Annotated in this window: 36 protein-coding genes and 1 riboswitch; of the genes, 11 read left to right on the top strand and 25 right to left on the bottom strand. The window is 60.4% G+C overall.

What is annotated here, in order from left to right:
* Nucleotides 1-129: oxidoreductase C-terminal domain-containing protein (locus B5X69_RS17300; protein WP_139375849.1), on the top strand; the 129-nt coding region annotated here is incomplete at its 5' end.
* A gap of 39 nt (nucleotides 130-168) precedes the next feature.
* On the opposite strand, the gene traA is transcribed toward B5X69_RS17300, so the two are convergent.
* Nucleotides 169-3,012 (bottom strand): Ti-type conjugative transfer relaxase TraA, encoded by a 2,844-nt coding sequence (gene traA, locus B5X69_RS17295; protein ID WP_079639845.1) that lies wholly within the window; start codon nucleotides 3,010-3,012, stop codon nucleotides 169-171.
* 171 nt (nucleotides 3,013-3,183) lie between these two features.
* Here traA and B5X69_RS17290 point away from each other — a divergent pair, with 171 nt between their 5' ends.
* Both B5X69_RS17290 and B5X69_RS17285 read left to right on the top strand, forming a co-directional pair.
* Entirely contained in the window at nucleotides 3,184-3,507 is a 324-nt protein-coding gene (locus B5X69_RS17290) for a conjugal transfer protein TraD (RefSeq protein ID WP_079639844.1), read from the top strand.
* A 16-nt stretch (nucleotides 3,508-3,523) separates the two neighbouring features.
* Entirely contained in the window at nucleotides 3,524-3,742 is a 219-nt protein-coding gene (locus B5X69_RS17285; RefSeq protein WP_079639843.1) for a conjugal transfer protein TraD, read from the top strand.
* A gap of 20 nt (nucleotides 3,743-3,762) precedes the next feature.
* Here the strand turns inward: B5X69_RS17285 and B5X69_RS17280 are convergent, their stop codons facing one another.
* Both B5X69_RS17280 and B5X69_RS17275 read right to left on the bottom strand, forming a co-directional pair.
* Nucleotides 3,763-4,320: a lipocalin family protein gene (locus B5X69_RS17280; RefSeq protein WP_079639842.1), complete on the bottom strand. Its 558-nt coding sequence runs from the start codon at nucleotides 4,318-4,320 to the stop codon at nucleotides 3,763-3,765.
* A 157-nt stretch (nucleotides 4,321-4,477) separates the two neighbouring features.
* On the bottom strand, nucleotides 4,478-4,705 hold the full coding sequence (locus B5X69_RS17275) for a helix-turn-helix transcriptional regulator (protein ID WP_079639850.1): 228 nt from the start codon (nucleotides 4,703-4,705) through the stop codon (nucleotides 4,478-4,480).
* A gap of 541 nt (nucleotides 4,706-5,246) precedes the next feature.
* Between B5X69_RS17275 and B5X69_RS21585 the strand changes: the two genes are divergently transcribed.
* Genes B5X69_RS21585 through B5X69_RS17260 form a run of 3 tightly spaced genes read left to right on the top strand, consistent with a single transcriptional unit; the run spans nucleotide 5,247 to nucleotide 6,696 of the window.
* The gene (locus tag B5X69_RS21585) at nucleotides 5,247-5,465 is read left to right on the top strand and encodes a hypothetical protein (RefSeq protein WP_079639841.1); all 219 of its coding nucleotides are present in this window, start codon (nucleotides 5,247-5,249) and stop codon (nucleotides 5,463-5,465) included.
* Nucleotides 5,462-5,716 (top strand): hypothetical protein, encoded by a 255-nt coding sequence (locus tag B5X69_RS17265; RefSeq protein ID WP_079639840.1) that lies wholly within the window; start codon nucleotides 5,462-5,464, stop codon nucleotides 5,714-5,716. The genes B5X69_RS21585 and B5X69_RS17265 overlap by 4 nt, the downstream gene beginning before the upstream one ends.
* Before the next feature lie 56 nt (nucleotides 5,717-5,772).
* Complete coding sequence (locus B5X69_RS17260; protein ID WP_079639849.1) at nucleotides 5,773-6,696, top strand: HEPN domain-containing protein; 924 nt, start codon at nucleotides 5,773-5,775, stop codon at nucleotides 6,694-6,696.
* A 42-nt stretch (nucleotides 6,697-6,738) separates the two neighbouring features.
* Here the strand turns inward: B5X69_RS17260 and B5X69_RS17255 are convergent, their stop codons facing one another.
* The 5 genes from B5X69_RS17255 to B5X69_RS17235 form a co-directional block, all read right to left on the bottom strand.
* On the bottom strand, nucleotides 6,739-7,308 hold the full coding sequence (locus B5X69_RS17255) for a TMEM165/GDT1 family protein (protein WP_079639839.1): 570 nt from the start codon (nucleotides 7,306-7,308) through the stop codon (nucleotides 6,739-6,741).
* 243 nt (nucleotides 7,309-7,551) lie between these two features.
* The gene (locus B5X69_RS17250; protein WP_079639838.1) at nucleotides 7,552-7,773 is read right to left on the bottom strand and encodes a hypothetical protein; all 222 of its coding nucleotides are present in this window, start codon (nucleotides 7,771-7,773) and stop codon (nucleotides 7,552-7,554) included.
* The gene (locus tag B5X69_RS17245; protein WP_079639837.1) at nucleotides 7,773-12,005 is read right to left on the bottom strand and encodes a translocation/assembly module TamB domain-containing protein; all 4,233 of its coding nucleotides are present in this window, start codon (nucleotides 12,003-12,005) and stop codon (nucleotides 7,773-7,775) included. Before B5X69_RS17245 ends, B5X69_RS17250 begins: the two co-directional genes overlap by 1 nt.
* The gene (locus tag B5X69_RS17240; protein ID WP_425441527.1) at nucleotides 12,005-14,287 is read right to left on the bottom strand and encodes an autotransporter assembly complex protein TamA; all 2,283 of its coding nucleotides are present in this window, start codon (nucleotides 14,285-14,287) and stop codon (nucleotides 12,005-12,007) included. Before B5X69_RS17240 ends, B5X69_RS17245 begins: the two co-directional genes overlap by 1 nt.
* Before the next feature lie 216 nt (nucleotides 14,288-14,503).
* The gene (locus B5X69_RS17235; RefSeq protein WP_079639836.1) at nucleotides 14,504-15,967 is read right to left on the bottom strand and encodes a protein adenylyltransferase SelO; all 1,464 of its coding nucleotides are present in this window, start codon (nucleotides 15,965-15,967) and stop codon (nucleotides 14,504-14,506) included.
* 85 nt (nucleotides 15,968-16,052) lie between these two features.
* Nucleotides 16,053-16,243, top strand: a riboswitch (cobalamin riboswitch).
* A gap of 76 nt (nucleotides 16,244-16,319) precedes the next feature.
* Here B5X69_RS17235 and B5X69_RS17230 point away from each other — a divergent pair.
* The 5 genes from B5X69_RS17230 to B5X69_RS17210 all read left to right on the top strand — a co-directional run bounded on the left by B5X69_RS17230 (nucleotide 16,320) and on the right by B5X69_RS17210 (nucleotide 23,074).
* Complete coding sequence (locus tag B5X69_RS17230) at nucleotides 16,320-18,290, top strand: TonB-dependent receptor plug domain-containing protein (protein ID WP_079639835.1); 1,971 nt, start codon at nucleotides 16,320-16,322, stop codon at nucleotides 18,288-18,290.
* On the top strand, nucleotides 18,291-19,097 hold the full coding sequence (locus tag B5X69_RS17225; protein ID WP_079639834.1) for an ABC transporter substrate-binding protein: 807 nt from the start codon (nucleotides 18,291-18,293) through the stop codon (nucleotides 19,095-19,097).
* Nucleotides 19,094-20,077, top strand: coding sequence for a FecCD family ABC transporter permease (locus B5X69_RS17220; RefSeq protein ID WP_079639833.1), 984 nt, complete (start codon nucleotides 19,094-19,096; stop codon nucleotides 20,075-20,077). Before B5X69_RS17225 ends, B5X69_RS17220 begins: the two co-directional genes overlap by 4 nt.
* Entirely contained in the window at nucleotides 20,070-20,822 is a 753-nt protein-coding gene (locus tag B5X69_RS17215; RefSeq protein WP_079639832.1) for an ABC transporter ATP-binding protein, read from the top strand. The genes B5X69_RS17220 and B5X69_RS17215 overlap by 8 nt, the downstream gene beginning before the upstream one ends.
* 305 nt (nucleotides 20,823-21,127) lie before the next feature.
* Entirely contained in the window at nucleotides 21,128-23,074 is a 1,947-nt protein-coding gene (locus B5X69_RS17210; protein WP_079639831.1) for a polysaccharide biosynthesis protein, read from the top strand.
* Between the two features lie 46 nt (nucleotides 23,075-23,120).
* Here the strand turns inward: B5X69_RS17210 and B5X69_RS17205 are convergent, their stop codons facing one another.
* The 17 genes from B5X69_RS17205 to B5X69_RS17130 all read right to left on the bottom strand — a co-directional run bounded on the left by B5X69_RS17205 (nucleotide 23,121) and on the right by B5X69_RS17130 (nucleotide 42,960).
* Nucleotides 23,121-24,329 carry a DegT/DnrJ/EryC1/StrS family aminotransferase gene (locus B5X69_RS17205; RefSeq protein ID WP_079639830.1) on the bottom strand — a complete coding sequence of 403 codons (1,209 nt, stop codon included), beginning with the start codon at nucleotides 24,327-24,329 and terminating at the stop codon, nucleotides 23,121-23,123.
* Between the two features lie 4 nt (nucleotides 24,330-24,333).
* A complete protein-coding gene (locus B5X69_RS17200; protein ID WP_079639829.1) occupies nucleotides 24,334-24,963 on the bottom strand; it encodes an acetyltransferase in 630 nt (209 codons plus the stop codon).
* Nucleotides 24,960-25,523 (bottom strand): sugar transferase, encoded by a 564-nt coding sequence (locus B5X69_RS17195; protein WP_245798788.1) that lies wholly within the window; start codon nucleotides 25,521-25,523, stop codon nucleotides 24,960-24,962. The genes B5X69_RS17200 and B5X69_RS17195 overlap by 4 nt, the downstream gene beginning before the upstream one ends.
* 19 nt (nucleotides 25,524-25,542) lie before the next feature.
* Entirely contained in the window at nucleotides 25,543-26,775 is a 1,233-nt protein-coding gene (locus B5X69_RS17190; protein WP_079639827.1) for a glycosyltransferase family 4 protein, read from the bottom strand.
* A complete protein-coding gene (locus tag B5X69_RS17185) occupies nucleotides 26,775-28,595 on the bottom strand; it encodes a heparinase II/III family protein (protein WP_079639826.1) in 1,821 nt (606 codons plus the stop codon). The genes B5X69_RS17190 and B5X69_RS17185 overlap by 1 nt, the downstream gene beginning before the upstream one ends.
* Nucleotides 28,592-30,046, bottom strand: a complete 1,455-nt coding sequence (locus tag B5X69_RS17180; protein ID WP_079639825.1) for an oligosaccharide repeat unit polymerase — start codon at nucleotides 30,044-30,046, stop codon at nucleotides 28,592-28,594. Before B5X69_RS17180 ends, B5X69_RS17185 begins: the two co-directional genes overlap by 4 nt.
* Nucleotides 30,039-30,482, bottom strand: coding sequence for a serine O-acetyltransferase (locus B5X69_RS22490; RefSeq protein ID WP_079639824.1), 444 nt, complete (start codon nucleotides 30,480-30,482; stop codon nucleotides 30,039-30,041). The genes B5X69_RS17180 and B5X69_RS22490 overlap by 8 nt, the downstream gene beginning before the upstream one ends.
* Nucleotides 30,479-31,519, bottom strand: a complete 1,041-nt coding sequence (locus tag B5X69_RS17170) for a glycosyltransferase family protein (RefSeq protein ID WP_139375848.1) — start codon at nucleotides 31,517-31,519, stop codon at nucleotides 30,479-30,481. The genes B5X69_RS22490 and B5X69_RS17170 overlap by 4 nt, the downstream gene beginning before the upstream one ends.
* Complete coding sequence (locus tag B5X69_RS21080; RefSeq protein WP_139375847.1) at nucleotides 31,516-32,733, bottom strand: hypothetical protein; 1,218 nt, start codon at nucleotides 32,731-32,733, stop codon at nucleotides 31,516-31,518. The genes B5X69_RS17170 and B5X69_RS21080 overlap by 4 nt, the downstream gene beginning before the upstream one ends.
* Nucleotides 32,730-33,989, bottom strand: coding sequence for a UDP-N-acetyl-D-mannosamine dehydrogenase (wecC, locus tag B5X69_RS17165; RefSeq protein ID WP_217699146.1), 1,260 nt, complete (start codon nucleotides 33,987-33,989; stop codon nucleotides 32,730-32,732). The genes B5X69_RS21080 and wecC overlap by 4 nt, the downstream gene beginning before the upstream one ends.
* A complete protein-coding gene (wecB, locus tag B5X69_RS17160; RefSeq protein WP_079639847.1) occupies nucleotides 33,989-35,143 on the bottom strand; it encodes a non-hydrolyzing UDP-N-acetylglucosamine 2-epimerase in 1,155 nt (384 codons plus the stop codon). Before wecB ends, wecC begins: the two co-directional genes overlap by 1 nt.
* Before the next feature lie 128 nt (nucleotides 35,144-35,271).
* Nucleotides 35,272-36,288 carry an NAD-dependent epimerase/dehydratase family protein gene (locus B5X69_RS17155; protein ID WP_079639821.1) on the bottom strand — a complete coding sequence of 339 codons (1,017 nt, stop codon included), beginning with the start codon at nucleotides 36,286-36,288 and terminating at the stop codon, nucleotides 35,272-35,274.
* A 57-nt stretch (nucleotides 36,289-36,345) separates the two neighbouring features.
* Nucleotides 36,346-37,401, bottom strand: a complete 1,056-nt coding sequence (locus tag B5X69_RS17150) for a hypothetical protein (RefSeq protein WP_139375846.1) — start codon at nucleotides 37,399-37,401, stop codon at nucleotides 36,346-36,348.
* 189 nt (nucleotides 37,402-37,590) lie between these two features.
* On the bottom strand, nucleotides 37,591-39,765 hold the full coding sequence (locus B5X69_RS17145) for a GumC family protein (protein ID WP_079639819.1): 2,175 nt from the start codon (nucleotides 39,763-39,765) through the stop codon (nucleotides 37,591-37,593).
* A 19-nt stretch (nucleotides 39,766-39,784) separates the two neighbouring features.
* The gene (locus tag B5X69_RS17140) at nucleotides 39,785-40,522 is read right to left on the bottom strand and encodes a polysaccharide biosynthesis/export family protein (RefSeq protein WP_139375845.1); all 738 of its coding nucleotides are present in this window, start codon (nucleotides 40,520-40,522) and stop codon (nucleotides 39,785-39,787) included.
* Nucleotides 40,523-40,591: 69 nt separating this feature from the next.
* On the bottom strand, nucleotides 40,592-42,019 hold the full coding sequence (locus B5X69_RS17135; RefSeq protein ID WP_079639818.1) for an O-antigen ligase family protein: 1,428 nt from the start codon (nucleotides 42,017-42,019) through the stop codon (nucleotides 40,592-40,594).
* 155 nt (nucleotides 42,020-42,174) lie between these two features.
* Nucleotides 42,175-42,960 carry a metallophosphoesterase family protein gene (locus B5X69_RS17130; protein WP_079639817.1) on the bottom strand — a complete coding sequence of 262 codons (786 nt, stop codon included), beginning with the start codon at nucleotides 42,958-42,960 and terminating at the stop codon, nucleotides 42,175-42,177.
* Nucleotides 42,961-43,502: the final 542 nt, after the last annotated feature.

Here is a 43,502-nt window from a genome sequence, read left to right as displayed (position 1 = left end):
TGCGTCAATGCGACCAGGGACTATGTGCAGGGCCGCATGATCGTCACCGCAGGACTTCGCGCCTCCCCTGAGCAGCTCGCCGATGCCGGCACGCCGCTCAAGGCGATGATGGAGCGAGTCGTCGGTTGACCGGTGAATAGGAGAGGCTTTCGCGAAGGATGGGCGAGCCTACATCGAAATACCGATCCCCCGTCCACTCCCAAGATATTGCTGGATATCCTGGGACAGCTTTTTCGTGCTGGCGGCGTCGAGGCCAAGCTGCTTTCGCCGGCTCAGGAGCAGCGCCCCGAGTTCCGGGTCGCGCTCGAGGCTCTTCGCCATGCTCGCCAGTTTGGCGCGCGCTTCACGGCGCGCGGCATGGCTTGCTCCATCTTTCGCCCGCGCGCTTTCCTTCGTCCAGGCGCTGACAAACTGCTCCGCGCGCTTCTCGGTTTCGGCCGTCAGGCGGGCCTGCTCACGCGCTGCGGCATTGCGCTCGGCCGCCCTTGCCGCCTGGCGCTGCTCCATCTCGGCAATCGCGCGCCCGGTCCGCCCTTCGGCCGCCTCGCGGGTGAGCTTCTCGCTCTGCCCGAACGCTTCCCGCAGTTCGGTCGCACCGCCAGGGCGCAGCACATCGAGCGCCTTCCCGGCGCTGCGGTAAGTCTCAAGCTCCTGCGGCGACTCCTTGCCCCCCTCGCGCCGGATCTCGACAATCGCCTTGGTGACGCGCGCAAAGCGTTCGATCGCCTTTTCAAGCTCGCTGCGCGCTGAAGAAGCACCGAGCGATCGAATGCGCGATCGCAGGTCCGCGATCCCGGAACCGCGCTGACCTCGATAATCGCTGGCCATATCCTTGCCGCGCTCACGCGATGCGGCGCTTATGAGCCTCGATTGGTTCGCAAAATCGTCGCGCCCATAGTAAAGATCGACAGCCAAGCGATGTCTGGATAGTGCGACATAGATCGAGTGGCTGTCCACCCCCTGCGTCGCGAGCACCTGGGCGCGATCGACCGTCATCCCCTGCGCCTTGTGAATCGTCGCTGCATAACCATGGTCGACGTGGGCGTAATCCTTGAGGTCGAACGCGACGCTGCGCCCGTCATCGAGCATCACGCCCATCCGCACTGGGTGCACGGACTGCACCGTCCCGAGCGAGCCGTTCTTGACGCCGAGCGCGCGCTCATTCTTGAGGAACATGATCCGGTCGCCCGGCGCAAAGACGCGCGTTCCGCGCTCAACCTCGAGCGCCACTCCATCGCCGAGCGCGCCGCGGGCCTTCAGCCGTTCACGCACCGCCTTGTTGAGCTGCTTGCGCTCGGCATTGGTATGGGTGAGGATGATGCGACTTGCTTCGGGATGGGTTTGGCGATCGCGTTCCCAGGCATCGACCAGCGCGGTGCGCGCCGCCTCGCGTGTGTCGGCTGCATGAACGAAGCCCGCCTCGGCATAGCGCGCGATCGCCTCGCCTGTCCTCCCTGTGGCAAGCTCGCGCGTTGCTTCGCGTTGCCAGTCCGCCCGCTGCCGGCGGATGTCCATGATCTCGATCGCGCCGTGCCGCTCGGCGGCGGCGCGAAAGGCAGCGCCCGCCTCGATCGCCTGAAGCTGCTGCGGGTCGCCGACGAGAACGATCTTGGCGCCGCGGCGCTCGGCCTCCGACACGATGCGTTCGAGCTGACGCGTCCCGACGAGGCCCGCCTCGTCGATGACAAGGACATGCTTGCCGGTCAGGCGCGCGCGATCATTTGCCCATTGATGCTCCAGGCTTGCAAGCGTGCGCGAGGCGATGCCCGAGCCCTGTTCGAGACCCTCGGCGGCGACGCCCGCGAGCGCCGCTCCCTGCACCTGGTAGCCCGCGGCCTCCCATGCCTCGCGCGCGGCGCCAAGCAGCGCGCTCTTGCCCGTCCCCGCATAGCCAATGACATTGCTGATCCCGCGCGCGCTGGTGATGTGCTCGAGCGCGCCGCGTTGCTCGGCGGAAAGTTCAAAGCCCCGAGCCGAGGCCCGCGCGAGTGCGTGCTCGCGGTGACGATCGCCGACGCCGTGACGGCGTCTTGCGTCGAGGGCGTCGGTCGCGCGCTCGAGCCGTTTCTCGATCTCGATCATCGCGCGCGACGTAAAGCGCTCGTCGCCGCGCGCGTCCTTGCCGAGCGATATCAGCTCGGGCGAGGATTTGACCGCTGCCATCACCGCGTCGAACTGCTCCTTGCCGTCGCTATGGCGGTGCGCGAACATCGCAAGATCGCGTGTGGTGAAGGTAGCTTGCCCATGGGTGATCGCGTCGATCGCGGTCGCGGGGTTGGCGATGAGCCCTTCGCCGTTTGAGCGCGCGATCTCGGCATGCTCGGCAAGGCGATCGGAATGGAGGCCCCGCGCCGCCATACGCAAGGCTGCAGCACCGATCTTATTTTGAGGTTCAAGGTCGCTCCCTTGCGCCTTCAGGCTGCGGTGATCGATCCGGGCATCGATATCGAGGGTCGCCAGGCGCTCATTGACGTGGTCCGCCCATGCTGCCCGCCAATGCATCAGCAGCTCTCTGCGGCCCCATTCGGTTACCTTGGGCCCGAACGCTGCGGGACCTTCCTGGCCGGCCCTTGTCTCGCGCATTGTCAGCATGACATGCGCGTGCCGATTGGGGCCCCCTCGTGCACCGATGTCCCAATGCACATTGAGGTCGGCGACCATGCCGCGGTCGACAAATTCGCGTCCGACGAAATCGCGGGCCAATTCGATCCCCTGCCCTTGGGTCATCTCGCTGGGGATGGCAAACACGATCTCGCGGGCGAGCTGCGCGTCCTTACGGATCTCGCGGGCCTCGACATCATTCCAGAGCCATTCACGATTTAACCAGCGCTCATTCGCGCCTTCAGGAAGCAGGACCTCGCTGTGCACGACGCCAGCCTTGTTCGAAAAATTGCGGGTGCGCCCGTATCGCTCATCATAGAGCCTGCCGGCCGAACGATAGGCTGCCGCTGCGACCGCACTGCTGCCCGAAGAGCGGGAAATGACGCTCACCTGGAAATGATAGATCGCCATGAGGGCGGTCCATTTACAGCAAGATGCGCGCCTCCGCACGCGGCAAAACCCTCTTTATGGGCGATTCTGTCGCGGATTGTGTCATATGATCTCGTTATATTTCAGCGCCTTGTTTGACGCAGCGACTCGGCATAGTTGGTTCGTCCGACCCATTGGATGGAAGGACGGACAATGCCAAAACCGCGTGATTTTGATGCCGAGCTGCGAACGCTCAGCGACCGATCGAAGGCGCTCAAGACGAAAAGGCAATGCCAGCTTGGCGAGCTGGTAGGAGCCACCGGGGCAGCTGCCCTCTCGATCGAACAGCTTGCCGGCGTGCTTCTCGATGTTGGCGGCGCGGATGCTTCGCGAAAGGAGGCGTGGCGCGAGAGCGGCGCCGACTTTTTTCGCCCGGGCCGCTCCCGCGCTCGCAAAGGGGCTTGCAGCGACCGACGCCGCGCAGCGCCGCGCCACACAGGCCCGCAATCGCCTTCAGGCGACGCGCGCCTGGCATGACAGGCGCGTCCGGCTCATGAAACGCCAACAGCGCGCGCGCCGATTGATCGAGCTCGGCAGGCTTGTCGTGAAAGCCGAACTCGCCGAGCTTGCCGCCGATGATCCCGCGATCCTTTTGGGCCTCTTCCTCGAAGCGGCTGCGACGCTCAAGGGCGACGAGCGCGATGTGAAACTAGCGCTCTGGCGCGAGCATGGACGCCGCGTCCTGGCCGATGAGAATGGTCATCGCCCGTGATCGGGAAGGCGCTTTCGCGATCAGTGCTGCGTGACGTGGATAAGCGACCAGTCGTAGCCGAGCGCCTTCACGCGCGCCTCGAGCTCGTCAAGAGTTCGGGGCGCGGGCCTGGCCTCCCTGGTCAATACCCAAAGGTAGCGCCCCGATGGCTCGCCCACGATCGACCATTCATAGTCGTCGCCATGGTCGAGGACCCAATAATCGCCATAGAAGGGGCCAAAGAAGGAGACCTTGAGCTTGGCATTGGTCGCGCGGTCGGCAAGCTTCGCTTTGCCGGTCGATTTGCGCCGCCTGCCCTGAGGCCCGCCCGTGCGACCCTGGTTCACGACGCGCACGCTCCCGTCAGGGCGGAGCGAATAATCCGCCGTCACCGCTTCGAGCCCTTCCTCGAACGAGGCATCATAGCGGAATTGTTCGTACCAGCGCCCCATGTAGCGTTGAAGTTCGACGACCTTGGCAGGCTCGGGAACGGCGTGGTTTCCGACCGGCCCGGGACGCGGATAATATCTCCACAGAAGATAGGCGAGCGGCGCAGCGATCGCGGTCGCCGCGCCAGCGGCAAAGACGGGTCTTTTCATGGATACTCCCTCAGCAATGCTCGTCCCGGCTTCTACGCATGAAATCCGCGCGTCGTTGCCGCGCGGCGGGCGCCGCGCGCTGGGTATCGGCTTTCGCGGGGCACGAAGAAGAGGCGCCCTCTGGCGGCGCGCAGGCGGCCTGGCGGCGCGCCCGTGCTCAGGCGGCATCGCGGTCCGGATCAAGGTCCGCGACGGTGAAGCTCATGGGATTGCGCAGCCATAGGTCGACCTCGCTCGCCCGCCAGCCGCAGCAACGCGCCGCGATCTTGTGCTGCGCCGGGAAGGTCCCCGCGGCGATCTTTCGGTAGAGCGTTGCGCGGCTGAGGCCGGTGAGGTTCAGGACTTCATTGAGACGCATCATGCGCAAGCGAGACTGAAGTGCCATGCGGTCATCCTCCATGTGCTGGCAGGCCATAAGCCGACATGACCGCATTGAAGATGATGGGCCCTGCGCTCGTCAACACCGCCCCAGGGCAAGGTTTCGCTCGCAGAGCGGCTACGTCGTATTTTAGCGTAGAATAGGAAACTCTAGCGTAGAATCGGCGGGTTTTGGCCAGGCAAAATAATTATTCTCACGCCGTCTCAGGAGCGCGCGGCGGGACTTGATGAGGCCGCCTTTGAGGGCCAGATTCTCCTGAATGGCGCGCCGCGCTCGCCGATTCGTCCCGAGGAAGTGTACCGCCAGCGCGCATGCGGTCGCCGCTCGCGCGGCGGATTGTCTCGTCGCGGCGCGGCGGGGACGAAGGCGGGCGTCACGCGCCTTAGCCCCGCCCGGCCGGACCGCAACCCGCGTGCGGGTCCTGCACTTCGTTGCGGTCCTTCGGATGCGGCGCGCCCGATGCAAGCGGGGCTGCCGGCTCCTTCCTGCCGCCCACCTTCCGCCCCCGTCCGGGCCGCAAGTGCGGTGGCTGGAAAGAGATGAGGATATGCGCAGAGAGCTAAACGAGAGAGCAAACCTCTATTTTAAGGTCACGAGCAAGGTCATCGCCGAGCTCGAGGAAGAGCGGCTGCCCTGGCTGCAGCCCTGGGATCGCGCAGCATGGCTCGCGGTGCTGCGCTGCGATGAGAGGGCGATCTTCCGCGCTGCGGGCCTGGCGATCCGGACGCGCGTCTCTCTCCTCGCCTTTGCAGGAGCGGAGCCGTGAGACGTCGCGACCTCTCCAAGGTGAGCGATGAGGACGCCGAACGCCGCATGCGCATCGCGCTTTCCAAGATGAGCGCGCGGCAGGGCGATATCCTGTTCGCGATCCGCTTCGACAAGACCCCCTTTGACGAGCTCGCCGCGCGGCATGGCATTACCGTCGAGGAGGTCACCGAAGATTTTGCGCGCGCGCTCGGCATCTGGTCGCGCTGCCTCCATGCGCGGCTGCCCTGGCTCGTCTGGCCATGGCTATGATCCAAAGCGGGCCGGATGGGCTTGCCATCCGGCCCGGCGCCTTTCAGGGTGGCCTCATGCGAACCGGCCTTGATCATCTCCCGCCAGCCAAGCAGCGCGAGCTTGCCGAGGTCGTGCGCATCCTGTTCGAGGAGTTTGCCGCCGCGCATGCGCGCGGCAATGCCGACTGGAACCGGAAGGGCCGCATTCTCAAAATTCTGCTCTACGGCAGCTATGGCCGCGGCGACTGGGTCGATGATCCGATCGGGGGATACCAATCAGATTATGACATCCTCGTCGTGGTCAATTATGACCGGCTTACCGAGTTCGAGCATTGGTCGGCGGCCGAGGACCGCCTCATGCGCGCGTTCACGATCGCGAAGACGCTGACTGCCCCGGTGAGCTTCATCGTCCATTCGCTGAAGGACGTGAACGCGCAGCTTGAGCGCGGGCGACCTTTCTTCGTCGATATCGTCGAGCAGGGCATCGCGCTCTACGAGGCCGAAGGGTTCGAGTTTGCGCAGCCGCGCAACCTGCCGCCCGAGGAAGCGCGGGTCGAGGCGGAGAAGTATTTTGACTGCTGGTTTCCGAAAATCGGCTCGGCCCGTCGCGGTGCCCTGCACTACATCAACGATGGCCAGCCCCTTGATGCGGCTTTCACCTTTCATCAGGCAGCGGAGCGCGCCTACCATTGCGCTCTTCTCGTGAACACGTTGTATGCGCCCAAGTCGCACCGGCTCAATTTCCTCCGCTCGCAGTGCGAGCAGATCGCACCCGCGCTCATCGAAGCCTGGCCGCGCGACAACAAGTTCAGCCGCCGCTGCTTCGAGCTGCTGCGCCTCGCCTATGTCCAGGCGAGATACTCGCCTCAATTCAAGATCAGCGCCGAGGAACTGAGCTGGATCAGCGAGCGCGTCGCCGTGCTCGAGCGTCTCGTCGAGACGATTTGCCGCGAGCATATAGCAGCGCTCGGCCAGGCGTTCTCCTCGCAAACAAAGTGAAGTCGATCTCCCCGCGGCGGGGAGGCACCCGTACATACTGGATCAGAGCCAGCCCGCTGTCTGCGCAATCACCCAGAGACCGATCACCAGGAAAAGTGCCGCCGTGATCGCTCGCACGGTGCCGAGGTTCACGCGCTTCAGCAGCTCATTGCCAAGGAAAATCGCCGGGACGTTGGCGATCATCATTCCGAGCGTGGTCCCGGCAGTGACCCAGAGGACGCTTTGATATTGCGCGCCAAGCGCAATCGTCGCCACCTGCGTCTTGTCACCCATTTCGACGACAAAAAAGGCGACGAGCGTCGTCAGGAAAGCGCCGAAGCGCGGCTTCGGTGCCTCCTCATCGTCCAGCTTGTCGGGAATGAGCGTCCACACCGCCATCGCGAGGAATGAGGCCGCAATCGCGTAGCGGAACACAGGGCTGTCGAGGAACGCCGCGGCCTGCACGCCCAGCAGCGCGGCGAGTGCGTGGTTCGCGAGGGTCGCGACCAGAATGCCCAAGATGATCGGAAGAGGACGATGGAAACGCGTCGCGAGAAGAATGGCGAGCAGCTGCGTCTTGTCGCCTATCTCGGCGAGGGCGACGACGGCGGTCGACGTCAAAATGGCTTCCATGAACAAACCCCCGGGCCGGGCGGCAGCGCGATTCCAACGGCTGTCGAACCCGCCGCCCGGCCTGGACGAAAGGTCGACGCCATTGGTCTCGCCCAAGCGGTGACCCGCTTCCACCGCACCACGGCCTCTCGGCCGAGTATGTTGACGCGGCGGCCCGCCCCGAACGGGCGGCTGGCTACTCCCCAGATGACGAAGACCCGTTAGACGGCGGATCGGCCCAAGGCAAGCCCCGCGAGCACGGGGCTATTGTGGGGGTGGTTCGCCTGGTTCGCCGTGCTCGGCCGGGACCGAGGGATCAGCGCCGGCGGCCTTTGCCGCTCGCTCGGCCTCGGCGATGTCGGCGTCCATCGCCTTCGCCCTCGCATCGACCTCCTTCACGGCTCTCTCGTAGCGCGTCTCGAAATCGGGCTCTTTCTTGCAGGCCCCGATGGAGAGAAGCACAAGCAGGAGGAATGCCAAGCGCATCAATAATCCTTGCGATAGCGGATCGAGAGGTTCGACTGGCCCGAGCCCCCCGCCTGGCTGAGGAGCGACAGCGCGCGCGACAGGCTGATCTCGAGCTGGGTCGCGGTATAGCCGCGCGCGTCGGTGATCACCTCAAGATAGATATCGTTCGAAATATATTGGCCGGCGGCGAGCGCCGTCCCGCGGCCCTGCGTATCGTCGGGCCCCAGGAGGCGCAGCCGGTCGATGCCCGTTGCCGACTGGAGCGCGCCCAAGGGACTGAGCCCTCCGCCTCCGCTGCGCAGCGCATTGAGCGACGAGGCGAGCTGTACAGCCTGGAGCGGCGACAGCGTCGTGATCGAATCGCCGAAGAGAATGCGCGAGACGATTTCGTCCTGCGGCAGCCCCGGCACGCTCGAGAAATTGATCTGCGGGTTCATCGCGCGCCCCGAAACCGCGACATTGACCGTCACCTCCTCGATTGTGTCGCTCGCAAGAAGGCGGATCGAGGGATCATAGGCATCGCCCGTCGGGAAGGTCACCTTGCCCTCCTCAAGATCGAACGAGCGGCCAGCAAAGCCGAGCGTGCCGCGCACGAGGTCGATTTCACCGGTCACGCGCGGCGCCTCGGTCGTGCCTTGCAGCGTCACGTCGGCCTGCCATTCGGATTCGAGGCCCATGCCGCTCACATAGATCTGGTCTGGCGCGCGCAGGCGGATGTCGAGACGGATGAGATCAAAGAGGCTGCCGCCGACGGCCGCGAGCCCCTCGCCGCTGATGCGCTGGCGCCCTGCTGGAGGCTTGCGGCGGACGCCGGTGAGCACCGGCACTTGCGCCGCGCCTTCGCGCACGATCCGGTAGCGCGTTTCGGGAAGCATGAGGCTCCCCGAGAGGAGCGCCGCCTGCCCCTTAACCTTTTCGAGGGTCAGATTGCCGGTCGCGCGCGCGCCGATATTGTCGCTGCGCGCGAGCCGCGCATTGTCGAGCGTCGCCTCGATCTTCATCGGATAACCGTCGGCGGCGGCGAGGCTCACAAAGCCATTCGCGCTGATCGACCCGTCGCCCGCGCTTGCGGTAAATTGCTCGATCTCGAGCCGGTTGCCGGTGAAGCGGCCGTTCGTGGCAATATTGGTGAGCCGCGTCCCATAGGCGAGATTCTCATAGACCATGCTGTTCCCGCGTACGACGCCGTTCAAACAGGGGTCGGCGACACGGCAGCTGAAATCGGCGGCCAGCGCGATCGGGCCGGACAGGCGCTGCTCGCCCGTTCCGACGAAGGAGAAGAGGGTTTCGGCGGGACCATTGTAGCGGACGCCGCCCGACAGCGGCGCCGCGCTGAGGCGTGTTGTCCAGGGACCCGCGCCTGGCCCCAGCGGACGGAGCGAGGCCTGCAGCCGCCCGATCACGCTGCCGCGCTTGCGGATCACGGCGCGCGCCTCGCCGCCGTCGGCGAGCAGCTTGCCTGCAAAATTAATGTCCACCGGCTCGCTCACCGTCGCTGCGGTCGTACGGGTAAAATTGTTGATCGTCAGCCTGGCGTCGGCGCGGGGAAAGGCATCGGCGCTCGCCTGCTCGAAATCGAGGCTGCCGCTCGCGCGGCCTCCAAGCCCCATGTCGGGATAGACGGCGTTGAGGAGCGTCATGTTGACGCGGTCGAGCCGGCTCTGGAGCATGATCCCCTCGCCGAACCGCCCGGCAAGACGAGCGCTGCTGCCGCGCCCGAGATCGATGGTGGTCGGCAGTAGTTCATAACCATCGGCGCCGGGGATGATCCGCGCGGGCGACGCCGTTTTGAGGGCGATGCCCGCCGCACGCCCCTGCACCGAGGCACGCCAGAGTTCGGGCTGAAGGTCGGCGTTCACCGCAACGCGGAACGGAACGCCGCTCACCCCCTCGACGAGGGCCTGCGCCTTGCCGCGTCCATCCTGATAATCGATCTTCACGCGCCCCACGGCAATGTCGACCTCGCGGAAGCGCGTCGAAGCAAGCTGAATGTCCGCTATCACCCGCGGCTGGTCGTAGAGCGTGACGTCGGCATCGACGACTGCCGATCCCACCCGGAGCTGCGCCGAGCCCGGCAAGGTGACGTTATTGGCCCGCACATTGATCGCGGCGGCCTGATACTGACCCGCCGCGCTGAGGCGGACGAGCCCGCCAAGCCCCTGTCCCGCAGCATCGAGCCGCCCGACGAAGGGGCCCGCCGCGCTCTGGACGAGCCGCCCCTGCATCACGATGCCCGAAAGGTCCGCGCGCTCGACGTCGATTGTCAGCGGTCCGGTTGCCGTGAGCAGAACGACATCAGCTGACAAGGGACCATAGTCAGTGTCGCCGGTCGCAGCGAGCCGGTAGCCGTTCGGCGCACCGTTGAGTCGCGCTTCGAGATTAGCAAGCCCAATCCCGAGCCCGGGGCGCTCGGCGCGCAGCACCGCGCGCGGGTCGCTGACCGTGCCCGCAACCTCGACGCCGAGCGGGCCATAGTCCGCCGACTGCGCACGGGCCGCGAGCCGGATGCGGCCGTCAGGCGCATAGCTCCCCTGCCCGCCGGTGACGCGAAGGCGCGGCGCGCTCAGCCGCAGATTCGAGAAGCGGACAATGCCGTCGGTGCCGTAGCGGACGTCGGCGCTCGTCACGGCATTGCCGCCGAGGAGGTCGCGCACCCCCGAATTGAAGAGCTGCGTCGAGCGCGCCCGGACGCGCCCCGCAATCGCCCAGCCGCCGCGCGGCTCGGTCTTGAGATCCATCCGCGTGTCGATATTGAACAGGCCGACGCTTTCGATCCGGTAATTGTTGACGCGCCCGTCGATCGCCCCCGTGTAGAAGCCCTTGTTCAGGTCGGCGACGATGATCGCCTTGGCGTCGATGCGCGGCGAGCGCAGGCGCAGATTGTCGCTGAGAATGCGACCCTCGGCGTAGGCAAGGTCGCCGTCGAGGCGCACGGCGGCGAGCGTCCCGCCCGCGACCGTATCGAGCCCCCGAATGCGCGCAGCGCGGCCCGCGACGGGAACCAATATCTGGTCGGCATCGACGCGCGCCTTGCCCGAAAGGCTGAGCGCCTCGACCACGATGTCATTGACCGCGAGCACGGCAGCATTCGCCTGATATTCGACCGTGGGCAGCGCGAAGGAGCCGTTGAGTTTGGCGCTCGCGCGCACCCCGCTCCCGCGCACCGCCGGCGCGACCGCGCCGGGGCGGAGCAGGACGAAGGCCAGATGAAGATCGTCGTAGCGGTTGGTGCCGAGATCGACGCCGCCGCTGATCCCGAGGCGGAACGCCTCGGATGAGAGGCGCCCGTCGAGATCGGCCTTGCGTTCGGCAAGCCGCGCCTTGAGGTCGATGTCGGTCTGCGGTCCGAACAGCCCAGCGCTCGCGCCAGTGAGCAGCCGAGACGGCTGCGCCTCGCCCTTGACCGCGAAATCGCCGTCGCGCGCGGTGAGCGCGATCCGAGCGAGCGGGCTGGCACCAAGGTTCGCGGTGAGATTTCCGTTCCACGCCTTCCAGTCCCCGCGCCCATCGAGCTTGGCGGTGAGCGGTTCCGTAAAGCCGCCCATAGCCGCGAGGACGCCGCCTGCGGGCGCGCGCAGGTCGAGCGTCATCGCGAGCCGGTTTTGTTCGGGCACGGCATCGAGCAACAGCTTCAGCGTGTCCCCTTTCGCGTTCGCGCCGATCGTCTCGGCATCAGCGGTCACCTGCGCGCGGCGGTCGGCGATCGCGATTTTGCCGCTGAGACGCGCTTCCTGGCGTTCGCCGGCAACCGCCGGAGCGAAGACGATCCGGTCGACCTCAAGCTTCGCGACGTCGATATCGATGTCCGGCAGCAGCGGCTCGCCGGTGTCGGGCACCGGCCTGAATTCGGGCAGGCGCTGGACGTTGATCAGTTTCGCGGTTGCCGAACGCACATCGACATGGTTCGACAAAAAGGCAAAGGGCCGCCAGTCGATGCGCAATTCGGGCGAGGTCAGAAAGCGCCCCTTGGTGTCCGACAGCGAAAAATCGCGGACGATCATCGCGCCGTAGAGCGATCCGTCGAGGCGGCCGATCCCGATCCTCATCCCGTTTTCGAATTCATATTTCTCGATCTGGGTGACGACGAAACGCCGCCCGGCGTCGCTGTTGAGCCCGACCAAGAACAGCGCGAGCAGCGCAAGCAGTCCGAGGACCGCGATGCCGACCCAGCGTGCGATACGGCGGGGCCAGGGATTGGCGGTGGCGGCGGGCGCGCCGTCTTCGGCGTCGAAGGGCGCATCCTCGGCCATCAGAACGCCTGCCCGATCGAGACATAGACGCTGATCCGCGCCTCGCCTGGTCTGCGGTCGATCGGCGTCGCGACGTCGAGGCGCATCGGACCGAAATTGGTGTAGTAGCGCGCGCCAATTCCCGCACCGAAGCGCAGATCGGAGAAGGTGGGGGTCGAGCCGCGATAGACCTGGCCTGCGTCGACGAAGCCGACAACGCCAAAATTTCCGAAGCGGTAGCGCGCCTCAAGGGCCGCCTCGTTGATGCTGCGCCCGCCGATCGGGTCGAGATTGGGGTCTTTGGGCCCGAGCTCCTGATAGCCAAAGCCGCGCACCGAACCGCCGCCGCCCGCATAGAAGCGCCGCGACGGGGCGAGGCGCTCGCGCGCGGCGCCGAGGATCGAGCCGATGCGCACACGTCCCGCCACGACGATGCTGTCGGTGACCGGATAATAGCCGCTGACGTCGAGGCGGGTGCGCGCATAAGGCGTGAATTTGCCGCTCAATGATCCTTCGGGCTGTACGAGCGCAGTGACGCGGAAGCCCTTCGTCGGGTCGAGCAGGCTGTCGGTGCGGTCCATCCCGACCTGCCCCGCGAGCCCGATAATATAATAGAGGTCGCGGTCACGCACGCCGCGCGCGAAATCATAATCATCCTCGCTCGTCGCAATCAGTTCCGCGCCATAGGAATAGGTGAACTTCTTTTGCCAGATCGGCGTTGACTCAACGCTGACCCGTGCGGCGAGGCGTCCGGTCAGCGCTTCGAAGGCGTTGTAATTGTTGCGCGATGCTTCGGCGACGAGCTCGAAGGTGCGGTCGCGCCGGCCCGCGTTCGAGCGGCGGAAGGTCGCCCCGATCCCTTGCTGCTGCGTGCCCGCAACACCCCGCACGATGAGTGCGCCTTCTGGCGGGAAGAGGTTGCGGTGAGTCCAGCTCCCTTCAAGCCGAATCCCCTCGCCTGTGCCGTAGCCCGCGCTCGCCGCCATCGTGCGCGGCGGGCCCGCGTCCTGCGTGACGAGCATTGTCACATATTCGGTGTCGTCGCCCGCATCTTCGCCTGTCTTCTGCGGCTCGACCGCGACGGTCGAGAAGAGCCCCGTCGCGACGAGCGCCTGACGCAGGTCATCGACCATGCGGCTATCATAGAGGTCGCCGCGCTTGAAGCGCGAGAGAGTCTCGACATGGTCGGCATCGAAGGCGAGATCGCCAGTCGTCTCGAACCCGCCGAAGCGCGCGCGCGGACCGATGTCGACGGGCAGCGTGTAGTCGCCGGTCCCACTCGCCCCGTCGAGGAGGATGTCGCGCTGCCCGATCGTCGCAAAAGGATAGCCCTCTTCGGGGAGCTTGAGCGCGAGCGCAGCTTCGGCGCCCTGGACCCGTTCGGCCACGATCGGTTCACCGACGCTCAGCGGAAAATAGTCGCTGATCAACGTCGGGGGAACGGTGGGCTTTGCATCGATAGCGATGCTGGAGAAGATGTATCGCTGTCCCGGTGTCACGTCGATGACCGCGGTGAGCGGCCCTCGCCGGCGCCGCGCCCGGCTCTCTCCGTCCGCGCCGGCATCCTCGGTTCGCGGCGTCCGGTCGATCCGCGTTTCGACCTTGGCATCATAAAAGCCTTCGGAGGCAAGGATACGTTGAAGGAGTTCGGCATCGCCCGACAGGCGCGCGCGGATCATCGCGCCATTTTCAGCCTTGCCATCGCCATCATAGAGCGCGGAAAGGTCGCCGAAGAGGTCGGCAAGATCGACCCCCGTCGTCGCATCCGCGCCCGCAAGACCGTTGACCTGCACCGTATATTCGAGCGTGCGATGCGCGTCCGCCTCCTCGGGCTCGGCGAATTCGACCGGCTCGACGTTGAAATTTTCGAGCGCAGGAAGCGGCGCGGCAAGTTCGCTGTCGGTGATCGGTGCGTCACCGATCGCCTCGACCGCATCGCCGTCGGCAAGCGCCGGGACCGGTGTGCCATCGGCGCTCGGCGGCGCGTCGCCATCGCTGCTGGCGTCGGCCGCACGCGCAGCCGCCTGTCGCCGCTCGAATTCGGCAATCGATTCAAGCGGACGGTCGAGTTCGGGATCATCCTCGGCGCTGATCGGCGGGATCGCATCGTCGAATTCGTCGTCGCCGATGATCGGCTCGACCTCGGGCAGGGTCACGTCGGCGGGCGGCGGGGTCGGCACCGCGATATCGCCAGGTGCGTCCGGCGCGGGGCTTTCCTCCTGGCTTTCGGCGGCCGCAGGCGGCACCTGCTGCGCAAGCGCTGAGCCGGCGTAGCCCAACGCGAAAAGCGACGCGGACAATATCAGTCCGCGATGGGAGCGCGGCGGCCCTGCGCGTTTCAATAAGCGAGGATTTTCAGAATTTTGCATCTGTGCACAGCCGATGCGCACTTGTGGCTTGCGGCGCGGCGGGGCGCAAGGCGATTTTGCTCGAGGAAGATCGCAAGAAAGCGCCATTTGCGATGAAATCCCCCTGACAGGACCGTGCGATCACCCAAGGGGTCAACGAGCCGGCGCCCGTCAGGTTCCGCAAAAGGTCGTATAGGGCCCGAAATCCTCGGGCGCAGGCTGGGCGAACTCGGCCCAGTCGGCGCGCGCGGCAAAGGGATGCTGCACCGCGTCCAGGAGGCTGCGCCAAGGCGTCATATCGCCCGCCTCGGCGGCGGCGAGCGCGGCCTCCACGAGGTGGTTGCGCGGGATGTAGAGCGGGTTCACGCCGTCCATCGCGTCGGCACGCTCTGCAAAATCTCCCCCTTCCCCCTCGATGCGCGCACGCCATGCAGCGATCCATGACGCCATCGCGCCTACATCGGGGAGAATCGCATCGAGCGGCGCGCGATCGCCGCGCAGCAGCATCGCAAGCGCGCGGAAAAAGCCGGTGAAATCGACGCTATGGCGCTCGAGCTCGGCGAACAGCTCATCGAAGAGCTCAGTGTCGCCGGGATCCTCCTTGCCAAGCCCCAGTTTTGCACGCAACGTCTCGTCCCAGGCGCTCCGAAAGCGGTCCGGAACCGCCGCGACCAGCTCCTTTGCGCGCTCAACGTCAGCGGGATCGACCGCGTGGATCGCAGGCAGCAGCGCTTCGGCAAAGCGCGCCATGTTCCAGTGCGTGATCTGCGGCTGGCGCCCATAGGCATAGCGGCCATGGGCGTCGATCGAACTGAAGACGGTATTCACCGCGAAGCGGTCCATGAAAGCACAGGGCCCATAATCGATCGTCTCGCCCGAGATCGCGACATTGTCGGTGTTCATCACGCCATGGATGAAGCCGGCGCCCATCCACTGGGCGATGAGCGAACATTGAAGGCCAATGACCCTCTCGAGCAGCGCAAGGTGGGGGTTCGCCGTTTCGGCAAGTTCGGGGAAGTGGCGGCCGATCGCATAGTCGGAGAGGCGGATGACATGCTCTGCTCCGAAGTGCGCGGCAAAGAACTGGAAGGTGCCAACGCGGATATGGCTGCGCGCGACGCGCGTCAGCACCGCGCCCGGGTGCGCGCGCTCGCGCTGGACGCGGTCGCCTGTTGCGACCGCTGCGAGCGAGCGCGTCGTTGGCACGCCCATCGCCGCCATGGCCTCGGAGACGAGATATTCGCGCAGCACGGGACCGATTGCCGCCTTGCCGTCGCCGTTGCGCGAGAACATCGTGGGTCCCGATCCCTTGAGCTGTATGTCGAAGCGCACACCGTCGGGCGCCACGACCTCGCCAAGGAGCAGCGCGCGCCCGTCGCCGAGTTGCGGTGAGAAATGGCCGAACTGGTGTCCTGCATAGGCAAGCGCGAGCGGATCGGCGCCGGGAGGCAGCTGCGCACCCGAAAAAAGACGCGCCAATTCGTCATCGCCCACGCCGGCAACTTCGATGCCGAGGCGCGCGGCGAGCGCATCGTTGAACGCCAAAAGGCGCGGGGCTGAGGGACGCGTAGCCTCGGCAGGCGCATAAAAGCCTTCCATCGTCGCGTGAAAACTATTGTCGAAGGCGATGTGCATGGCGGCTCCCGGTTGGAGCCTATGTCGAGCCTCCCTTCCGTGATTGCAAGTTGGCGTTGCAGCGCGAGCATGCTTTTGCTAGCGGCTCGCCTCGTGACCTCGGGTTGCCCTTTACCGGGCATGAAAAGGGAAGTCCGGTGTAAAATCCGGCGCTGCCCCCGCAACTGTAACCGGCGAGGCGGATGCGACTATGCCACTGGGGACGAGGTCCCCGGGAAGGCCGCAATCCACCGGCGACCCGGAAGCCAGGAGACCTGCCAGAGCGTCGCCGTTATCTGCGCGCGGGCGGGGTGCACCGGGGGCAGGCGAGGATCCTCGCGTGACGGCAAGACCGTAACGCTGGAGGACCTGAATGAAGAAACTTGCCTATAAAACCAGTCTGTCGCTGCTCGCTCTCGCCGCAGCATCACCCGCGCTTGCGCACGAAGCGCCTTTCGATGACCAGTCGATTACCGTGATTGGCGCGCCGCTTGCGCTCTCTGAGACCAATGCATCGGTGTCGATCATCGACAAGGAAGAGATCGACCGCGCCCAGAACGGCGCCGCAGCCGACCTCATCGCACGGCTGCCTGGCGTTCATGTCACGCAGAATGGCGCACTCGGCGGGGTGGCAAGCCTGCGCATCCGCGGCGCTGAAGACGCGCAGACCCTCGTCGTCATCGACGGAGTGCGCGTCGGCGATCCCTCATCGCCGAACGGCGCGTTCGATTTTGCCAATCTGATGCTCGGGAGCATCGACCGTATCGAGGTGCTGCGCGGCGCGAACAGCCTGCCCTGGGGTAGCCAGGCGATCGGCGGGGTGGTGTCGGTCACCTCGACCGACCCGGACCTTGCAAGCGGCACTTCGGGCCGGGTCGGCGCTGAATATGGCGCGCGCGATACGGTGCGTGTGAACGGCCAGCTGCGCACGGCCGCGCTCGGCGCCTCGCAGTTCGGTATCGGCGGCGGCTATGTCCGCACCCGCGGCTTCAGCAGCGCCGCAGCCGGAACCGAGCGCGACGGCTACCGCCAATATTCGGCAAACCTCAGCAATCGCACCGAAATCGGAAGCACCCTCCTCTTCCGGGCGTTCGGCCTTTATGCCGCGAGCCGCGTTGAGCTCGACGGCTTTGCACCGCCCACCTTCACCTTCGGCGACACGGACGAGTTTCAAAAGACAAAGGAGCATTATGCCGCGGCGAGCCTCGAGCATCGCCCCGCCGGCACCAGCGGCGCGGACGGCTTTGCGCACCGGCTGCAATTCGCCTTCGCCGACGTCAATCGCGACAACTTCAACCCTGATTTCGGCGATGCGCCGACCTTTCGCGCACGCGGCCGCAGCGAGCGGCTGAGCTACAGCCTCGACTGGGGCCTCGGCGATGTCTTTGGGAGCGCGGCAGGCGACAGCCTCCGCCTGATTGCCGGCGCGGAGCGCGAATGGACGCGCGCGCTTACCGACGATGGTTTTGCGCCCGACCGGGGGCAGACCGCAACCACCGGCGGCTGGGCGATGCTGGCCGCGCGGCCGACCGAGACATTCTCGCTGACCGCAGGCGTTCGCCGCGACGACCACCGCGACTTTGGCGGTGCGACGAGCTTTGCCGCCGACATCGGGCAAAAAATCGGGAATGATGTCCTGCTGCGCGCGAGCTACCGCGAGGGTTTCAAGGCGCCGACTTTGTTCCAGCTTTCGGACTCGTCAGGCGCTTACGGGAACCCCGAGCTCCTGCCCGAGCGCGCAAAATCCTACGAGGTCGGCGTGCGGCTGGGTGACGCGCGGCGCTTTGTCGATGTCGCCTGGTATCGCCGCGACAGCCGCAACCTGATCGACTTCGTCTCCTGCCCGCCCGTCCCTGATCCCCTGCCCGCGATCTGCGCGAGCGGGAACCGGCCGTTCGGCACTTATGACAACATCAATCGTGCCCGGGCAGAAGGCGTCGAGGTCGAGGCGGGTGCAAAGCTTGGCAGCAGCTTCGCGGTGCGCGCGAACTACAGCCTGACGGTCGCAACCGACCGCACCCCAGGATCGCCGCTCGAGGGCAATCGCCTCGCGCGGCGCCCCCGGCATCTTGCCAACGCCGAGCTGGCATGGGCGCCGGACGGCGCATCGGGCGCCGATCTCTCGGTCGCGGTGCGCTACGCGGGCAAGAGCTTCGACGATAGGGCGAATAGCGTAAGGCTCGGCGATTATGTCGTGGTCGACCTCAGGGCCTCCTATCCGCTGGCCGCGGGAATCGAACTCTTCGGCCGCGTCGAGAATCTGTTCGACGAGGAGTATCAGACGGTCGCCACCTACAACACCGCGGGTCGCTCGGCCTATGTCGGGGCGCGCTGGGGCTTCTAGATGCGGCGGGTCGCGGCCTTGGCGGTGCTGACACTTCTTGCGGGCTGCCAGAGCCGCGCGCCGCTGCCCGCCCCCAAAGGCGTCGCCAGCATCGATTTCTGCGCCGATCAGATGGTGCTCGGACTGCTGCCCGAGCAGCGGATCCGCGCCGTCTCCTTCGAGGCCGACAGCGACACGAGCTTTGCAGCGCCGCGCGCGGCGGGCATCGTGCGCCTGAGACCGCAGCTGGAGGATATCGCGCGCCTTCGGCCCGCGGTCGTCGTGCGCAGCTACGGCGGCGACGCACGGCTCGACCGGCAACTCGCGGCGATGGGAATCAAGGTGGTGCAGCTCGGCTTTCCGGCCTCGCTCGCTGAAGCCCGCGCCGACATGCTCCGCGTCGGGCGGGAACTGGGTGCCGAGAGAGAAGCGCGCGCCCGCGCTGCTAGCTTCGCGCGCGAGCTTGCGGCCGCGCGGCATTCGCCTCCCAAGGGCACGGCACTCTATGTTACCCCCGGCGACGTGACCACGGGGCCCGGATCGCTCGTCGCCGAGGTCATCGAGGCTGCCGGATACACACCCTATCGCACCGCGCCCGGCTGGGGGAGCCTGCCGGTGGAAGATATGGTGAGGCGACGGCCCGATGCGGTCTTTCGCGCCTTTTTCGACAGTCCGCGCTATCAGCAGGATCATTGGACATCCTCGCGCCATCCGGTTGTCGCGCGGGCGACGCGCGGTGCGCGCGAGGCCGAGGTGCCGGGCGCATGGCTCGCGTGCGGCAATTGGCTGATGGGGCACGCCGTGACCGAATTGGCAAAGGCCAAATGACCCGCGTCAACCTCCTGCTCGCAGCGCTGCTGCTGCTCGCCGCTACGCTTGCCGTGATGGCCGGCGCGCGCGGCTTTTCGCCGGCGCTGCTTGCCGACTGGGTGAGCGGGCGCGATCCTGCCGCGGCGATCATTTTGTTCGACATCCGCCTGCCCCGGATATTCGCTGCCGCCTCGGTCGGCGCGGCGCTCGGTCTATGCGGCGCCGGCCTGCAGGCGCTGACGCGCAATCCGCTCGCCGAGCCCGGCATTCTGGGCGTCTCGGCCGCGGCGACGCTCGGCGCCACGCTGACGCTTTATTTCGGGCTAGCCGCGGCCTGGTCCTGGGCCTTGCCGCTCGGCGCGATCGGCGGCGCGGGCCTGGTGACCGCCCTCCTCGCCTCGGCCGCCGTGCGCACGCGCGGCATGGCGACGCTGATCCTGATCGGGGTTGGCCTTTCAAGCCTTGCAGGGGCCGCGATGGCCCTCATTCTCAATTTCGCCCCCAATCCTTTCTCGCTCTCCGATCTCGTCAACTGGACCCTGGGGTCGGTCGCCAACCGTTCGCTCGCCGATCTCGGTCTCACTCTTCCCTTCATGGTCGCGGGCGCTGCCATGCTTCTGACCCAGCGTCGAAGCCTGTCCTTGCTCGCGATCGGCGAGGAGGCGGCGAGCGCGCACGGGCTCGATTTCCGTCGCACCCAGATTGCGGTCGTGGTCGGCACCGGCCTTGCGACCGGCGCCTCGGTGGCGCTTGCAGGCGCGGTGGGCTTCGTTGGTATCGTCGCGCCGCATGTCGTTCGCCCCTGGGTCGGCCACGATCCAGGGCGCGCCCTCGTCCCCGCCGCGCTTGCGGGCGCGGCGATGCTGATCGTCGCCGATATGCTCGTCCGCCTGCTGCCGACCGATACGGAACTGCGCCTCGGGGTGGTCGCGGCGCTTGCCGGCGCCCCCATTTTCCTGTTGATCGCGCTGCGCCGCGGGACGGTGCGCCATGACTGAGCTGATAGCCAAGGGGCTCACTCTCGCCGATCGGCTCGTGGACGCGGAGTTCCGGCTTTCGCCGGGTGAGCTCGTCGTCATCGTCGGCCCCAACGGTTCGGGAAAGAGCAGCTTGATGCGCCTCCTCGCGGGGCAAGGACGACCGGATAGCGGGGCGGTCCATTGGGGCGGGCACGACATCACGCGCCTCAGCCCGATCGAGCGGGCGCGCCGCCTCGCTTATCTCCCGCAGCGCACCGAGATCGCGTGGCCGATCGCGGTCGCCGACATGGTGGCGCTCGGCCGCTTCGCCTTCGGAGGTGGTGAAGTCGCGCGGGGCGCCGACGAAACGGCGCGCTGGCTTGATGAAGTGGGCTGCGCCGCTCTCGCCCGCCGTTCGACCGCCACCCTTTCGGGCGGCGAGCTGGCACTCGTCGCGCTCGCGCGGGTCTTTGCCGCTGAGGCCCCGCTCCTGCTCCTGGACGAGCCTGCTGCGGCGCTTGATCCGCGCCGCCAGATCGACGTCATGACCAGGCTTGTGGCGCGAAGCCGCGCGGGCCAGGGCATCGCCGCGGTGCTCCACGACCTCAATCTCGCGGCGCAGTTTGCCGATCGGATCGTCTGGATGAAGGATGGCCGCATTGTTTCGGAAAGCCGCACCGACCCGTCCGTCATCGCGAGCCGCGCCGCTGACGTTTTCGACGTTGCGATCCACGTCGAGCCTGGCATGGGCGGCCACGCCTCGGGTCTTTACATCAAGCGCTAGCGAACAGCGCCTCGCATCGCGCCGACCCTCGCGCACGGTCTGGCGCAAATGAGCAAGCCTCGCCTCCCCGCCGGGAACGATCGTCGGCGCCGCGAATTATTGCGTCGTTCTGAATACCATCATTCAGAGGAGGGGTTCTCAACATGCGGCACTTGTTGAATTATCCGCGCCGAGAGTTTAAGGCGGCGCTCGCATCTACCGCGAGCACCTTGCGTGTGGATGTGAGGTCGCCGCAGGGAAACTTCCCGATATTATAACATCGTGGCACCGGTCTCGACGGTCCGGCAAACAACGGCGAACGGGTAATGATAGTTCAGAACAACGTCCGGTGGCGCGCAGCGCGCGAAAAGATTCTCTCCTTCATCGTCGATCGCCCGCGCGTGCAACGTCAATTGATGGCGGTCGCGATCGATGGTTTCCTTTGCGTTGCGGCGGTCTGGATCGCCTTTTCGCTTCGGCTCGGCGTGTGGAACCTCATCTCACTCCCGATCGGCACCTTTACCGCGTTCGCTCTCGCACTCTGGTATCCGATCGCCTGGAAAGCCGGCGTCTATCGTTCGCTGATCCGCTTTTCGGGCGCCCGAACCATCGCCGACCTCGCAATTGCGTGCGGGCTCCTCACCATACCACTGTTCATTGTCTGCGTGATATTTCGCCTGCCAGCGGTCCCGCGGACGCTGTGCGTCCTCCATCCCATGATCTTCCTGATGCTGCTTGCCGCGAGCCGCGTCGGCATCCGGTTTGCGCTGCTTGATCTTCTTAAAGTCGTGTCGGCAGATGTGCGCCGGGTAGTGGTTTACGGTGCGGGGCGTGCAGGACAGCAACTCGCGCTGTCGCTGCGCCACGAGTCGCAGGTTCATCTCGTCGGCTTCGTCGACGATGATGTCCGCCTCGATGGACAGCGTCTCGATGGTGTTCCCGTCTTTGGCGCCAACCGCCTGCATGATCTGCTCGAAGATACGGATGTAGACGAGGTTCTTCTCGCTATTCCCAGCGCGTCGCGCGCGCGCCGGCGGGAGATTATCGAGGCATTGCAGGACGAGGAGGTCTACGTCCGGTCGCTCCCCAATCTGACAAGCGTGATTGAGGGCCGAGTGACCGTCAGCGATCTCCACGAGATCCAGATCGACGAGCTCCTGGGGCGCGAACCGGTCACGCCGAATGAATTGCTGATGGGCAAGACAATTGTCGGCAAGACGGTGCTGGTCTCGGGCGCCGGAGGGTCGATCGGCAGTGAGCTTTGCCGCCAGATTATCCAATGCCGCCCGGCACGCCTCATTCTTCTCGAACAATCCGAATATGGTCTCTACGCGATCGAGCAGGAGCTCACCGAACTGATGCGAGAGATGGGCATTACCGTGCCTATAATTCCCGAGTTAGCGAATGTGTCCGAGCGCTCGTCGATGCGCCGCGTTTACTCGCACTACCGTCCGGAAACCGTCTTCCACGCCGCCGCCTACAAGCATGTGCCGCTGGTCGAGGCGAACCCGATCTCGGGTCTGCGCAACAATATCATGGGGACGCTCCACAGCGTGGAAGCCGCCGAGGAGGCTGGCGTTGCCAATTTCACCCTCATCAGCACCGACAAGGCCGTGCGTCCGACGAACATCATGGGTGCCTCAAAACGCGTATGCGAGCTCATTCTTCAGGCACGCGCGGCGGAGCCCGGCGTGAAAACAATCTTCAGCATGGTGCGCTTCGGCAACGTCCTGGGGTCGAGCGGCTCGGTCGTGCCGCGCTTCAAGGCGCAGATCGCCGCCGGTGGGCCTGTAACGCTGACTCACCGCGAGATCACGCGCTATTTCATGACAATCCCTGAAGCCTCGCAGCTCGTCATCCAAGCAAGCGCGATGGCGAAGGGTGGCGAGGTATTTGTCCTCGATATGGGTGAGCCAGTGCGCATCGCCGACCTCGCGCGGTCGATGATCCGTCTGTCCGGTCTCAGCGTCCGGGACGCTGACAATCCAGAAGGCGACATTGAGATTGTGGAATCCGGGCTCCGCCCTGGAGAGAAGCTCTACGAAGAACTCCTCATCGGGGACAATCCTCAGACAACAAATCATCCCCGGATCATGCGGGCGCGCGAGAAGCTGTGGCCTTGGGAAAAGCTCGACCAAGAATTGAAGAGCCTCGACGCGGCTATCCGTCGCAGCGGCGACAGTATTTCGGCCATGCAGGTGGTGTGCAGCTTAGTCCCAGAATATGCACCTGCCACCGAACGGACTGGACGGCTGGAGATTGATCGGGCCTGAGCCTACGCCAATGGCAATGGCTTCTTGCTCCCCGAGTTGCGTTCGGTTATCTGCTCGCCATCGCCAACACTTCGCCACTCACGTCGGCCGCAAGCTGCATTTGCTCGGGCGTCAAAGTGGGATGCACCAGCCACATTAGGCTCGTTTCGCCTAGCGATCGTGCGACGGGTAATCGCTCCTGGGGTCGCCATCCCACATGGTCGAATGCTTTCTCCAGATACACCTCGGAACAGCTTCCTTGATAGCAGGGCACGCCCCGGGCGACAATTTCTGCTACGATACGGTCGCGATCCCAACCGTCCGTCAAATTTTCAGCGCGGACATAGGCGTATGCTTTATATTCCGCATGAACGTACCCCTCTCCGGCCGGCCGAGGCATGTAAACTATTCCTTCATCACCCGTAAACTCAGTCAGCGCATCCCGGAGCACAGCAGTATTGCGCGCTCGTGCGGCTGTCCATTCATGCATGCGGCGAAGTTGGATGCGGCCGATCGTCGCCTGCATTTCCAGCATGCGCCAGTTAGTACCAAAACTTTCATGCACCCATCGAAATCCCGGAGGATGAGCGCGCTCATAAACGGCCTCCCAGCTTTTGCCATGATCCTTATACGACCACATACGTGACCATAGGTCCGGGTCGTTGGTGGTAACCATTCCTCCCTCGCCCCCCGTGGTCATAATCTTGTCCTGGCAAAATGACCACGCGCCGACATGGCCAATGGCTCCAACGCTTAGCCCCTTGTAGCGCGCTCCGTGCGCCTGCGCGCAATCCTCGATTACTTTGAAGCCGTGTTTCGCCGCAAGTGCCATGATTGGGTCCATGTCGGCAGGCCAGCCCGCGAGGTGTACGATGATCGCTCCGCGCGTTCGTGGTGACAACACGTGTTCGATCGTTTCGGCCGAGATATTGCCGCTATCGCGATCGACGTCTGCAAACACCGGAACAGCACCTGCGTTGACCACGCAACTGACTGATGCAAGGAAGGTCCGCGGCGTGACGATTACCTCGTCGTGGGCGCTGCCCCCGTTAGCAGAACCGATGCGCAGACCGTGCAGAGCCAGGTCGAGTGCGACCGTGCCATTGGCCAGCGCGATGGCGTACTTGGTCCCGACCCACTCGGCAAACTCGCACTCGAAGGCCCGACATTCTTCACCCGTCCAGTAATTAACCTTGTTCGATCGCAAGACGTCCGCAACGGCGTCGACCTCCTCTTCGGTAAAGCTAGGCCAAGGAGCAAAATTTGTGTTCAGCATGACATTACCTTCTTAGAACCCGAGCCGGATTCCCAACCACAGTAACACCGGGGGGAACATCCTTTGTAACAACGGCACCCATGCCCACCACGGCATCGGCACCTATCGTCAGATTCTGCCGAATGACGGCGCCCGACCCGATATATGCGCGGTCGCCGATACGCACATTACCATTGCAGCGCACGCCCGGCGCAAAGGTCACGAAATCGCCGATCACACAATCATGCTCGACGTACGAGTAAAGATTGGCGTGAAAACAGCGTCCGATCCGAATGTTCGAGGTGAAGGTCACGAATGGAGAAACTAGAGCGCCCTCTGCAATTTCGACATCATCCATTACTACTACTTCTTTTGCCCAGATGGAAAGTAATGCCAATCCGGCCTCGTCGCACTTTCTGGCCATCTCGACCCGAACCGGGGGAGCCGCCACGGCGAGAGCCACATGCTTTTCTGATGCGTCCTCCATCAAAAAGCGGCTAAATGACCAAGCCGCATGACCGTTGATCGGACCCGCAGGCGCGCGGTCATCAATAAAAACGAGGTACGCGCTCGTTCCGCCCGAAAGCGTCCGTGCAAGCGGCATGATGCCGCGACCGCAACCGCCCGCTCCGTATATTCCGATCAGACGGGTCACGGCTTCGTCCCGTTTCCAGCGAACGGCGTCATCGTCGCCTCTCCCTTCGCGCTGATGCCGTCCCTTGTCACGACCTTGCGCACAGTCATCAGCAGAATCTTCAGATCAAGCGACAATGATCGATTGTCGACATACCAGACATCCAGCCTGAATTTGTCCTCCCAAGCCAAGGCATTGCGACCGTTAACTTGGGCCCAGCCCGTAAGCCCTGGCCGCACCTCATGGCGTCGCGCCTGTTCAGGACTGTAGAGCGGCAGATAGTCCATCAGTAACGGCCGAGGTCCCACGAGGCTCATATCGCCCCGCAGCACATTCCAAAGCCCTGGAAGCTCGTCCAAACTCGTGGAACGCAAAAAGCGCCCAAAAGGCGTTAAGCGTCTCTTATCAGGCAACGGCAGCCCATCAGCTCCGTACGCGTTAAGCATCGTACGAAACTTGAGCATCCGAAATGGCTTTCCGTGCAATCCAGGTCGTAGCTGGACAAACAGTAACGGCGAACCGATTGACAGGCGTACTGCAATTGCGATTATTAAGATTATGGGCGCGAGCAAACCTAGCATTGCCCCGGAAGCCAACAGGTCAAAGAGTCGCTTCAACTCTCAATCCTTCTGTCACCCAAGCCACCCATTTTGCGGCGAGGCGGTTCCGATCAAATTGGCGCTCCGCGAGGTCAAGCGCGCGATGACGCATTAGCTCAAGTGCCGCACGATCGTCCGCGGCGGCCTCTAATGAATCCGCAAAGGCTTCGGGATCGTCAGGCGGCACCGAAAAGCCACATTGATTCTCGTCAATCAAATCGGCTAGCCAACCAGGATAGTTGTTCAGAACGGGGAGACCTGCCGCGATATAGTCGAAGAACTTGTTTGGCGAAGTTCCGTAATAGAACGCTGGCACATTGGCCAGTACCTGTAATCCCACATCCGCTCCCGCCATTAGCCCCGCCAGGCTCCTCTTACTAATCGCATTGTGAAAGATCAAATTGCGCAGCCCCTCGCGTTCCGCGCGCGCCTGCAGTTTGGGTTTCAATTTACCCTCACCAAATAGCGCTATCTTGATATCGTCGCGCCCCCGGTCTTGCAAAACCCGCGCCACGTCCAGCACAGCATCCAATCCATTGGCCACTCCGTGTGTGCCGGTAAAGATGGCGAGCAAATCAGTGGGCAAAACACCTGCGGGACGCCAAGCAGCTAGGTCACCCCGGAAAATCTCGATATCACAGCCGTTTGGGATGATAGCGATGCGAGTTTCGCTGACGCCTCGAAGTGCAATTCCTCGCGCAATGCCCGGAGCCAACGCGACACAGCGCGCGGCGCTGTGATATGATGCCCACTCAAGAACAGACATCCCCGCTAAGATTCCCCGGTTTGTAATCACACCCATTTCGCGCGGAAGTTCTGGCCACAAGTCTCGCACTTCGAACACAAAGGGCTTACCACGCAACCAGCGCGCGCAAATCCCTGGAATCCCAGCGGTCAAAGGCGTGGTCGTAGCGAACACCATGTCGTACCTCTCCGTCATCACGACCTTGAGGCTCGAAAAAGCATACTTTGCAAACGTTAAAGTACGCGTGACGAAATTGTGTTCGTTTGCATAAGACAAATCGAATTCAATCACTCTAATTCCGTCGACTATCCCGCGCCGCGCACCCTTAAGAAACGGCCCTTCCAAACCGGTCTGACCGAGGCCATAGCTGCCGCACACCATTGTGACGTTGTGCCCGGCACGAATAGCGGCTCTCGCCATTTCATAGGATCGAATCCCAGCCGCACCGTTGGGTGTGGAGAAATGCTGATGGAAATACAGTATATGCATTAGAATGTTACGTGGGTCCGAATTGTGGCAGGGGGCGTAGTTTCTAGTTCGAGGACGGGAACGTCTTCGCGATGAAGGTAATAGCGGGATTCAGGTGCGCACGTGAGTTTGAGCGCTACGGGCCGGTCAGAGGAAAGGTTTAGCCGGATTTGGCCAAGCGATAGCGTGTTTCCCGATAGATTCCAATCCCCTGGGGCGAGCCGCCACCGAAGAACGGCCTTTCTGGCGCTCCCACTCAACTTGTCAACGCAGTCTAATCCATCCCGCCTAAGCACAACCTGCCGGTGGTGCTGCGCTCCCCACATATCCCTATAGCCTGCAGCAGCCGAGACGGCGTTCTCGCCGCATTTCTTCACCAAATCCACTCCCTCGGCTTTCAGCCAGGCCCCAAATAGAAATCGTCCGATCCGTGGCATCTGGTCGCGGTCATCGAATTCAATCGTATTATGGGCACTGGTTCCGCTGAACCAAACTCCATCGTCCCCTCCGTAACTGAATGACCCTGCGTCCCGAAGCAAGTTGCGACCGTTCAACCAAAGATCAAGATGCAACGCGTCTGCCTGGCTCGGACGGAAACGAAAGCGGGGATAACGAAGCAGGGCCATCGCCGCGCCCGCACGCAGGATATGAAATCCCCCTTCATCCAACGAGATGCTTTGTGGGGGAGGAAGTATGCAATCCGGAGGTCGCACCCCCAGCCATGCCAACTGCTGATCCCAAACACCAGAGGTCGGGATAGCCCGCGCATCAAGAAACAAAGCGGAAGCAAGCTGTAGAGAGGGCCGGAAGTCGCGGTAATCCGCATCAGTCAGCGAAAGCAATTTTGCACCATCATTCGCGCCAAGATTGGGGGCGTCACCGCTTTCCGTGACAACCATGTTCCGAAACCAGAGCGTCGCCAAGCGCATGCGCTCGTAAAGAGCTGGTGAAAATGCCGGTAAATTAAAAGCTCGTCGCCAAATTTCCGCGAGTGCGTATGTGTCAAGCATCAACCGATGATAAACAATCGAATATTGGCTAAAAGTTCCGTCAGACGCGATGAGTCGAACGGCTCGATCTTCGAGCCAGCGGCGACCAACTGCCGCTCTCCGCTCACCCTCGCGGCCACCAAGCCAGCTCCCGCCGATGAAGAGCGCCGCGGCTTCCGAAGTACCGTGATTGTTCGCTTGGCCAATTGCATAGCCGATCGTTGGGGCAATCCGCTTCAGATGCGCAGCAATAAAAGCACGCAAAGCTGGCGCAAGAGGTTTCATCTTCTTAAAGATCAATGCCGCGGTAGCTAATTGCATCACCCGAATTGACGCTTCTTGACCGCACTTCCAATTTACGCCCATATACGGTTGGTTGGCTTTAAACCAATCTTCAAGCCAAGCATTAAGACGCTCAAACTCGACTTCATCACCTAGAGCCGCTCGCTGCGCCATTGCGATAAGCCAATCGAACCGAGACGCTTCCCATATCGCCTTTATGTCGCCGATGGCGGTCGTGAAGTCAGGAATGCTTGACCAATGAGCGTGCTCATCCGCACGCGCGCCTGGGCGGAACGGATTGACGTGCCAGTCGGGAACACCGCTTAATGGAAAGCGGTGATAGCTGAAATAACTTAGGCTATCGCGCCACGTCTGCCGAGGTACAGCTTGCGATTTGCTGACCCCACAACACAGAAAAAAGGGCCCTGGAACCGTCCGGAATCGCGCGCGTAAAACCGGGTGAATCCGCAAGCGCAAGCCTATGCGATATGCGGCTACGCGTACAAGGTTAAGCGGGCCTAGCGCAAAGTAAGTGCTGAACCTACGAGCGAGCGAAATTTGTTCGGTCATGAAAGCAAATTGCGATCGCCAGAGCCCGGCCGAACCCTCAACCGCTCACCGTCGATGAGACTGCTTCTTGGCCCCGTTTTTGCGCTGAATACCTGCGCTAGCATGTACAGAATTGGAAAGCAAATGAACTGAGAGTAGAAATAGCTCTTCGCAAAAGAACCAAAATCAAGACGGATGAAGAACGCGACCCAAGGTATTAATATAGAATAAAAAGAAATTGCCAACGGAGTACCGCGCCAATTCTGAAAAAACCAGAAATTCAGTTTACCAAGAAGGAAGGACATAATTGCAAACATAGCAACGCATCCTATATATCCAAAATTATAATAAGCCTCTGTCGCCGAGAAGTACCCCATATTTCCACCAATAGATATAAATCTAGGATCAAAATACCTTTCCGTGTACTTCATACTAAGTGACTCTACACCACCATTAATCGCCGATGGCAACATGTAGGCAGGAACGTTCACATAACTTCCGCCGTAAAGAAATCCCTCTCGATCTATATTTGGTAGCTCGTCGTATAGAGTGCGAAATGGTGCCCCAAGTTCGTTGTCAGAAAAATCCAGCCAAGAAATTGAGGCATTATCTCTTATGAAATTAACTGTTGCCTCGACCCCCTCTGACGAAATAATTTGCCTATATTGAGCGAAGCTGGAAAGAATTAAAAATGCTGGTATGACAATTAAGGAAGACTTAATTACGCTAGGTCGAAAATATATTACCGAATATCCAGCAAAGATACCGCCAATAAGGAGAAATATCGGCCTGCGAATCCCGAGAAATGCGACGTAGGCGACGAAAAGGGCCAGTGCGGAATAGAGAAATATTTTTTCGAACCGGCCGCGTCGTTGGTAAATTTGGCGTACGCAAAAAATCGTGACCAACGAGGTCGCACAAACATAAAGTCCAATCTCGATCGGTCCCGCGTCGCGCTTCAGGAGTGCCCGGCCCGCATACCCTGCGCTTAGGTACGCTTCGAAGCCGACCGTTAATACGACCGCAACAAAACTTATTGCCAAGCCAATGAAGAACAAGGTGTAGCTTGCTCCGTACATCTGCCTTGGCGTCAGCGAATACCGGTCCGGGGGTCGCCCACCCGCGTCGGCCGGGGGAACAAAACGCACAAACATGAAACCCATTGCCAGCCCGAAATGACAAAGGGTGCAGATCAACAAGCCGCGGTTAACTAGATCAAGCGAAAGATCTTTGGGGGTCAAATGCACAAAAATAGGAACGTTAAGCGAGTAAACTGCGAAGGCCAATACAAAAAATATGTCGAGATGAACGACACCTGCACGGCGTGCGGTAATCTCAGCATAGCAAAATCCAAAGGCCGCAATCACGCAAACGATAGCACCGGCGAGAGGCATGCCCACTGCGGTAAGGATAGACGCCGCAATAGCTCCGAGTAGATATGCGAGAGCGCGAATTTGTGACGTATTATACATTGCGAAGTCTTTCTCTCGCCGTGCCAATCAGACGTGCTGGACTACCCCCAACGATTGCCCCTGCATCGACATCCGCGTTGACTACCGAGTTTGGCGCTATAATCGCTCCATCTCCGATAATGATCGGCCCGACTAGCACTGAGCCTGGACCAATTCTTACTCCATTTCCAATCGTCGGGACACCTCCTTTGCCGAGATTCCCGCCAATCAACACATTCGGCCCGATCGTCACATCGTCACCGATTCTGGCGCCACCATGAATAACGATCCCCAGCCCGCCGTAACCAAGGACTAGGTTTCGGCCAAACCTGACACCAGGCGAGATCTGACAGGAGAAACAAAGACGCACGAACACCGAAATGAGCTTAGCGAGCCCAATATTTCCGAGAAACGGATTCGAGATAGCTCGAGCAAGCAGGCGGATAACAGCGCTCATTTGAGGTGCTCCAATACGGGGAGAAAGCGGTTCACCGCATTACGAATGCTAAATTGATCAACCACAATTTCGCGACCAATACGGCATCTTGGTCTTCCTTCACCGACCCGGTCTATAGCGCTCGCTATTGCATTAGATATTTCAGTATCATCCTCTGCAATTATCCAATCTCCAGTATATTTTGCGCAATCTATCAATTCATTGTACGAATCGAGACGGTTAGTTACGATAATTTTGTCAAAGTATAGAGCTTCGAGAAGTGTCGCGCTTACCTGATCGGACTTCGGAAAATTCACGCAAATATCAGATTTAGAAATCAGGCCAAGGTATTCTATTCGATCAAGAGGCCTATCTATGAAGATAAATCTTTGATCCTGAAACTGGGATCTAACATAATCAAAGTATTTCCTATCTCCGTTCCCTATAGGGATAAAAACGTCAATGTCTCGGTCACCAATCGCGCCGGAAATAGCTGTGAGAACCTGATGAGTGCGATAATGCGGTGCCGCGTTGCGAATCAACAAGATCCTTAGTTTCTCGTCGGCAAATGACGCCGCCCGAGCCTCCACCTCAGCCAGTTGCTGCGCATCTACTCCGGTGTGAAACAGGGACGTCTTCTTCTCGAGTTTTGGGTCTAACTCGCTAATCTTATCGCGAGCAGCGATCGAAGTGACGGTGATCGCCGACGCGCCGAAGAGGACCGCGTACATCATCCGACGATAGAGAAAGCTCTGGGGTTGCAGAATTTCGCTACCGTAGATTGTCGCGATGTAACGGCGACCACTGAGCAACGCGGAAAATCCGTAACCAGAGGCCCCGTGCGCATGAATTGTGCTGTTACTCGGAAGCTTTCTCAGGAGCATACCGAGTGCAAAATAGCCAGAGAACTTTGAACGGGCCGCGACAGTGACCTCCTCTGGAAAGTCACCTCTAACCGGGTGGATTGAATAGAGCCGATTTACCGGCTCGCCACACAGCTCATAAATATTTCGCCAAGTTTGAAGGTGAAATGATGCCGCATTGCCTAGGAAAATCATTTTTCGCACTTCTTCTCAAGGAGGAAAGCCGCCCCAATTGCCGCAAAGCCCGAGAAAGCAGTTAACGCTAAGAAGAGAGTCCACTCGGTTTGCAGATAGCCTACCAATCGCACCGTGGCAGACACAGCCCACGTGGCAAACAACACGGTGTAGAATTCTCTTGATAAAAGATATACATGTATATAAGCCAATAATGCTTGGCCAAGAAAAAATATTGATAAGTAAAATGTGAACGAGGTAACAGGTGATTCATCTGATATACCTATTGACTTTGATAATATATTAATCCCCAGAAAAATTCCTAATCCAGCAAAAGACGTGGTTAAAAATGATATAGCACAAAATCTATTGAAACCGCCATCTTTTAGGAAGTTGCGTAGCGAAGTTGCCTGAGACTTAAATAAAGTCGGCCTACGGACTTCGAGTAGAGAAATCACGATTGCATAGACAGACGTGCAGTAAGAAAATACTAAGAGATACTCCTGCAAATAACTCTTAATTCCACCAATACCTGATGAGAACACCAAGCGATCAGACATTACGTTCAACGCAATAAGCCCCGAGTGCGCCGACATTAGAAGCATACCCCGCTTGTCGGAGAACAAGGTCCGTGTCATATCGGGTCTGCCTTTGTACAGCAGGATTATCGTACAGGGGAAGGTAATTGCAAGTACACAAATCGACGGTAGAATAAAGCGATCTGCGTCCAATCCGAAATTGATATACAAGATTCCTGCTACGGTAATTTCAATCACAAGAGATAGAATTATAATTCCATAGGCTTTAGCGACCTGCCCCTTTGTTATTTGAAGATTAAAGAGAATCCTTTCGTTTCCTCTGTATGCAAGGTAGAACAATACAGATATAAAGAATATCCAATTTCCACCATTTAATATTGCAAAGGAGCCTGAAATAATTATTGTTACGATTTGAATTATAAAAAATATTGTTGTATTAATACCACCTTCTTTCCAAGTAACAACTTGTGCTGAGTAATTAATACATCCGTGAATTGCTACAAGAAATAATATAGAATTCAGGAGAAAAAACGTATCGCCTGAAAAGAAACTTGCAGTCAACTGAATCGATATTAGGCCAAGCCCCATCGTTGCGAGCTTGAGCGCAAAGATTCTTATTGCCTGACCGCCCAAGTTCCCGGCCAAGCGAAAAGAAAGCAGCTCAACTCCCCTAAATATGCGTCGAATATCATTCAAGACCAAACTCCACGGGTATCGACTATATAACCGCGTGGCGAAGCCATCCCTCGAAATTCGCGATGGTCGACTAGTAGAACATGGACATCGCCCCGCGCTCGCGCCGATGCCTCATCCACCAACTCCACCCCGCGTAGAGAGTTTGGAACTCTTTCTATGTTGGGCTCAACCACAAGCACGCTGCCCGAATGCGTCGCCGCGAGTCTTTGCACGATCGATAGCGCCGGACTCTCCCGCAGATCGTCGATGTCGGCTTTAAATGCTAGGCCATAGCAAGCAATTGTCACCTCATCGGTGCTAATGCCCGAATTGTTATCAAGATGACAGGTAACGGCCTGCCGTATCTTGTCCAAGACCCAAAGGGGCTTTTTGTCGTTCACCTCCCTTGCGGCGCGAATCAAGTGAGTATGTTCAGGCGAGCTCGACACGATAAACCACGGATCCACTGCGATGCAGTGTCCTCCTACACCGGGTCCTGGCTGCAATATGTTTACGCGTGGATGGCGATTGGCGAGGGAAATCAGCTCCCACACGTCAATGCCTAACCCATCACAAACTATTGACAGCTCGTTCGCAAACGCAATATTGACATCCCGGAAGCTGTTTTCCGTCAGCTTAGCCAATTCGGCTGTGCGCGCATCCGTTACGACGCATTCGCCTTCAACGAATATCCGATACAGGTTGCAGGCTTCTGCCGAGCATGCCGGCGTCAACCCGCCTATGACGCGGTCATTAGTTACGAGTTCCTGCATCACCTTGCCTGGAAGTACCCGCTCCGGACAGTGGGCAATGCGAATGTCGGAGGCCGCCCCCGCGTGTTGAGGAAAAGTTAAATCCGGGCGTTCCTCCGCCAGCCACGACGCCATCTGCTCAGTTGCACCTACGGGAGAGGTCGATTCGAGCACGACCAAGTTGCCTGAACGCAGGACGGGAGCGATTGCCCTCGCCGCCGCCTCTATGTACGCGATATCTGGTTCGTGATTCTGCTCTTTAAAGGGCGTTGGCACCGCAATCAGAAATGCATCGGCAGGTTGCGGAGTTAATGCTGCAGACAGACAGCCTCTGGCCACAGCAGCATGAACCACTTCATCGAGATCTGGTTCGACAATATGGATGGCGCCGCTGTTGATCGTGTCAACGGTGGCGGGATTGATATCGATACCGATTACCCTGCACCCCTTGGAGGCGAACATGGCCGCCGTTGGCAAGCCGATATATCCAAGTCCAATGACCGATATGGTATCGAATTTTTGCATCATATCCCTTGCTTTTCATTGAGTTGAACGAACCACTGTCGAATAAAAGACAGGATCCGTTGGGCAGCCTGTCCGTCACCGTAAGGGTTATGAGCGAAGCTCATCTTTTCGTAAGCTGCGCGATCATCAAGCAGCTCGCAGACACTTTCAACGATTAAGCGGGTGTCGGTCCCGACTAGTTTAACGGTGCCCGCCTCGACGGCCTCGGGCCGTTCAGTTGTGTCCCGCATAACGAGAACCGGCTTCCCGAGCGATGGCGCCTCCTCTTGGATACCGCCGGAATCTGTGAGAATAATTGAGGCGCGATTCATCAAATAGACAAATGGCAAATAATCCTGCGGCGAAATGAGGCGCACATTGGGCTGAGCGGACAAGAGCCGTTCGACTGGTTTTTTGACATTGGGGTTGAGATGCACCGGGTACACTATCTCGACATCGGGTCTCTGGGCAAGCTGCGCGAGGGCCGCGCAGATACGCTCGAATCCACCGCCGAAGCTCTCACGACGATGCCCCGTGACCAAAATTAGGCGCCGCTTCTCATCGAGGTTGAATTGTCTCGATAATTCAGCTTCCAACGTTGGATTACTTTCGATACGTTGGGCAATCTCTTGGAGAGCGTCGATTACCGTGTTTCCTGTCACGTGTACACGATCAGGGGGGATATTTTCAGCCACTAAGTTAGCCTGCGAGCGCTCCGTCGGCGCGAAATGAAGACTTGCTATTGCGCCAACCACCCTCCGATTCACTTCTTCAGGCCAAGGAGACCAATTGTTCCCGGTACGTAGACCTGCCTCAACGTGGCCGACCGGTATGCGCTGGTAGTAAGCCGCAAGTGAGGCAGCCAATGTCGTAGAGGTATCTCCATGAACAAGTACGATGGCCGGCTGAAATTGCAAAAGGACAGGCCGCAGTCCACTTAGAACACGCGATGTTATGTCGGTGAGATCTTGCCCAGGCATCATTAAGTCAAGATCATAATCAGGGGTAATCCTGAACAACTCTAATACCTGATCAAGCATTCTCCTGTGTTGAGCAGTAACACAGACCCGGGCGTCGATTTCGGCGGCCTCGGATAGTTGCTGGATAAGAGGTGCCATTTTAATCGCTTCGGGGCGAGTGCCGAAGACCGTCAGAACCTTAAGGTCGGCTGGCATGTAACTGTTCCTCATTCGGTTTTACTATTGGGTCAGGGGATGCGGGATAAAAAGCCCTTGCCATCGCGCTAAGACATAACGACGACCGATTCGGATGCTCTCCCAGGAGGCATTCATGGGAACCGGCGTCATTTCCCACTATACTCTCGAAACCATGCAACGAACTTGGCGATGCCGTGACGAAAATCGGTGTCGGGGCGGTAGCCAGTCAACCGTTCAAGCAGCGACGCGTCTGCCAAAGTCGCGGGTACGTCTCCGGCATGCATGGGCATGTAATTGCGTATCGCCTCAACCCCCAGCGCCTCCTCAATCGCCTGTATGAAGTCGAGGAGGCGAACCTTTTCATTGTTGCCAATGTTGACGATGCGAAACGGCGCGACCGGACTCAATGAGTCTCCCTCAAAGATATCGGTGCGAAACCCGGGGCGCTTTGGAGCTACATCAATCAGCAGGCGAATGCCCTGGACAAGATCGTCTACGTACGTGAAATCGCGATACATCTCGCCATGGTTGTATATATCGATTGCGCGCCCCTCGAGTATGGCGTCCACGAATTTGTAAAGCGCAAGGTCGGGGCGACCCCACGGGCCGTAGACCGTGAAAAATCGAAACATTGTGGTCGGTAGGTTCCACAAATGCGCATAGGCGTGCGCCATCGATTCATTGGCCTTCTTTGTCGCCGCGTAGATGGAAAGCTGCGTGTCGGCTTTCTGGGTCTCGATGAACGGCATATTATCATTGGCGCCGTATACGGACGATGTCGATGCCATAAGCAAGTGGCTCACCGACCGTCGGCGCGCCGCCTCCATGACGTTGAAGGTTCCGATGACATTGCTGTCGAGATAGGCCCGCGGGTTTTCGATGCTGTAGCGGACCCCGGCCTGCCCTGCGAGATGGACGACCACGTCGGGGTCGAATGTGTCGATCGTCGCGTCGAGTAACACCTGGTCCTCCAGCATACCTACCGTCACTGAGAAATTCGGGTGCTGGAGCAGCTGCTGGTGGCGATTATGCTTTAACTGTATGTCATAGTAATCAGTTAGACCGTCGTACCCCGCGACTGCGAAGCCCTCGTCGAGTAATAACTTAGCGAGGTGAAAGCCGATGAATCCGGCGGTGCCGGTCACGAATATCTTGCGCTGCACGAAAAATCCTCAGTTCGGGTCAACACCGGCCGTAACGCGCCATGCAACGACAAGTGCTCACTTATTTCCCGTCGTCTGTGCCAGTGAGATATTGCGGAAATAAGCATCAATGCCCGCTGAATCATCCGGCAGAACGACGTCTATCGATAGCCAGTACCAGCGGCACACGCTTTCAGGAATGATGAATGACTTAGCATGCTGGCCGGCCGTGAGCGAAATGGGCTGAATCGGCGCAGCTCTCTCCCCTGACTCGGCGCAACTAACGCGCGCGCGCAAGGGCGACGGAGTAATGGGCATCGAAGCCGATAAAGACCAACCCAGCCGATAGTTCCCAGGGGGCAAGGACACAAGCTGTCGTGCAGCGAAACCGCGCGCTCCGCTAATAGCAGAGACAAGGAGGCTTTTGCTCCTGTCGTCAATCGATGCCCCCAGCGTTCCCGACACCGCAAGCTGCCAGTCAAACGGCGGCAATTCGGGCTGCCGTCCGAATCCCCCATCTGACAACAGATTGCCGGAGCGGGTTTCGCGCGCCAGGTCCAATCCCTCGTACAAGGCTCGGGCGGCGTCGAAGTGGCCACGATTAGTCAGTTCGATTGACAAAGCGCGGTCCCAGCGGCTGACGTTTGTTTGCCGCCACGGCTGCTTTGCAACTGCAATGCGCAGCTTGGCGGCGTTAAGAAGGCTGGCGGGGCGCTGGACGACCTGGTGCCAATAGCTCTCGGACCAACTGGGCGCCGAGCCGATAACCGGAGTGAGCGCCGCGACAGCGCCCTCCCTTGCCGTCGCTTCGGCCATTGCGCTGACATAGGCGACACGCAAATCATTGTTGGTCAGGACCGATCGTGACAGCCAATGGAAAAAAGCCCGGTCGTCGCCGCGAAGGGCCGCGGCTGTGATCTGCTCTTCGTTGAGCAGCGAATTGCGGCGTGTCAGGTCGCCAACTTGTGTCAGCAGAGATTGCCGCGTCTCGCCTTCGGGCATTGTGGCGACAATGAGGCTGAGCGCAGTGGAAGATAGCGGCTCCGCGCGATATGCGGCGCGTGCAAGATCGAGCTCTGCATTGGACGGAGCCGCTTGCGGATCCTTGAGCGTTCGGACGCCATAGGTCATCATGGCAAAATTGGCGTTCGCCGATCCCCTCGGAGCGAGCCCAACCGCGTGGGCTGCCGCGGGAGCTTTCACCTCGTTCGCGATAATATAGCTCGTCGCGCCCACCCAAATGGCGAAGGCGCTCGCTGCCACCCACCCGGCTGTGAGAAGTGCTTTCACTTTTCCGCCTCAAACGCTCAATCGACCCACGCGTTAGGTTTTACTTCCGTCACCATAGCTGTAACCGTAACCATAACCGTAGCCATAACCGTAAACTTGGTTGCGGGCGCCAACTTTAGTGACAATAGCGCCGAACAGCTTCGCACCCGCCATGCGAAGACGCGTTAGCGCAGTTGCGATCGCGCGACTCTTAGTTGCGTTAGCTTCTATCGTGAAGAGGACACCTTCAACATGACGCGCTATCAGGGGTGCATCCGCGAGGCCCAGCAAAGGAGGCGAGTCAATGAGAACATGATCGTAGCTCGCGAGTAAGCTCTTGATCAGCATGGGCAGGCGTTCGCTGCCCAGAAGTTCGGCGGCGTTGGGGGGCAACTGACCCGCCGTAATGATGGACAGACCATACTTAGGCAGCTCGACGATCATTGAATTCAAGTCATCGTTACCAGATAAATAATGGCTGAGCCCGCTCTTATTCGAAAGGTCAAGATAGCGATTGAGAGAGGGGTTTCGGATGTCGGCGTCAACGAGAATTACCGACTTGCCCTTCGCTGCGAGCACCGTTGCGACGCCGAGCGCAGAATTACTCTTTCCTTCTTTCGGCCGGGAAGAAGTCAGCATAATCGAACGAGGAGCGCCGTGCTCAGTAAGGAAAGTAAGGTTCGTCATTAACGAAAAATAAGCTTCGTAAATTGCTGACTTTTTATCCAGAAGTGCCTCTGCGACCGTCTGGTCAAGCACCTCAGGGATTGCACCGAGAAGTGGCAGACCAAAACGTCCAATCACTTCTTGAGGATCACGAACCGAACTATCGATTTTTTCAAGTATAAGGATCAGACCAGCAGCAAGTGCCCCGCCTGCGAGGAGAGCAAGCATGAGATTCAATCCCAGCGAAGGGCTGGAAGGTTTGTCCGCGATCTTAGCGCGGTCAACTACTGCGATATTGTTAGTGCCGACCCCTGCGGCTCCGATCTCCTTATAGCGCTGGAGCAGACCGTCATACAGTTGGCGGTTAGAATCCACATCTCGCTGAAGAATAGCCATCTGTATAGACTCGCGCTGTTGAGCGTTATAATCTACGGTCAGGCGATCAAGTTCAGCTTCGAGATCGCGCTCGCGCTTGACGGCTGCATTATACGCTTCCCGATTGCCTTGGGTGGAACGAGCAGTTTCCGCGGCGATACTGCGGTCTAGGTTATCCACCTGAGCGCGCAAAGAGACGATGCCCGGATAGTCATCTCCGAATATGGTGCGCATACGAGCCAATTCGGCAGCCGCCTCTGCACGCTTTTGCCGCATCGCTCCTACCGCCGGCGCATTGACCTGGGCAGCGCCCGTCTGCGTATTAGCAAGCTCCGCCTCGGCGGCGATGCGTAGTTGCCGAGCCTCGGCCAACGCCTTGCTCACCGCCTCGATATCCGACCCCACCAAAGTTCGCGTCTTTGTCTGTCCGTTAGCGTCTGTTTCAGAGGAAATGGTTACGATGCCTTTGTTAGTCGCGTAATTAATTAGGGCCCGCTCTGAGACCTCGAGATTTTGCCGGAGCGTGGTTAGACGCGCTTCGAGATACTTGCGTGCATCAGATGTCGCGGCGAAGCGGCGGTCTATGCTAGCTTGGACGAACTGGGTGACCCACAGATCCGCGAGCTTCGCCGACAGTTGTGGGGACGGTGTTGCGAAGCTGACGTCGACCAAGCTCGACGAGCGCACCGGAGATATTTGAAGGTGCTGAAGAAGAATCTCCGCAGCACGCTTACTGATGTTGCGCCGCTGCTGGCTGGTCATGCCGGCTTCGGGCGAGGTTAACTTGAAAGCGGTATTGAACGCTTGATCAGCAGTTAAGTTACCCGCGCGAACGACGCGCTCAGCTAGCGAACGCGATTGCAGTAATGAATATTGTGTATTGTAAAATGCTGCCTCATTAACCGGCGCACGATCACGTTCGCCCTGAATCGATGTCGCGACCGGCGCATCGGGTAAAATCTCGATCCGAGCTGTCGAGGTGTACTGAGGTGTCGCAAGAAAGGTGGCAAGAAGCCCTAAGATGAGGCACCCAGCAATTATGCCTAGCACCCAGTTGCGATGGCCGAGCACAGCAGCGAACGTTCTTTCGAGAACAGGCAGCCCATCGCGACCTTCGTCATAGCTCGCATAAGGCATTTGCGCGTAGGGCGATGAGAGGGAATCGCGCGTGGCGGCCAAGTCATTCATGTTGCGATCCGTTCTCAGGTTAAACTTCGCGGGCCAGCAGGATTATGGGTGACAGCAGCGCGGGGAAAGTCTGGAGAATATCCTTGAACATGCGTCGCTGCGGAGAGTCACCAACAATCACGACATCGTTCGGGAAAATTTCCGGATCGGCGTAATTGCCACGGCGGATGCCTTCCAAATTATAGATTCCGACATATTTTTTGTTGCCGACGTCGCGGAAAACAACGACGTCTTCGAGCTTGGCAAATTCAGTCGTACCACCCGCCAGCGCGACCGCGCGCATCAGGGTCATTCGACCGACGACGGGATAGGAGCCTGCCTTATTCACCTGACCGTCGACTGTCACCGACATCGACTGGATGGCTAACTGACTTGTCGGTGACTTGAAATTAACCGTAACTTGAGGATCCCGCACATAACGGCCGATCAGCTTGCTGCGAATTTCGCTCGCGATCATGTCCGGCGTCTTGCCCGCCGCAGCCACAGCCCCCACCAGCGGAAAAGCAAAATTCCCTTGACCATCGGTCATAATGTCGCGCTGCATTTCGGGTACATTAAAGACTTCCACGCGCAATTCCGTAAAAGGCCCAATAAAAGCGGTCCGGCTTGAATGAACGACATCGGCCGCCTCCGGCCTCGGCAGTTCGGCGAGTTTGGTAACCGGACTATCAGGGGCGCTCGCGACCGGAGGCGCATTCTTAGCGCACCCTGCAAGAACCACGATGCCTAGAGCGAAGATGAAGCGGAATTGGGCCATGAGACTTATAAGATATCCAGCTGCTTCGATGATACGGATGCTATAGAGGCTCGAGGCAAGCCCGCAAGCTTAAACCCTCTGGACACGCGCGGAAGCCGGACAGCACACCAATGTTATCAACATGATAATCATAACCTGTAACGACGGCACGCGAAGGGGATAATCGACAAGGCTAGCCGCTGCTAAAATGAACATTATCACGAGAACTGGAAGCCGCATGTCACCTCGGTAACTCTTTGCGAGATTGCGTACGCCGATCGACAGGAATCGGCGAGCAACCCAAACAACGGCCGAGATGAGGATCAACACCATCGGCAACCCACCTGTTAGCGGGACCTCGGCCCAATCATTGTGGGCGTGGTTGAAATAAAAAGGGCTAAGCAGAGCGTCGGGCTCAAACATCTCGTATGCATCTGGAAATGATCCCATTCCGCTTCCCGTGACCCAAAATTTTTCGATCATGGACAATACGGTCGGCCACGCCTCAGCGCGCATATCAACGCCTGCGCCGGGGTCCGTTAACCGACTGAGCGCGGTTACTCGGTCGGAGAGTCCGATTACTGTTGCCAATAACATGATGAGTAAAACTGGCGGCAAATAAACGAGAAAGCGCCAAATTCCGGGCACACCTACTGGAGCCTCAACCTCGCGGCGCCTCAGGGGCTTCGCGTGCCACACGGAAATCAACATGAAATATCCTATGGAGAATCCGGCGACACCCGCGACGAAACCCGCGCGCGAGCCGATGAGCGCCGTTAGAGCAGTAAATGTCAGAAGTGCAAGAACGAGAGCAATCTGCGCGCCCCTGCTTTGACGGTTACGCATCCTTTCATCGCGCAGCAGCGCCGCCGCAATCACCGTCGCGCAGGCCAGAAAAACAGCATTGTGGTTGCGGTTTGCGAACAGCCCCACCATCGCACCCGAATTTGTGATCCGATAGAGATAGGCGGCGCCTTCCGTCCCCGACAAAAGCTGAAAGAAGCCCAGCAGAGAGCTTACTGCGGCAGCCGCGACGATCGCGAGCATCAATCGCGGATGGTCCTCGGTATCGAGCGTTGCCGCGAGGAGAAGCGCGGCCAACGGAACGGACATTGCAAGCAAGCTGTTCCAGGTTTGCGATGGCGTCAGTGAAATCGGCCGCCAAAGGTCGGGTTGACCCAGTAGCCGATCGATTTCAATGATGGTCTCGCGACCCGGGAGCGCGTGCCACACGGCAGGGGGAAGCGGGATCAGTTGAAATGCAATCCACGCGGTTAGCAGCACGAGCAAAATTAAGGGCGCGCGGATGCGCTTCCAATCATCGGCCGTTAATCGCGTAGCCGCCCAAAATGCGGCCAAAACGGCTACGGCGCGCAGTAAAGGCAGAGAAGCAATATCTGAACGAGATCCTCCACCCACGAGGAATGTAAAGATCAGGAAAAGTATAGGAATTGAGGCCGGTAAAGCCGCGCCAAAAGCCGGTCTTGAGATAGGAGCTGCAACCGCTTGTCTATTCATAATCCGCTTTTCTTGTCTTCAATAATGCGGGCTTGGCAGCCATTGCGCGGGGCTTAGACGTTCGATTCCGGGGTGACAAGCGCGATAAGGCGGATTGCACAAAAGCGGCGGTGAGATTGGGCTGCCTGATCCCGCTGTCGTCCGGCTAGTTTGCGTCATGCGGCGGCACGCGCCAGATTCTCACGCGCGAAAAGGAACCAACGCTGGTCGCTCTCGAGCCCAAGCGCCGCCAGCGTTCCGCTGCGAAACGCGCCGAGATCGACTCCGATGCGATTTCCTTGCTCATCGGGCTCTGCCGTGATGCTGTGGCCATGCACGATCATCTTTCCATGATCGGCCAGATTGTCGAGAAAGTCATCGCGAATCCAGCGAAGGTCAGAGAGTGATTGCTTTTCGAGAGGGATCCCGGGACGGATGCCCGCATGGACAAAGGCATAATCCCCAATCTCGATAACATCTTCCCCCGTTCCCAGAAATGCGACATGCGCGTGCGGAACGAGCCGAGGCAACCGTTCGGCAACCTCTTCGAAGCTCGCTTCGGCAAGACTTTCTTCATCGCCCCAATAGCTTGCTACCGTGGCATCGCCGCCGATGCGCATGAAATAGCGCAGACGCCGAGCGTCACCAGTCAACGCCGCAAGGAAGCACTCCTCGTGATTGCCGATAAGCAATCTTGTATCCGGAAATTCTTTGCGTAGCCGCATCGCGCGCTCGACAACCTCAGCCGATTGCGGCCCGCGATCAACAAGATCGCCGAGGAGAATGATTGTCACCTGCGCCGCGCCGCGTGCGGCATTATCGGCGCGGATCAAATCGAGAATTCCTGCGAAGAGATCGTCGCGACCGTGAATGTCACCAATTGCGTAGACGCGCTGCCCTTCAGGGATCGAAAAGCCGCTGCGCGCTGGTTGAGCAGGCTTGCTTTTGCGCTTCCAAAACATGATCAATCAGACCGATCTATCATAATTCCATGAGACATCTGGCCGAAAACAGGGCCTTGCGAGCGAAACCTGCCCCTACCTCCCCCAGTCGGCCGTGGCAATATACGCGGGACAGGCGAGATACGCGGGACAGGCGAGAGCGTTGCAGTGAGGGCGAACACAAAGAGAATTTTAAGTTGTCCAGGCGGCTGATTCCCATCAGTGAGGTCGAAGCCAGGCTGCGCACCGAGAATATATACCGCCTTGCCCGAACGGAAACGATCGCAAGCTCGCCGGTGCGGCTGGCCTACCCTTCGCCCGATAGAGAACGCCCGGCTGCTACGCGGGCGGAGAATGCTTGCTTTGGCAGTATCCACTTCGCCGGCATACCTGAGTTGACGTCACTGACGGTTTAGCCGCTCTTATGCACCAAGGGGTGTCTGAGCGGTAGGCGGGAGTAGCGTAAAGCTCTGTTCTGAAGTAAGAAATTGGGTGTCTAAGCCGTCCCTGCTCCGGGACAGAAATTGCCATAGGCTACACCCGCCATGACCGACGTTACCTCA

The sequence above is a fragment of the Sphingopyxis flava genome (assembly GCF_900168005.1).
Taxonomy (GTDB): Bacteria; Pseudomonadota; Alphaproteobacteria; order Sphingomonadales; family Sphingomonadaceae; genus Sphingopyxis; species Sphingopyxis flava.
Note: the sequence above shows the minus strand (reverse complement) of the source record. Positions and strands in the feature narration are given on the sequence as shown.

Bases quoted from the DNA above. Each gene is read 5' to 3' on its own strand.
- traA (WP_079639845.1), bottom strand. From the start codon at position 3,012: ATGGCGATCTATCATTTCCAGGTGAGCGTCATTTCCCGCTCTTCGGGC.
- B5X69_RS17290 (WP_079639844.1), top strand. From the start codon at position 3,184: ATGCCAAAACCGCGTGATTTTGATGCCGAGCTGCGAACGCTCAGCGAC.
- B5X69_RS17285 (WP_079639843.1), top strand. From the start codon at position 3,524: ATGAAACGCCAACAGCGCGCGCGCCGATTGATCGAGCTCGGCAGGCTT.
- B5X69_RS17280 (WP_079639842.1), bottom strand. From the start codon at position 4,320: ATGAAAAGACCCGTCTTTGCCGCTGGCGCGGCGACCGCGATCGCTGCG.
- B5X69_RS17275 (WP_079639850.1), bottom strand. From the start codon at position 4,705: ATGGCACTTCAGTCTCGCTTGCGCATGATGCGTCTCAATGAAGTCCTG.
- B5X69_RS21585 (WP_079639841.1), top strand. From the start codon at position 5,247: ATGCGCAGAGAGCTAAACGAGAGAGCAAACCTCTATTTTAAGGTCACG.
- B5X69_RS17260 (WP_079639849.1), top strand. From the start codon at position 5,773: ATGCGAACCGGCCTTGATCATCTCCCGCCAGCCAAGCAGCGCGAGCTT.
- B5X69_RS17255 (WP_079639839.1), bottom strand. From the start codon at position 7,308: ATGGAAGCCATTTTGACGTCGACCGCCGTCGTCGCCCTCGCCGAGATA.
- B5X69_RS17250 (WP_079639838.1), bottom strand. From the start codon at position 7,773: ATGCGCTTGGCATTCCTCCTGCTTGTGCTTCTCTCCATCGGGGCCTGC.
- B5X69_RS17245 (WP_079639837.1), bottom strand. From the start codon at position 12,005: ATGGCCGAGGATGCGCCCTTCGACGCCGAAGACGGCGCGCCCGCCGCC.
- B5X69_RS17235 (WP_079639836.1), bottom strand. From the start codon at position 15,967: ATGCACATCGCCTTCGACAATAGTTTTCACGCGACGATGGAAGGCTTT.
- B5X69_RS17230 (WP_079639835.1), top strand. From the start codon at position 16,320: ATGAAGAAACTTGCCTATAAAACCAGTCTGTCGCTGCTCGCTCTCGCC.
- B5X69_RS17225 (WP_079639834.1), top strand. From the start codon at position 18,291: ATGCGGCGGGTCGCGGCCTTGGCGGTGCTGACACTTCTTGCGGGCTGC.
- B5X69_RS17220 (WP_079639833.1), top strand. From the start codon at position 19,094: ATGACCCGCGTCAACCTCCTGCTCGCAGCGCTGCTGCTGCTCGCCGCT.
- B5X69_RS17215 (WP_079639832.1), top strand. From the start codon at position 20,070: ATGACTGAGCTGATAGCCAAGGGGCTCACTCTCGCCGATCGGCTCGTG.
- B5X69_RS17210 (WP_079639831.1), top strand. From the start codon at position 21,128: ATGATAGTTCAGAACAACGTCCGGTGGCGCGCAGCGCGCGAAAAGATT.
- B5X69_RS17205 (WP_079639830.1), bottom strand. From the start codon at position 24,329: ATGCTGAACACAAATTTTGCTCCTTGGCCTAGCTTTACCGAAGAGGAG.
- B5X69_RS17195 (WP_245798788.1), bottom strand. From the start codon at position 25,523: ATGCTAGGTTTGCTCGCGCCCATAATCTTAATAATCGCAATTGCAGTA.
- B5X69_RS17190 (WP_079639827.1), bottom strand. From the start codon at position 26,775: ATGCATATACTGTATTTCCATCAGCATTTCTCCACACCCAACGGTGCG.
- B5X69_RS17185 (WP_079639826.1), bottom strand. From the start codon at position 28,595: ATGACCGAACAAATTTCGCTCGCTCGTAGGTTCAGCACTTACTTTGCG.
- B5X69_RS17180 (WP_079639825.1), bottom strand. From the start codon at position 30,046: ATGTATAATACGTCACAAATTCGCGCTCTCGCATATCTACTCGGAGCT.
- B5X69_RS22490 (WP_079639824.1), bottom strand. From the start codon at position 30,482: ATGAGCGCTGTTATCCGCCTGCTTGCTCGAGCTATCTCGAATCCGTTT.
- B5X69_RS17170 (WP_139375848.1), bottom strand. From the start codon at position 31,519: ATGATTTTCCTAGGCAATGCGGCATCATTTCACCTTCAAACTTGGCGA.
- wecC (WP_217699146.1), bottom strand. From the start codon at position 33,989: ATGCAAAAATTCGATACCATATCGGTCATTGGACTTGGATATATCGGC.
- wecB (WP_079639847.1), bottom strand. From the start codon at position 35,143: ATGCCAGCCGACCTTAAGGTTCTGACGGTCTTCGGCACTCGCCCCGAA.
- B5X69_RS17150 (WP_139375846.1), bottom strand. From the start codon at position 37,401: ATGATGACCTATGGCGTCCGAACGCTCAAGGATCCGCAAGCGGCTCCG.
- B5X69_RS17145 (WP_079639819.1), bottom strand. From the start codon at position 39,765: ATGAATGACTTGGCCGCCACGCGCGATTCCCTCTCATCGCCCTACGCG.
- B5X69_RS17140 (WP_139375845.1), bottom strand. From the start codon at position 40,522: ATGGCCCAATTCCGCTTCATCTTCGCTCTAGGCATCGTGGTTCTTGCA.
- B5X69_RS17135 (WP_079639818.1), bottom strand. From the start codon at position 42,019: ATGAATAGACAAGCGGTTGCAGCTCCTATCTCAAGACCGGCTTTTGGC.
- B5X69_RS17130 (WP_079639817.1), bottom strand. From the start codon at position 42,960: ATGTTTTGGAAGCGCAAAAGCAAGCCTGCTCAACCAGCGCGCAGCGGC.